Origin of the sequence: Micromonospora sp. M71_S20, from assembly GCF_003664255.1 — a bacterium.
In the GTDB taxonomy this organism is placed as follows: Bacteria; Actinomycetota; Actinomycetes; order Mycobacteriales; family Micromonosporaceae; genus Micromonospora.
In genome coordinates, this window is record NZ_RCCV01000005.1 from 56,380 (window position 1) to 112,289 (window position 55,910).

Annotated in this window: 55 protein-coding genes (2 of these 55 only partly in view); 15 read left to right on the forward strand and 40 right to left on the reverse strand. The window is 74.5% G+C overall.

Going from position 1 to position 55,910, the window contains the following annotated elements:
• Nucleotides 1-844: the final stretch of a hypothetical protein gene (locus DER29_RS32860; protein WP_158619136.1), read on the forward strand. It extends 857 nt beyond the left edge of the window; only the last 844 of its 1,701 coding nucleotides appear in the window; the start codon falls outside the window, past its left edge; its stop codon occupies nt 842-844.
• A 61-nt stretch (nt 845-905) separates the two neighbouring features.
• Here the strand turns inward: DER29_RS32860 and DER29_RS32865 are convergent, their stop codons facing one another.
• From DER29_RS32865 to DER29_RS32875, 3 genes are all read right to left on the reverse strand, one after another.
• Nucleotides 906-2,573: a fumarate hydratase gene (locus DER29_RS32865; RefSeq protein ID WP_121401537.1), complete on the reverse strand. Its 1,668-nt coding sequence runs from the start codon at nt 2,571-2,573 to the stop codon at nt 906-908.
• 67 nt (nt 2,574-2,640) lie between these two features.
• On the reverse strand, nt 2,641-4,065 hold the full coding sequence (locus tag DER29_RS32870; RefSeq protein WP_121401538.1) for a PQQ-binding-like beta-propeller repeat protein: 1,425 nt from the start codon (nt 4,063-4,065) through the stop codon (nt 2,641-2,643).
• Between the two features lie 105 nt (nt 4,066-4,170).
• A complete protein-coding gene (locus tag DER29_RS32875) occupies nt 4,171-4,659 on the reverse strand; it encodes an Lrp/AsnC family transcriptional regulator (RefSeq protein ID WP_121401539.1) in 489 nt (162 codons plus the stop codon).
• A gap of 149 nt (nt 4,660-4,808) precedes the next feature.
• On the opposite strand from DER29_RS32875, the gene hppD reads away from it, so the two are divergent.
• From hppD to hisC, 4 genes are read left to right on the forward strand one after another with little or no spacing between them, the layout of a single operon-like run.
• Nucleotides 4,809-6,014 (forward strand): 4-hydroxyphenylpyruvate dioxygenase, encoded by a 1,206-nt coding sequence (gene hppD / locus DER29_RS32880; protein ID WP_121401540.1) that lies wholly within the window; start codon nt 4,809-4,811, stop codon nt 6,012-6,014.
• Nucleotides 6,015-6,025: 11 nt separating this feature from the next.
• A complete protein-coding gene (locus tag DER29_RS32885; RefSeq protein ID WP_121401541.1) occupies nt 6,026-6,772 on the forward strand; it encodes an RDD family protein in 747 nt (248 codons plus the stop codon).
• Between the two features lie 22 nt (nt 6,773-6,794).
• Nucleotides 6,795-7,802 carry an RDD family protein gene (locus DER29_RS32890; protein ID WP_121401542.1) on the forward strand — a complete coding sequence of 336 codons (1,008 nt, stop codon included), beginning with the start codon at nt 6,795-6,797 and terminating at the stop codon, nt 7,800-7,802.
• Nucleotides 7,799-8,902 (forward strand): histidinol-phosphate transaminase, encoded by a 1,104-nt coding sequence (hisC, locus tag DER29_RS32895; protein WP_121401543.1) that lies wholly within the window; start codon nt 7,799-7,801, stop codon nt 8,900-8,902. Before DER29_RS32890 ends, hisC begins: the two co-directional genes overlap by 4 nt.
• Before the next feature lie 50 nt (nt 8,903-8,952).
• Here hisC and DER29_RS32900 read toward each other — a convergent pair whose 3' ends face one another.
• From DER29_RS32900 to DER29_RS32935, 8 genes are all read right to left on the reverse strand, one after another.
• Nucleotides 8,953-10,035, reverse strand: a complete 1,083-nt coding sequence (locus DER29_RS32900; RefSeq protein WP_121401544.1) for a hypothetical protein — start codon at nt 10,033-10,035, stop codon at nt 8,953-8,955.
• Between the two features lie 25 nt (nt 10,036-10,060).
• Nucleotides 10,061-10,603 carry a hypothetical protein gene (locus DER29_RS32905; RefSeq protein ID WP_121401545.1) on the reverse strand — a complete coding sequence of 181 codons (543 nt, stop codon included), beginning with the start codon at nt 10,601-10,603 and terminating at the stop codon, nt 10,061-10,063.
• A gap of 59 nt (nt 10,604-10,662) precedes the next feature.
• The gene (locus DER29_RS32910; protein WP_121401546.1) at nt 10,663-11,196 is read right to left on the reverse strand and encodes a hypothetical protein; all 534 of its coding nucleotides are present in this window, start codon (nt 11,194-11,196) and stop codon (nt 10,663-10,665) included.
• Between the two features lie 81 nt (nt 11,197-11,277).
• On the reverse strand, nt 11,278-12,558 hold the full coding sequence (locus DER29_RS32915) for a PQQ-binding-like beta-propeller repeat protein (protein WP_121401547.1): 1,281 nt from the start codon (nt 12,556-12,558) through the stop codon (nt 11,278-11,280).
• Between the two features lie 151 nt (nt 12,559-12,709).
• Nucleotides 12,710-13,183 (reverse strand): SRPBCC family protein, encoded by a 474-nt coding sequence (locus DER29_RS32920; protein ID WP_121401548.1) that lies wholly within the window; start codon nt 13,181-13,183, stop codon nt 12,710-12,712.
• A gap of 102 nt (nt 13,184-13,285) precedes the next feature.
• Complete coding sequence (locus DER29_RS32925) at nt 13,286-13,495, reverse strand: DUF397 domain-containing protein (RefSeq protein ID WP_121401742.1); 210 nt, start codon at nt 13,493-13,495, stop codon at nt 13,286-13,288.
• A 175-nt stretch (nt 13,496-13,670) separates the two neighbouring features.
• Nucleotides 13,671-14,870 carry a fumarylacetoacetase gene (fahA, locus tag DER29_RS32930; RefSeq protein WP_121401549.1) on the reverse strand — a complete coding sequence of 400 codons (1,200 nt, stop codon included), beginning with the start codon at nt 14,868-14,870 and terminating at the stop codon, nt 13,671-13,673.
• The gene (locus DER29_RS32935; protein ID WP_121401550.1) at nt 14,867-15,739 is read right to left on the reverse strand and encodes a hypothetical protein; all 873 of its coding nucleotides are present in this window, start codon (nt 15,737-15,739) and stop codon (nt 14,867-14,869) included. Before DER29_RS32935 ends, fahA begins: the two co-directional genes overlap by 4 nt.
• 95 nt (nt 15,740-15,834) lie before the next feature.
• Between DER29_RS32935 and DER29_RS32940 the strand changes: the two genes are divergently transcribed.
• Entirely contained in the window at nt 15,835-17,001 is a 1,167-nt protein-coding gene (locus DER29_RS32940; RefSeq protein ID WP_121401551.1) for a homogentisate 1,2-dioxygenase, read from the forward strand.
• 40 nt (nt 17,002-17,041) lie between these two features.
• Here DER29_RS32940 and DER29_RS32945 read toward each other — a convergent pair whose 3' ends face one another.
• From DER29_RS32945 to DER29_RS32960, 4 genes are read right to left on the reverse strand one after another with little or no spacing between them, the layout of a single operon-like run.
• Nucleotides 17,042-18,073 carry a lipopolysaccharide assembly protein LapB gene (locus tag DER29_RS32945; RefSeq protein ID WP_121401552.1) on the reverse strand — a complete coding sequence of 344 codons (1,032 nt, stop codon included), beginning with the start codon at nt 18,071-18,073 and terminating at the stop codon, nt 17,042-17,044.
• A 10-nt stretch (nt 18,074-18,083) separates the two neighbouring features.
• The gene (gene ispF, locus DER29_RS32950; protein ID WP_091101607.1) at nt 18,084-18,566 is read right to left on the reverse strand and encodes a 2-C-methyl-D-erythritol 2,4-cyclodiphosphate synthase; all 483 of its coding nucleotides are present in this window, start codon (nt 18,564-18,566) and stop codon (nt 18,084-18,086) included.
• Between the two features lie 16 nt (nt 18,567-18,582).
• A complete protein-coding gene (gene ispD / locus DER29_RS32955) occupies nt 18,583-19,278 on the reverse strand; it encodes a 2-C-methyl-D-erythritol 4-phosphate cytidylyltransferase (RefSeq protein ID WP_121401553.1) in 696 nt (231 codons plus the stop codon).
• A gap of 56 nt (nt 19,279-19,334) precedes the next feature.
• Nucleotides 19,335-19,820, reverse strand: coding sequence for a CarD family transcriptional regulator (locus tag DER29_RS32960; RefSeq protein WP_007073334.1), 486 nt, complete (start codon nt 19,818-19,820; stop codon nt 19,335-19,337).
• Nucleotides 19,821-20,146: 326 nt separating this feature from the next.
• On the opposite strand from DER29_RS32960, the gene DER29_RS32965 reads away from it, so the two are divergent.
• Nucleotides 20,147-20,842: a hypothetical protein gene (locus DER29_RS32965; protein WP_121401554.1), complete on the forward strand. Its 696-nt coding sequence runs from the start codon at nt 20,147-20,149 to the stop codon at nt 20,840-20,842.
• A gap of 126 nt (nt 20,843-20,968) precedes the next feature.
• Here DER29_RS32965 and DER29_RS32970 read toward each other — a convergent pair whose 3' ends face one another.
• From DER29_RS32970 to DER29_RS32985, 4 genes are all read right to left on the reverse strand, one after another.
• Complete coding sequence (locus tag DER29_RS32970) at nt 20,969-21,688, reverse strand: hypothetical protein (RefSeq protein WP_121401555.1); 720 nt, start codon at nt 21,686-21,688, stop codon at nt 20,969-20,971.
• A gap of 73 nt (nt 21,689-21,761) precedes the next feature.
• A complete protein-coding gene (locus DER29_RS32975; protein WP_199729677.1) occupies nt 21,762-22,820 on the reverse strand; it encodes a type III polyketide synthase in 1,059 nt (352 codons plus the stop codon).
• A 101-nt stretch (nt 22,821-22,921) separates the two neighbouring features.
• Complete coding sequence (locus DER29_RS32980; protein ID WP_121401556.1) at nt 22,922-24,088, reverse strand: acyl-CoA dehydrogenase family protein; 1,167 nt, start codon at nt 24,086-24,088, stop codon at nt 22,922-22,924.
• A gap of 44 nt (nt 24,089-24,132) precedes the next feature.
• Complete coding sequence (locus DER29_RS32985) at nt 24,133-24,906, reverse strand: methyltransferase domain-containing protein (protein WP_121401557.1); 774 nt, start codon at nt 24,904-24,906, stop codon at nt 24,133-24,135.
• A 45-nt stretch (nt 24,907-24,951) separates the two neighbouring features.
• Here DER29_RS32985 and DER29_RS32990 point away from each other — a divergent pair, with 45 nt between their 5' ends.
• The 4 genes from DER29_RS32990 to disA all read left to right on the forward strand — a co-directional run bounded on the left by DER29_RS32990 (nt 24,952) and on the right by disA (nt 29,548).
• The gene (locus DER29_RS32990) at nt 24,952-25,791 is read left to right on the forward strand and encodes a UbiA family prenyltransferase (protein ID WP_121401558.1); all 840 of its coding nucleotides are present in this window, start codon (nt 24,952-24,954) and stop codon (nt 25,789-25,791) included.
• A gap of 139 nt (nt 25,792-25,930) precedes the next feature.
• Nucleotides 25,931-26,680: a hypothetical protein gene (locus tag DER29_RS32995; protein ID WP_121401559.1), complete on the forward strand. Its 750-nt coding sequence runs from the start codon at nt 25,931-25,933 to the stop codon at nt 26,678-26,680.
• Nucleotides 26,681-26,769: 89 nt separating this feature from the next.
• Complete coding sequence (gene radA, locus DER29_RS33000) at nt 26,770-28,224, forward strand: DNA repair protein RadA (protein WP_121401560.1); 1,455 nt, start codon at nt 26,770-26,772, stop codon at nt 28,222-28,224.
• Nucleotides 28,225-28,366: 142 nt separating this feature from the next.
• Nucleotides 28,367-29,548 carry a DNA integrity scanning diadenylate cyclase DisA gene (disA, locus tag DER29_RS33005; RefSeq protein WP_121401744.1) on the forward strand — a complete coding sequence of 394 codons (1,182 nt, stop codon included), beginning with the start codon at nt 28,367-28,369 and terminating at the stop codon, nt 29,546-29,548.
• Between the two features lie 234 nt (nt 29,549-29,782).
• Here the strand turns inward: disA and DER29_RS33010 are convergent, their stop codons facing one another.
• The 3 genes from DER29_RS33010 to DER29_RS33020 form a co-directional block, all read right to left on the reverse strand.
• Nucleotides 29,783-30,529 carry a hypothetical protein gene (locus tag DER29_RS33010; RefSeq protein ID WP_121401561.1) on the reverse strand — a complete coding sequence of 249 codons (747 nt, stop codon included), beginning with the start codon at nt 30,527-30,529 and terminating at the stop codon, nt 29,783-29,785.
• Between the two features lie 148 nt (nt 30,530-30,677).
• Nucleotides 30,678-31,253, reverse strand: a complete 576-nt coding sequence (locus tag DER29_RS33015) for a peptide deformylase (RefSeq protein ID WP_121401562.1) — start codon at nt 31,251-31,253, stop codon at nt 30,678-30,680.
• Nucleotides 31,250-31,762, reverse strand: coding sequence for a glycine cleavage system protein R (locus DER29_RS33020; RefSeq protein ID WP_121401563.1), 513 nt, complete (start codon nt 31,760-31,762; stop codon nt 31,250-31,252). Before DER29_RS33020 ends, DER29_RS33015 begins: the two co-directional genes overlap by 4 nt.
• A 143-nt stretch (nt 31,763-31,905) precedes the next feature.
• Between DER29_RS33020 and DER29_RS33025 the strand changes: the two genes are divergently transcribed.
• Nucleotides 31,906-32,805 carry an A/G-specific adenine glycosylase gene (locus DER29_RS33025; RefSeq protein ID WP_121401564.1) on the forward strand — a complete coding sequence of 300 codons (900 nt, stop codon included), beginning with the start codon at nt 31,906-31,908 and terminating at the stop codon, nt 32,803-32,805.
• A 91-nt stretch (nt 32,806-32,896) separates the two neighbouring features.
• Here DER29_RS33025 and DER29_RS33030 read toward each other — a convergent pair whose 3' ends face one another.
• From DER29_RS33030 to DER29_RS33080, 11 genes are all read right to left on the reverse strand, one after another.
• Complete coding sequence (locus tag DER29_RS33030; protein ID WP_121401565.1) at nt 32,897-33,550, reverse strand: C39 family peptidase; 654 nt, start codon at nt 33,548-33,550, stop codon at nt 32,897-32,899.
• Nucleotides 33,551-34,084: 534 nt separating this feature from the next.
• Entirely contained in the window at nt 34,085-36,616 is a 2,532-nt protein-coding gene (locus DER29_RS33035) for an ATP-dependent Clp protease ATP-binding subunit (RefSeq protein ID WP_121401566.1), read from the reverse strand.
• A 460-nt stretch (nt 36,617-37,076) separates the two neighbouring features.
• The gene (locus DER29_RS33040) at nt 37,077-37,427 is read right to left on the reverse strand and encodes an Lsr2 family protein (RefSeq protein ID WP_165947879.1); all 351 of its coding nucleotides are present in this window, start codon (nt 37,425-37,427) and stop codon (nt 37,077-37,079) included.
• A gap of 109 nt (nt 37,428-37,536) precedes the next feature.
• Entirely contained in the window at nt 37,537-39,045 is a 1,509-nt protein-coding gene (gene lysS, locus DER29_RS33045; RefSeq protein ID WP_121401568.1) for a lysine--tRNA ligase, read from the reverse strand.
• Between the two features lie 206 nt (nt 39,046-39,251).
• Nucleotides 39,252-40,010 (reverse strand): type III pantothenate kinase, encoded by a 759-nt coding sequence (locus tag DER29_RS33050; RefSeq protein WP_121401570.1) that lies wholly within the window; start codon nt 40,008-40,010, stop codon nt 39,252-39,254.
• Between the two features lie 32 nt (nt 40,011-40,042).
• Nucleotides 40,043-40,939: a carboxylating nicotinate-nucleotide diphosphorylase gene (gene nadC / locus DER29_RS33055; RefSeq protein WP_121401745.1), complete on the reverse strand. Its 897-nt coding sequence runs from the start codon at nt 40,937-40,939 to the stop codon at nt 40,043-40,045.
• A complete protein-coding gene (locus DER29_RS33060) occupies nt 40,936-42,630 on the reverse strand; it encodes an L-aspartate oxidase (RefSeq protein ID WP_121401571.1) in 1,695 nt (564 codons plus the stop codon). The genes nadC and DER29_RS33060 overlap by 4 nt, the downstream gene beginning before the upstream one ends.
• 82 nt (nt 42,631-42,712) lie before the next feature.
• Nucleotides 42,713-43,606 carry a septum formation family protein gene (locus DER29_RS33065; RefSeq protein WP_121401573.1) on the reverse strand — a complete coding sequence of 298 codons (894 nt, stop codon included), beginning with the start codon at nt 43,604-43,606 and terminating at the stop codon, nt 42,713-42,715.
• Nucleotides 43,607-43,785: 179 nt separating this feature from the next.
• Nucleotides 43,786-44,211: an aspartate 1-decarboxylase gene (gene panD, locus DER29_RS33070; protein WP_121401574.1), complete on the reverse strand. Its 426-nt coding sequence runs from the start codon at nt 44,209-44,211 to the stop codon at nt 43,786-43,788.
• 35 nt (nt 44,212-44,246) lie between these two features.
• Nucleotides 44,247-45,095 (reverse strand): pantoate--beta-alanine ligase, encoded by an 849-nt coding sequence (gene panC, locus DER29_RS33075; RefSeq protein WP_121401746.1) that lies wholly within the window; start codon nt 45,093-45,095, stop codon nt 44,247-44,249.
• 29 nt (nt 45,096-45,124) lie between these two features.
• Nucleotides 45,125-46,078, reverse strand: coding sequence for a Rossmann-like and DUF2520 domain-containing protein (locus tag DER29_RS33080; RefSeq protein WP_121401575.1), 954 nt, complete (start codon nt 46,076-46,078; stop codon nt 45,125-45,127).
• 201 nt (nt 46,079-46,279) lie between these two features.
• On the opposite strand from DER29_RS33080, the gene DER29_RS33085 reads away from it, so the two are divergent.
• Nucleotides 46,280-47,383 (forward strand): SAM-dependent methyltransferase, encoded by a 1,104-nt coding sequence (locus tag DER29_RS33085; protein WP_121401576.1) that lies wholly within the window; start codon nt 46,280-46,282, stop codon nt 47,381-47,383.
• Between the two features lie 4 nt (nt 47,384-47,387).
• Nucleotides 47,388-48,548, forward strand: a complete 1,161-nt coding sequence (locus tag DER29_RS33090) for an NADH-quinone oxidoreductase subunit D (RefSeq protein ID WP_121401577.1) — start codon at nt 47,388-47,390, stop codon at nt 48,546-48,548.
• Nucleotides 48,549-48,622: 74 nt separating this feature from the next.
• Here DER29_RS33090 and DER29_RS34385 read toward each other — a convergent pair whose 3' ends face one another.
• The 4 genes from DER29_RS34385 to DER29_RS33110 all read right to left on the reverse strand — a co-directional run bounded on the left by DER29_RS34385 (nt 48,623) and on the right by DER29_RS33110 (nt 53,349).
• The gene (locus DER29_RS34385; RefSeq protein WP_158619137.1) at nt 48,623-50,362 is read right to left on the reverse strand and encodes a hypothetical protein; all 1,740 of its coding nucleotides are present in this window, start codon (nt 50,360-50,362) and stop codon (nt 48,623-48,625) included.
• Between the two features lie 153 nt (nt 50,363-50,515).
• Nucleotides 50,516-51,520, reverse strand: coding sequence for a glycine betaine ABC transporter substrate-binding protein (locus DER29_RS33100; RefSeq protein ID WP_121401578.1), 1,005 nt, complete (start codon nt 51,518-51,520; stop codon nt 50,516-50,518).
• Nucleotides 51,521-51,769: 249 nt separating this feature from the next.
• A complete protein-coding gene (locus DER29_RS33105) occupies nt 51,770-52,492 on the reverse strand; it encodes an ABC transporter permease (RefSeq protein WP_121401579.1) in 723 nt (240 codons plus the stop codon).
• A 173-nt stretch (nt 52,493-52,665) separates the two neighbouring features.
• On the reverse strand, nt 52,666-53,349 hold the full coding sequence (locus DER29_RS33110; protein ID WP_121401580.1) for an ABC transporter permease: 684 nt from the start codon (nt 53,347-53,349) through the stop codon (nt 52,666-52,668).
• Nucleotides 53,350-53,351: 2 nt separating this feature from the next.
• On the opposite strand from DER29_RS33110, the gene DER29_RS33115 reads away from it, so the two are divergent.
• Nucleotides 53,352-54,353, forward strand: a complete 1,002-nt coding sequence (locus tag DER29_RS33115) for an ABC transporter ATP-binding protein (RefSeq protein WP_121401581.1) — start codon at nt 53,352-53,354, stop codon at nt 54,351-54,353.
• A gap of 12 nt (nt 54,354-54,365) precedes the next feature.
• Here DER29_RS33115 and DER29_RS33120 read toward each other — a convergent pair whose 3' ends face one another.
• The 3 genes in view from DER29_RS33120 to DER29_RS33130 are tightly spaced (at most 60 nt apart) and all read right to left on the reverse strand, a layout consistent with a single transcriptional unit that may run on beyond the window.
• Nucleotides 54,366-54,863, reverse strand: coding sequence for a hypothetical protein (locus DER29_RS33120; protein WP_121401582.1), 498 nt, complete (start codon nt 54,861-54,863; stop codon nt 54,366-54,368).
• A 60-nt stretch (nt 54,864-54,923) separates the two neighbouring features.
• On the reverse strand, nt 54,924-55,238 hold the full coding sequence (locus DER29_RS33125; protein WP_121401583.1) for a hypothetical protein: 315 nt from the start codon (nt 55,236-55,238) through the stop codon (nt 54,924-54,926).
• A gap of 54 nt (nt 55,239-55,292) precedes the next feature.
• Nucleotides 55,293-55,910, reverse strand: the 3' portion of a protein-coding gene (locus tag DER29_RS33130; protein WP_121401584.1) for an ABC transporter permease. 597 nt of this gene lie beyond the right edge of the window; the window shows 618 of its 1,215 coding nt (coding positions 598-1,215); its start codon lies beyond the right edge, outside the window — the gene reads right to left on this strand; the stop codon is at nt 55,293-55,295.

Genomic DNA, 55,910 nt, shown 5'->3' on the forward strand with positions numbered 1-55,910 from the left:
GCCGACGGTCAGTTCGACGGACTACCCGGCCGACGACGGCTGGTACGGCGGTCCCGGCATCCCGGGCCAGTTCACCTTCTCCGCCGGCGGCGACACCGACACGGTGCGATTCCGCTACAGCCTGTCCGGGGGGCCGGCGACCGACGTGGCGGCCGACGTCCCGGGCGGCTCGGCGACCGTCACCCTCACCCCCGACCGGGACGGGCCGAGGACGCTCACCGTCGAGGCGGTGGACCTCGCGGGCAACCGCTCCACGCCCACGAGCTACGTGTTCCGGGTGCGCACCACCAGCCCGACGATCACCGACGCCAACCCGACGGCCGGGTACGGCCAGCCGCGCAACCTGACGTTCGCGCCGCGGATGGAAGGCGTCGTCGAGTACACGTACCGGCTCGACGACGGGCCGGAGCAGACCGCGCCGGCGACCGCCGACGGCACGGCCACCGTCACCATCACGCCGACGAAGCCGGGCTACAACACCGTGTACGTCCGCAGCCGCACCGCCGGTGACCTGCCGTCCGGCGAGGGCAGCTACCGGTTCCACCTGGCGACCAAGCCCACGGTCAGCTCCGTCGAGTACCCGATCAACAAGTTCCAGGGTGCGGTCGCCGGCACGCCGGGGACGTTCGTCCTCCAGGCCGGCATGCCCGGGGTGACGGAGTTCGTCTACTCCTTCGACGGCCGTCCGGCGCAGACGGTCGCGGCGGGCGCAGACGGGTCGACGTCGGTGGGGTACACCCCGACGACCGCCGGGATCCACCGGGTCACCGTCCACACGCGGACCGGCGACGGCACCGTGTCGGAGACCTTCAGCGGCACCTTCTACGCCAGCCGGGCCAGCTGACGTAGGGCAACGACGAGGGGCGCCGGGCTTGCTGCCCGGCGCCCCTTCGCGTACGCGTGGATCAGCGGCGCCCGACCGTCAGCACCGGCTTGGTGACCTCGGCGAAGAAGTCGTTGCCCTTGTCGTCGACCACGATGAAGGCCGGGAAGTCCTCCACCTGGATCTTCCAGACCGCCTCCATGCCCAGCTCCGGGTATTCCAGGACCTCGACGTGCTTGATGCAGTCCTGCGCGAGCCGGGCGGCCGGGCCGCCGATCGAGCCGAGGTAGAAGCCGCCGTGCTGCTCGCAGGAGCGGGTGACCTGGGCGGAGCGGTTGCCCTTGGCGAGCATGACCTGCGAGCCGCCCGCGGCCTGGAACTTCTCCACGTACGCGTCCATCCGGCCGGCGGTGGTCGGGCCGAACGAGCCGGACGCGTAGCCCTCCGGCGTCTTGGCCGGGCCGGCGTAGTAGACCGCGTGGTCGCGCAGGTACTGCGGCATCGGCTCACCGGCGTCCAGCCGCTCCGCGATCTTGGCGTGCGCGATGTCGCGGGCCACCACGAGCGGGCCGGTCAGCGACAGCCGGGTCTTCACCGGGTACTTCGACAGCTCCGCGCGGATCTCGTCCATCGGCCGGTTGAGGTCGACGCGGACCACCTCGGACGCGTCGAGCGTCTCGTCGGTGACGTCGGGCAGGTAGCGCGCCGGGTCGGTCTCGAGCCGCTCCAGCCACACACCCGACGGGGTGATCTTGGCGACCGCCTGCCGGTCGGCCGAGCAGGAGACGGCGATCGCCACCGGGCAGGACGCGCCGTGCCGGGGCAGCCGGACCACCCGCACGTCGTGGCAGAAGTAGCGCCCGCCAAACTGCGCGCCGATGCCGAAGTTGCGGGTCAGCTCCAGCACCTCCGCCTCCAGCTCCAGGTCGCGGAAGCCGTGCGCGCTCATCGAGCCGGAGGTGGGCAGCGCGTCGAGGTACTTGGCGCTGGCGTACTTGGCGGTCTTCAGGGCGTACTCGGCGGAGGTGCCGCCGATGACGACGGCGAGGTGGTACGGCGGGCAGGCGGCGGTGCCGATCAGCCGCAGCTTCTCCTCCAGGAACTGCATCATCCGCGTGGGGTTCAGCAGCGCCTTCGTCTCCTGGTAGAGGTACGACTTGTTGGCCGAGCCGCCGCCCTTGGCCATGAAGAGGAACTTGTACGCGTCGGGCTGCCCGTCCGGGTCCTCCGCGTAGAGCTCGACCTGGGCCGGCAGGTTGCTGCCGGTGTTGCGCTCCTCCCACATGGTCAGCGGGGCGAGCTGCGAGTAGCGCAGGTTGAGCCGGGTGTAGGCCTGGTAGACGCCGCGCGAGACGGCCTCGGCGTCGCTGCCGTCGGTGAGCACGTGCCGGCCGCGCTTGCCCATCACGATCGCGGTGCCGGTGTCCTGGCACATCGGCAGCACGCCGCCGGCCGCGATGTTGGCGTTGCGCAGCAGGTCGAGCGCGACGAACCGGTCGTTCGGCGAGGCCGCCGGATCGTCGATGATCGACCGCAGCTGGGCCAGGTGCGCGGGGCGCAGGAAGTGCGCGATGTCGTGCATCGCCTCGGCGGTCAGCGCGGTGAGCGCGGTCGGCTCCACGGTGAGGAACCGGCGACCCCCGGGCCCGTTGACGACGTCGACGCCCTCGTCGGTGACCAGGCGGTATTCCGTCTGGTCGGGGCCGGTCGGCAGCAAGGGAGCGTACGAGAACGCGGCGGCACTGCTCATGAGCGGAAAGCCTAGGGCAGAAGAGTCGATCAGTCGCACCCGCCGGGTGGGTCCTGGGACGACGCTCTCACCCGGGGCAGAGCTCCCGCTTCGGGCCGCAGCTGTCCTCCGGCCCGGGGACGCCCGCCGTGCCGCCGGGGCCGGGTACGCCGCCGTCGCGCGGCGGGGCCGGGGCGCCCGGCACCCCGCCGAAGCGGACGTAGCCGATCTCCCGCCCCTCGCCGATGACCATGCCCCTCGGGCCGACGGCGAGGGCGTTCGCGGAGGTGCGCAGGCTCGCCAGTTCCCGCCCGGTACGCGGGTCCAGCGCCACCAGCCGGGACGGCTTCTCGTCGGCGATCACGGCCGCGTACGGGGTGAGCGCCGCACCGGCCTTCGCCCCGGTCGGACGGGTCCACCGGACGCGCCCGGCGCCCAGCTCCCGGCCGACCACCGCGCGCTTGTCGGCCGACCGGACCAGGGCGTACCGGTCGTCGACCGCGAGCAGCTTCTCCCCGGCGGAGGTGACCAGCAGCAGCCGCCCGTCGTAGCCGTCGAGGACCGCCTCGCGGGCGTCCGGGGCCACCCCGATCAGCACGTTGCGCGCGCCGTGCGGGTCCTCCCGCTGCACGCAGCCGGCGTTGTCGGCGGTCCGCAGGTTGATCCCGGCCCGCCGCCACGTCTCCTGGCCGGTCGCCGGGTCGCGGCCGGAGATGGCGAAGTAGCAGGTGCCGTCCTGGGAGCGGGCGGTGATCCGCAGCAGCCGGCCACCGACCACCGACAGCCGCTCGTCGCGGCCGGGCTCGACGTCCTGGAGCACCCGCCCGGTGGCGGTGTCGAGGACGTGCACCCGGCCGTCGATGGGGAAGCCGAGCAGCGGCGGCACGGGTTCCGGGCCGGCCACCTCGTCGTCGATCCGGACGGCGTCCAGCCGGCGGGTGTCGAGCAGCCCCGGGTTGTCGCCGAGCAGACCGCTGCGCACGCCGGGCACGAAGGCCGTCCAGAGCGGGGCGGTGCCGCGCGCGTCCCAGGCGCTCACCGTGCAGTCGGTGGCCTCGACGCAGCGGGCGTCGAGCAGCATGTTGCGGTACGTCCAGACGGCCACCGCGTCGCCGTTGCGCCGCCGCGTGGCGCCGGTCGTCGGATCCAGCACCTCGTACCCCTTGACCAGCAGCTTGCCCACGACGACGACGGGGTCCCGGTCGCCGCCGGCCACCGCGGCCCAGTCGGCCTTGCGCTCCCACAGCTGGGCGCCGGTGGCCAGGCTGCGCGCCTCCACGCGGGTGCGCTGCTCGACCACCACGGTGTCGCCGGCGATGGTCACGCTGCGCGGGGTGCCGCCGACGCGCTGCTGCCAGACCACGTCCGGCTCGGAGATCGGCTCGCTGCGGTCGACCCACTCCCACACCCCGGGGAACGGGTTCCACACTCCGGTGGCGGCGAGCGCGACGACCACGACGAGCGCGAGCAGCAGCCCGCCACGCCACCCCCCGAGGCCGCCCGCCTTCGCCACACGCACACGGTAGCGACGACCGCAGCGCCGCCGCTCTCCCGCGCCGCCGTGTCGCCGCCCTTTCTCGCGTGCCCGTGGGCGTACGGGAGGGCCTCCGCCCGCTGCTCAGCGCTGGGCGGCGGAGCGGATCAGGGGGAGGGTGCGGTAGGGGATCTGCTCGGCCAGGGCGATGATCGTCGAGGCGCGGCGGATGCCCTCGTACGAGACGATCTGGTCGATCACCCGCTGGAGGTCGGTGTTCGAGCGGGCCACGATCCGGCAGAGCAGGTCGCTGGAGCCGGTGATGGTGTGCGCCTCCAGCACCTCCGGGATCGCGGCCAGGTGCGCGGCGACCTTGTCGTGCCCGTGCCGCTGGCTGATCTCCAGGGTGACGAAGCTGGTGACCCCGAACCCGATCGCCGCCGGGGTGATCTCCGGCCCGAACCCCGAGATGACGCGCCGCTCGACCAGCTTGTCCAGCCGGGCCTGCACGGTGCCCCGGGCGACCCCGAGGCGTCGGGAGCACTCCAGCACCCCGATGCGCGGCTCCTCGGCGAGCAGTTCGATCAACCGCGCGTCGAGGGCATCGAGCTGTACACCTTGACCAGCACTCATGGTGTATCACCCTACTTAATGCGCAACCTGACCAGGCGTTGGCGCGACAGTTGCCCAGTACGGCACTCCACCGCGATCCTCGCCACAGGACCCTGCACACGACCAACGGCGGCGGCCACGGGGCCGACCGGAACTTGAGGGAGACCGCGATGACCCAGGCGATCGACCGCCCCCAGGCGACCGACGACGTCGACGTCGACGTGCTCGTCGGCGCCGTGGACCACGACATCAGCCGCGACCCGTTCCCGGTCAAGGGCCTCGACCACGTGCACTTCCTGGTGGGCAACGCCAAGCAGGCCGCGCACTACTACTCCACCGCGTTCGGCATGACCTGCGTGGCGTACCGGGGCCCCGAGCAGGGCTACCGGGACCACGCCCAGTACGTGCTGACCAGCGGCTCGGCCCGGTTCGTGCTGACCGGCGCGGTCCGCCCGGACGCCGAGGGCGCCGAGCACGTCGCGAGGCACAGCGACGGTGTCTCCGACATCGCGCTGGAGGTGCCGGACGTCGACGCCGCGTACGCGCACGCCACCGCGCAGGGTGCCACCGGCCTGCTCGAACCGCACGACGTCAGCGACGAGCACGGCACCGTACGGCTGGCCGCCATCGCGGCGTACGGCGACACCCGGCACACCCTCGTCGACCGGTCCCGCTACACCGGCCCGTTCCTGCCCGGGTTCGTGGCCCGCAAGCCGATCGTGGACCGGCAGCCGATGATCGACGCCGGCCTCCAGCCGAAGCGGTTCTTCCAGGCCGTCGACCACGTGGTCGGCAACGTCGAGCTCGGCCGGATGGACGAGTGGGTCGAGTTCTACAAGCGCGTCATGGGCTTCTCGAACATGGCCGAGTTCATCGGCGACGACATCGCCACCGACTACTCGGCGCTGATGAGCAAGGTCGTCGCGAACGGCACCCGCAAGGTGAAGTTCCCGCTCAACGAGCCGGCGATCGCCCGCAAGAAGTCGCAGATCGACGAGTACCTGGAGTTCTACCAGGGCCCGGGCGCCCAGCACATCGCCGTGGCCACCAACGACATCCTGGCCAGCGTCGACGCGATGCGCGCCGCCGGCGTCGAGTTCCTCGACACCCCGGACTCGTACTACGACGACCCGGAGCTACGCGCCCGGATCGGCCAGGTGCGGGTGCCGATCGAGGAGCTGAAGACCCGCAAGATCCTGGTCGACCGGGACGAGGACGGCTACCTGCTCCAGATCTTCACCAAGCCGGTGCAGGACCGCCCGACGGTCTTCTTCGAGCTGATCGAGCGGCACGGCTCGCTCGGCTTCGGCAAGGGCAACTTCAAGGCGCTCTTCGAGGCCATCGAGCGGGAGCAGGAAGCGCGCGGCAACCTGTAACACTGACGAGCGTGACGCAGCCTCCGACGTACCCGACGCCGCCGGCCGGTGGGCCCCCGCCCGCCGCCGGCGGCTTCGCGCCGCCCGCCGGTCCCGCCAACCAGGGGTACGCGGTGCCGCCGCAGCACGCCCCGCCCGGTCAGGTCCCGCCCCCGGGCTGGGCGCCGCCGCCCCCGGGCTGGACGCCGCCGCCCCCGGGCTGGGCCGGGCCGCCCCGCCCGGCCCCGGCGCTCGGACCGGGCGGCCGACCGCTCGCCAGCTTCGGCGACCGGCTGCTCGCCGCGCTGATCGACGGCGCGCTGAGCACGGCGGTGGCGATGGTCCTCTTCCTGCCGCCGTTCCTGATCCTGTTCTGGAACATGATGGACGGCCTGACCCGGACCAACCCGGACGGCACCCTCGCCGATCCCGACCCCGCGTCGTTCCTGACCGACTTCATGCTGCCGATCCTGCTGCTCGAACTGGGCCTGCTGGTGGTCATGCTCGGGCTCTACTGGCTCTACCACGTGGAGTACATGAAGCGCACCGGGCAGACGTACGGCAAGCGGGTGATGAAGCTGCGGGTCGTGCCCCTCGACCCGGCCGCCACGCTGGACCGGCGGATGGCCGGCAGGCGGTACGCCGTGCAGTACGTCGCCGCCATGTTCCTGCCCGGCCTCAGCTACCTCGACGGGCTCTGGCAGTTGTGGGACAAGCCCTGGCAGCAGTGCCTCCACGACAAGTTCGCCGGCACCGTCGTCGTTAAGGTGTCTGCGTGAGCGAGCGCAGCGAGGCCAGGCCATGAGCGTCGGACCGGGGTGGTACGTCGACCCGGCCGATCCGGAGACCCGACGCTACTGGGACGGCGAGGGCTGGATCGGCGCGCCGATCCCCGTCGACGCCACCCCGCCCGAGGGGCCGCCGCCGGCCGAGCCGCCACCCGCGCCCGCCCCGGCGTCGCCCGCGGCGCCGGTCCCCGCGCCGGGCGCCCCCGCGGGCGGGCCGCCCCTGCCGGGGCAGCCGCAGCCGGGCCAGCCCTACCCCTGGCAGCCGCCGCAGGGGCACGGCCAACCGCAGGGCCCGCCGCCCGGTGGCGCTCCGCCGCCCGGCTGGCCACCCGGCGGCTGGCCCGGACGACCGCCGGAGCCGCGCCCGCACGGGCTCCCGCTGGCCGGGTTCGGCGCCCGGCTGGTCGCCCGGCTGATCGACTTCACGATCGTCTTCGCGCTGAACGCCGTGGTGAACGGCTGGTTCGTCTGGCGGCTGGTCGAGGAGGTCACGCCGTACTGGCGGGAGGTGTTCCGGCGGGCGATGGCGGGCGACAGCTCCACCGACAACCTGCCGCAGCCCAGCGAGCAGGCCGGCGGCCTCCAGGTCGTCATCCTGCTGATCGCCACCGCGCTCTGGCTCGCGTACGAGGTGCCGACGACGGCCTCGGGCGGGCAGACGTTCGGCAAGCGGCTGGTGGGCGTCAAGGTGGTGCCGATGAGCGCGAACGAGCCGCTCGGCTTCGGCCGGGCGCTGCGCCGGTGGAACACCCTCGGCCTGCCCACCCTGCTCTGGTACTGCTGCGGCCTCGGCCTGCTGCTCCAGCTCGTCGACGCGCTCTCCCCGCTCTTCGACCACCCGCTGCGTCAGGCGCTGCACGACAAGCGGGCGCAGACCGTGGTGGTCCAGCTCCCCCGCGGCACCCGCAACACCACGGGCGGGCGCGCCACGCCGGACGACCGCACCACCACGCGCGAGCCCACCACCACGGGCGAGCGCACCCCCGACGACCGCACCGACCCCTCGGGAGACACCCCATGACCGACCCTGGACGTCACCAGCCGGCGCTGCGGCTGACCCGCCCCGACCTGGACGCGCTGCCCAACTACGTGCCCGGCCGCAGCCCGGCCGACCTGGCCCGCGAGCTGGGCCTCCCCGAGGCGATCAAGCTGGCCAGCAACGAGGTGCCGTACGGGCCGGTGCCCGGCGTGGTGGAGGCCGTCGCCCAGGCCGTCGCCGGGGTGCACCGCTACCCGGACATGGGCGCGCTCGCGCTGCGCGAGGCGCTGTCCGAGCGGTACGGCGTGGACGTCGACCGGATCGCCACCGGCTGCGGGTCGGTGGCGCTGGCCGAGCACCTCGTCCGGGCCACCTGCCTGCCCGGCGACGAGTTCCTCTACGCGTGGCGCTCCTTCGAGGCGTACCCGATCATCGCGGCGACCAGCGGGGCGACCAGCGTGCGGGTGCCCAACGACGCCGGGCACGGGCACGACCTGGCGGCGATGGCGGCGGCGGTCACCGACCGGACCCGGCTGATCGTGGTCTGCAACCCGAACAACCCCACCGGAACGTCCGTGCGCCGGGCGGAACTGGACCGGTTCCTGGACACCGTCGGCGAGGACGTGCTGGTCGTGATCGACGAGGCGTACCGCGAGTTCGTCACCGACCCGGAGGTGCCGGACGGCCTCACCTACCTCGACCGGCCGAACGTGGCCGTGCTGCGTACGCTCTCCAAGGCCTGGGGCCTGGCCGGCCTGCGGATCGGCTTCCTGGTCGCCCACCCGACGGTGGCGGCGGCCGTGCGCAAGGTCGTGACGCCGTTCTCCAGCAACATGGCCGCGCAGGCGGGCGCGCTCGCCGCGCTGGCGCAGGAGGACGAGGTGCGGCGGCGGTGCGCCCTCGTGGTGGCCGAGCGCGACCGCGTGACGGAGGCGCTGCGCAAGCTCGTCGCCGACGTGCCGGACAGCCAGGCGAACTTCGTCTGGCTGCCGCTGGGCGACCGGGCCGTGGACTTCGGCAAGGCGTGCGAGGCGCGGGGCGTGATCGTCCGGCCGTTCCCTGGCGACGGGGTCCGGGTCACCATCGGCACCCCGGCCGAGAACGACGCCTTCCTGGCGGCGGCGGAGGCCGCGCTGGCCTGAGGCAGGTGCCGGTCCGGTCCGCCATCCCCTCGCGGACCGGACCGGCAGTCTCAGGCCGCCGCCACCGGCCGCCGGACCCGGGCCCGGCGCCGGTACGCGTAGACCGCGAACAGCACCAGGACCAGCCCCGAGGTGGCCAGCCCGCCCGTGAGCACCTGGCCGGAGCGGTCGACGGCGCTGGTGGCCGCCACCGGGACCGGCCCGAAGCCGACCTTGCCGGTGGCGGAGCGCTTCGTCCAGCCGCTGGCCAGGTCGAGCTTCGCCGCCCACGGCCCGTCCGGCAGGCGGCGGTCCAGGGCGACCCGGACGGTGGTCGTGCCGTCCAGCGCGAGGGTGCCCGCCTCCACCTTCACCGGCCCGGCCGAGAGCCCGCCGGGGCCCTCGGTGAGGCGCAGCTCGCCGGCCAGGTCCAGCGCCCGCCTGCCGGTGTTGCGCACCTGCGCGGTGAGGACGGGCGTGCCGTCCTTCTCCCGCCCGCCGGTCAGCGGGCCGATCTCGAAGCCGGAGGGCGGCTCGCCGCCCGGCCCGACGGAGAGGTAGACCCGGATCCCGGCCCGGCCGACGTTGCGCACGTTCTGCCCGTCCACGCCGGCGACCTCGGCCCAGACGACCGCGTACCGCTCGCCGGCCTCGGCCCGTCGCGGCACGGCGATGGTGACCAGGGCCTCCACCTCCTCGTCGGGGGCCAGCACCTCCTGCGCCGGCTCGACGTCGATCCAGCTGCTCAGCTCGTTCTCGGTGCGGTCCGGGGCGAGGACGAACCCCTTCTTCGTGACGTCGGCCGCGGCGGCGTAGAGGGCGACCGTCCGGCGGGTCTCCGAGCTGTTCTGCACCACGATCCGCCGCTTGATCGTCGTGCCGGGGCGGACGTGGTCGACGACGTACCTGTGCGCCCGGGTGTCGTCGCGTCGCTCGACCGGGGCGTCGAGCAGGCGTACCCCGACCGTGGTCGACGGACCACCCGGACTCGGCTGCGGCGAGGGCCTGGGCGAGCCCTTGCGCCCGTGCGGCTCGACGGCCGGCACGTCCGCCTCGGGGACCTCCGGTTCGGCGAGCACCGGCGGACGGCTGGCGAACGCCGGCCCGGGCTGCGCGGCCGACGCCGGCGCCCCGGCCGTGACCAGGACGGTCACGGCCAGGGCGAGGACGCGGGCCCGGTCACGCCACCGAATGGGTGATCACCCCCGTGTAGGTGCCGCCGACGGCGGTGTTCGGAACGGCGATGCGGATGTCCGGCGCCCAGCTGGCGGTGTTGTTGCCACTGCCAGAGGTCTTCGAGAAGGCGGTGCGGGGCACGCTCAGACTGACCGCGTCGGTCTGGCTGGGCTGGCCGGGCACGAACACGCCGGTGCCGGTGGTGTTGGTAGCTCCGCCCGACCAGTACTCCACCAGTGCCGGCGAGATGGTTTCCTCCGGCGTGCCGCTGCCGGTGGAGAAGGAGCTGGCCGACACCGTGACGGTCCAGGTGGCGTTGAGCGCGGCCCGGCTGTCGGTGACCGTGACGGTGCCGAGTTCGCCGGTGAGGACGCCGCCGGAGAAGACGGAGCCGAGGTTCACGGACGCCGGCACGCTGATGTTCAGGTCGGCGGTGGCGACGGTGAAGGTGACGATGGTGTCGCCGGTCGGCGCGGCCGCGGCGGGCGCCGCCATCGCCACCACGGCGGCCGCGGCGGCGGTCAGGGCAAGAAGTGGCTTCTTCATGAGAGGCACGCTAGACACCCCGGAGAAGACAACAGTGCGTTTTATGGACAAACCCCCCATCAGGCGACGGAGTGGGTGATCGTGCCGCGGTAGGTTCCCCCGACGATGCCGGCCGGGATGGCGATCCGGACGGTGGGCACCCAGGCCACCGTGTTGTTGCCGTTGCCGGCGGTCTTGCGGAACGCCTCACGGACGACGCTCAGGGTCACCGCCTGCGCGAAGGTCGGCTGACCGGGCACCAGCGTGCCGCCGCCGGTGCTCCGCGTCGCCGACCCGGACCAGTACGAGATCCGGTCGTTCGCGATCGTCCGCTGCGCTCCGCCCGCACCGGTGACGAAGACGGTGGCGGAGACCGTGGCGACCCAGGTGTTGGGGTTGACCTGGCCACGCGAGTCACGCACCTCGACCGTGCCCAACTGCCGCGTGAGGGTGCCGCCGGTGAACCCGCTGCCGAGATTGATGGAGGCGGGCACGGTGATGTCCACCCCCACCGTCCGGGCCAGCCGGACCGTCCGGCCGGTCGGCGCGGCGTCGGCCGGCGAGGCGGTGACCAGGATCAGGATCGCGCCCAACAGGGCTGCCAGGAGACGCACAGTGGGACTATAAATAACTTATGTCCGTTTTGTCGAGCAGGCGGGCCGGCCCGCGTTTCACGGCGCGGCCCGGATCACCGCTCACGTCGCCGCGAGGACCAGTGGCTCCGAGGTCAGGTAGTAGCGCCGGTCGTCCGCCGTCGGGTCGACCGGCTTGCGGAGCCGCTCCACGGCCACGAACCCGCCGGCCGCGTACGCCGCGCCGGGCGCCCAGCCGATCCCGTCCGAGCCCACGTTGAGCGCGAAGAAGGACCGTTGCGCCCCCGTCGCCGGGTCCAGCGTCACGAGGTCGTTCGTCTCCGTCAGCAGGTGCACCCGGTCGGGCTGGACGGCGAGCAGCCGCACTTGCGGCAGGTCGGGACGGCGCCACAGCTCCGCCCCCGTACGCGCCGAGCGCCCGACCGGCACCCCGTCCACGACCGCCACGGCCGTCCCGCCGACGAGTTCGGCGTCCGGCCGGTCCAGGGCCGGGGCGGCGACCGGCTCGCCGGCGTCGAGCAGCCAGCCCCGGCCCGCGTCGTCGCCCGGCCTCGCCGTCCGCAACCCGGCGCACCCCGTCCGGCCGGTGCCGCAGCCCACCGGTGTGGCCACCAGCTCGTCGCCGGCGTCCGGCGGCCGCCAGCGCAGGCCCACCGCCCCGGTCGCGGCGTCGCGGAACTCGACCACCGCCGGTCCCGCGCAGGAGTCGACGATGATCAGGTGCCCGGACGCGGTCGTGCCGAGCGCGTCCCGGCACCCGGCGACCGTGTCGCCCGGTGGCACCGTGACGGTGACGTGGGACCGCCACAGTTCGCGGCCGTCGGCCAGGTCCACCGCACGCACCCACTCCGCTCCGGCCGCCACCACCACCTGCCGGCCGTCGGGCGCCCGGGCCACGAAGATCCCCCGGGGGTCCCAGACCGTCGCCGCTCCGGTGCGCCGGACCGTCCGCTCCCCCGCCGGCGCCGGCCCGTCCGCCCGCCAGGCGACCCGGCCGCTCCGCGCGTCAAGCGCCACCAGGCGCCCGTCCGACCAGCGGGTGACCACGGTCGTACCGCTCGCCACGACCCCGTCGAGCGCCGCCGGCCAGCGACGGTACGACCAGTACGGGGTGGTCCGGTGCCGGCCGTCGACCGGGCGGTCGGCGTAGACCTGGCGGTGGGCCGCGTAGACCCGCAGCCGGCCGTCCACGACGAGCGGGGCGACGGGGAGCCGGCCGATCACACCGGCGGCGGGGGACACGGCCGGCGGATACCCGGCGCGGGCGGGCGTGACGACCTCGGCGGGGGCGAGCACCCGGTAGACCGTCGCCGCGACGGCGACGGTGCCGAGCAGCGCCGCGACCGCCACCGCGATCCGCCGCCGGCCGTTCGGGAACCCCATGCCGCACCTCCGCCCGGCACCCTACCCAGCGGAGCCGGTCAGGGCCCTGTCAGGTCACCGGCGGACGGGTGTGCCGGCGGCGGCCCCTGCCGGGCCACGCACGCTGCGCGCCGCATTGCCCGTGTATTCGCCTCGGGCCGCCCCGCGTGCCTCAGGCCGCCTCGGTCGCGTTGGCGGCCGCTGCGGCGGCCAGGTCGGCGAGGTCCTGTCGCAGCGCGCGCTCGACCGCCCGGGCCGCCAGCCCGCCGAGCAGCAGCGCGACCACCCGGCCGTACGGGGCAGTGGGCACCGCCTCCTGCTCGACCGTGACGGCGGTGCAGCCCCGGCGACGCCGCTCGACCGGGCGCAGTGTCCACGTGATCCGGTAGTCCACCCCGGCGCCCCGCGAGCCGAGCACCAGCCGTCGGGGCGGCTCGGCCTCGATGACGACGAACTCCTCGACCAGCGCGGTGCCGTCGGGCTGGGAACGGGTCTCCCGCCACACGGTGCCCGGGCCGAACCGGCCGGGGGTGAGCACCTCCACCGGCCCGGTGAAGCGCCGGGTGCGGGTGGTCAGGTCGGTCAGCAGCCGCCAGAGGTCGACGTCGTGCGCCTCCACGAACTCCGTGACCGCCACCGTCGACATGCCACCTCCCGTGGCCTCGACGGTACGCCGGGTGAGCGCGGATCGGGGCCCCCGGAGCGGATTTTCCACCGCCGGGAGCCCCGATCCGGAGCGGTCGACCCGTCAGCGACCGAACTGGCCGGCCCGGATCGCGCCGACGAAGGCCGCCCACCCCGGCGGGCTGACCGCCAGCGCGGGGCCCGCCTGGTCCTTGGAGTCGCGTACGCCCACCACGCCGAGGGCGTCGACCAGGTTGTCCGCCACCTCCACGCAGAGGCCCTGGTCGTTGGAGCGGCTGCTGGTACGCCAGACCGCGCCCGGGAGATCGTTCATCGTCGTCACCTTCCTGTCGTCGGTACGCCAACCGGCGGCCGGGCCGGGACCGGAAGGGGCGTCCGGTCCGGCCCGGCGCGGCATGGCGACGGAATCCGCGACGATCAACGCGCAAGCAACGGTCCCCGGTCGCACCAACTGTGCGACCGGGGACCGTCGATGATCGGAAGGTGGGTCAGCGGGCGGCGAGGACCTTCCCGGTCACCTCGCCCAGGGCGATGGTGGTGCCGTCCGGGCCGGGCGCGGTGGCGGTGATCGTCACCGTGTCGCCGTCCTCCAGGAACGTGCGGGTCTCGCCCCCGGCGAACTTCACCGGCTCGGTCCCGCCCCAGGTGAGTTCCAGGAACGAGCCGACCTGCCCCCGTTCGGGCCCGGAGACGGTGCCCGAGGCGTAGAGGTCGCCGGTGCGCAGCGAGGCGCCGTTGACGGTGAGGTGGGCCAGCTGCTGGGCCGGCGTCCAGTACATGGTGGCGAACGGCGGCTCGCTGACCCGCTCGCCGTTCCACTCCACCGACAGGCGCAGGTCCAGCCCGACGTGCGGCACGTCGCGCAGGTAGTCGGCGACCGGCGGGTCCTGGTCGGGGGCGGGGACGAAGGCGTCGCCCAGCGCGTCCAGCGGGGTCACCCAGGCCGCGACCGAGGTGGCGAAGGACTTGCCCAGGAACGGGCCGAGGGGCTGGTACTCCCAGGCCTGGATGTCGCGGGCCGACCAGTCGTTGACCAGCACGACGCCGAAGACGTGGTCGGCGAAGTCCTCGGTCGGCACCCGGCCGCCCAGCGGGCTGGGCACGCCGACCACGAAGCCGACCTCGGCCTCGATGTCGAGGCGTACGGACGGGCCGGTGACCGGGCCCTGCGGGGTGGCCCGCTGCCCGCTCGGCCGCACCACCGGGGTGCCGGAGACGACCACCGTGCCGGCCCGGCCGTGGTAGCCGATCGGCAGGTGCTTCCAGTTGGGCAGCAGCGGCGGCTGGCCGGGGCGGAAGATCTGGCCCACGTTGGACGCGTGGTGCTCGGAGGAGTAGAAGTCGACGTAGTCGGCGACCTCGAAGGGCAACTGCATCCGCACCCCGGCCAGCGGCACCAGCAGCGGCTCCACCGCCGCCCGGTGGGCGGCGTCGGTGAGCAGCTCGGTCACCCGCTGCCGGACGGCCGTCCACTGCGGACGGCCGAGGGCCATGAAGTCGTTGAGGGTGGGCCGACCCAGCGTCCCGGCGGCCAGCACCAGGCCGGCCTCCTCCGCACCGGCCAGGTCGAGCACGAAGTCGCCGATGCGTACGCCGACGCGCGGCGCGCCCTCCGCGCGGCGGAACACCCCGTACGGCAGGTTGGCCACCCCGTACGGCGAACCGTCGGCACCAGTCACCCACGTCATGCGTCGAAGCCCCCGTTCACCAGCCCCAGCCGGATCAGATCGGTCAGTGGTTCCAGGATGCTGCACGAGCCGAAGCCGATCCACAGCGGGCGCGGGCCGTCCAGCCCGGCCTCGGCGTACTGCACCAGCGGGCGCGGGTCGGTCGCGGTGAGCAGCTCGGCGACCCGCTCCACGGTGGCGCCCCCGGCGGCGGCCAGCGTCGCCGCCAGCACGTTGACGAAGCCGTGGTGGGTGAAGCCGGTCTCCGGGTCGAGGTGCCGGACCGCCTGGTGCAGCCCGGCGGTCAGCTTGAACGGCAGGCCCCGGTCCCGACAGGCGCAGATCACGGCGGCCAGCTCCGCCGGGGTCGGGAACAGCTCGGCGGCCAGCCCGCCGGTGCGGAACTTCGCGGCGATCGGCACCCCCTCGGCGCGGGCGGCGGCGAGCGCGTCCAGCGCCCCCATCAGCCCGAACGTGAGGGGCAGCTCGGCGTAGACGGCGTCGAGGGCGGCCGGGCCGGCACCGGCCCGGCGGGCCAGCGCCACCAGCTCGGTCAGGCCGGGCAGCGGGTCCTCGCCGCGCCGGGCCACCGCCGCCTCCACCTGGCGTACGCGGATGCGCGGGTCGGCCGTGGTCCGCACCTCGTCGAGCCGGTCGAGGGGCACGTCGCCGATCACACCGACCGCGATCCGCTCGTCGGCGCCGAGCAGGCCCGCCAGCTCGGGCAGCCTCGTGGCGGGGACCAGGAGCGGGCCGACCAGGTCGGCGTACCAGGAGGTGCGGTGTCGCCGGTGCGCGGCGACGGCGTCGGGCAGCGGCGCGCTGCCGGGCGGGAAGACGGCGGCGTCGTCGACGAGGCCGTCGAGAAGCGCGGGCACCTGCGTTGACACGAGACAAGAATGTACGGGACGCTACAAGGAACGGACAACAGCGTCCGATTATCGGACGCCATTGGATCGGTGAACGGGACGAACCGGGAGGCGAGATGCCGTACTACCGCAGCGTCGGCGAGGTGCCGCGCAAGCGCCACACCCAGTTCCGCCAGCCCGACGGCAGCCTCTACGCCGAGGAGCTGATGGGCCAGGAGGGCTTCTCCTCCGACTCGTCCCTGCTCTACCACCGGCACGCGCCGACCGCGATCGTGGCGGCCGAGGAGTTCGCCCCGCCAGCGTTCACCCGGGTGCCGAACCTTCCGCTCAAGCCCCGGCACCTGCGCACCCACAAGCTCGACGGCGCCGGCGCCGACCCGGTGCTCGGCCGGCAGTACCTGCTCGCCAACGACGACGTGCGCATCGCGTACGTGCTGGCGGACCGGCCGTCCCCGCTGTTCCGCGACGCCACCGGCGACCACTGCCTGTACGTGGAGTCGGGCACCCTGCGGGTCGAGTCGACCTTCGGCGTGCTCGACGCGGTGCCCGGCGACTACGTCGTCATCCCCACCTCGACCATCCACCGGCTGGTGCCCACCGGCGACGCGCCGACCCGGCTGCTCGCCGTCGAGGCGGCGGGCCACATCGGCCCGCCCAAGCGCTACCTCTCCGTGCGGGGCCAGTTCCTGGAGCACTCGCCCTACTGCGAGCGCGACGTCCGGGGGCCGGACGCGCCGCTCCTGGTCGACGGCGAGGACGTGGAGGTGCTCGTCCGGCACCGGCGCGGCTGGACCCGCTACGTCTACGCCCACCACCCGTTCGACGTGGTCGGCTGGGACGGGCACATGTACCCGTGGGCGTTCTCCATCCACGACTTCGAGCCGATCACCGGCCGCATCCACCAGCCGCCGCCGGTGCACCAGACCTTCCAGGGCCCCAACTTCGTGATCTGCTCGTTCGTGCCCCGCAAGGTTGACTACCACCCGGACGCGATCCCGGTGCCGTACAACCACCACAACGTCGACTCCGACGAGATGCTCTTCTACACCGGCGGCAACTACGAGGCCCGGCGCGGCTCCGGCATCGAGCAGGGCTCGATCTCGCTGCACCCGTCCGGGTTCACCCACGGCCCGCAGCCGGGCGCCGCCGAGCGCTCCATCGGCGCCGACTTCTTCGACGAGCTGGCCGTCATGGTCGACACGTTCCGGCCGCTGGACCTCTGCGACGCCGCGACCGCCTGCGAGGACGACGGCTACGCCTGGACCTGGGCCCGCCGCCCCTAGACGTCGAGGGTGGGGCGGCGCACCGCGACGTCGGCGGCCGTCAGCCCGGCCCCGTGGTGCGGGACAGCACGGCGAGTTCGGCGGCGACCGCGGCGACGATGGCGAGGGCCAGCGGCCACGGGGTGCCGACCAGGGCGTAGAGCAGGATCAGCGCCGGAGCGGCGGCCGCCGCGTAGACGGCCAGCGCCAGCGTGCGGTCGGAGCGGAGCAGGCTCGGCAGGATGGTCCGGGACAGGCCGGGCAGCCGGGCGGCGAAGCGCCAGACCACCAGGGCCCCGCCGAGCGCCGCGAACGCCGCCGCGACCCGGGACAGCCCCGCGCTGCCCGGCGCCATGCAGGCGATCAGCACGGCGGTGATCATCGTCCAGCCCGCGCCGTAGACCACGAGCTGGCGCAGGCCGACCGAGATGGTCCGGCCGGAGTCGACCCGCCCGGGGCTCATCGCGGCGGCCTCGGCGAGGTGTTCCAGCGCCTCGCTCCAGCGCCGCTGCTCCAGCCGCAGCACCCCGATGTCGTGCCGGGCCTCGGCGAGCTGCGGGTCCAGCCGCAGCGCCTCCCGGTAGGCGCGCTCGGCCAGGTCGAACATCTGCATGTTGGCCGCCACCAGCCCGAGCACCAGGTGCGCCTGCGGGTTCTCGGGCGCCAGCTCCACCCCGCGCCACGCCGCGTTCAGCGCCGGCTGCCCGTTGCGCGAGCCGGCCAGGATCGCCGCGGCGCTGCTCTGGGCGTACGCGTCGTCGGGACCCAGCGCCAGGATCCGGTCGGCGGTGCGGGCCGCCTCGGCGTACTCCTCGAGATCGCCGAGGGTGAGCGCGCGGGCGACCAGCGCCGGAACGCTCTCCGGGGCGGCGGCGACGGCGGCGTCGGCGGCGGTGAGCGCCTCCGTCGGCCGGCCGGCCGCGAGGTGCACCCGGGACAGCATGGTCAGCGCCCCGGCGTCGGCCGGATCCAGGGCGACGGCGTAGGAGACCTCGGCGGCGGCCTCGTCGTAGCGGCCCAGCTCGGCGAGGAGCTGGGCGCGTTGGAGGTAGCCGTCGGCGGCGGAGCGGTCGGAGGTGGCGTCGCTGGACATCGCGGCGAGCCTAGGCGGCCGGGGCCTCGTACACCAGGGCCACCGCGATGCCGGTGAGCCCCTCGCCCCGCCCGGGGAAGCCGAGGCCGTCGGTGGTGGCCGCGGAGACGGTCACCGGCGCGCCGACCGCCTCGGAGAGCACCCGCTGGGCCTCCTCGCGGCGCGGGCCGATCTTGGGCCGGTTGCCGATCACCTGCACGGACACGTTGCCGATCGCGAAGCCGGCGGCCCGCACCCGGCGGGCGCTCTCGGTGAGCAGGGCGACGCCCGACGCGCCGGCCCACTCGGGCTGGCCCACGCCGAAGTTGGCGCCCAGGTCCCCGAGGCCGGCCGCCGAGAGCAGCGCGTTGCAGGCGGCGTGCGCGGCCACGTCGGCGTCCGAGTGCCCGGCCAGGCCGTCCTGGTCGGGCCAGTGCAGGCCGGCCACCCAGCACGGCCGGCCCGCCTCGAAGGCGTGCACGTCGGTGCCGATGGCCACCCGGGGAACGATCATGCGAAGAGGGTACGCGTCAGGCGCCGGCGGCGAGCAGGTGCTCGGCCAGCGCGAGGTCGAACGGGCGGGTGACCTTCAGCGCGTACTCCGAGCCGGGGACGCAGGACACCGGGACGCCCTGCTTCTCGACCAGACCGGCGTCGTCGGTGAGCGGGTCGCCGGCGGCGGCGTGCGCGGCCGTCAGCACCGCCCGGCGGAAGCCCTGCGGGGTCTGCACGGCCCGCAGGGCGGAGCGGTCGACGGTGCCGAGGACGACCTCGTCGGCGTCGACCTCCTTGATCGTGTCGACGACGGGGAGCACCGGGATCACCGCGTCGTGCCCGGCGCGGACGGCCGCCGCGACGGATTCCACCAGATCGGTCGGGGTCAGCGCCCGGGCGGCGTCGTGCACGAGGACGATCTCCGGGCCGGCGGGCACCGCCGCGAGGGCGGCGGCCACCGACGCCTGCCGCTCGGCGCCGCCGGGCACCACGCTCACCGGGGCGACCGGGGCGAGCAGGTCGCGCACCGCCGCCACCTCGGCGGCCGGGGCGGCCACGACGATGGTGTGCACCGACGGCGCGGCGGCGAGCCGGCGGACCGCGTGCACCAGCAGGGGCTCCCCACCGAGCAGGCGCAACGCCTTGGGCCGGCCGGGGCCGAGCCGTACGCCGGCACCGGCCGCAGGCACGAGGACCGCGACGTCACCGCACGGATTGAGCTGCGCGGTCACGTCGCGGTCCTCGGTGGTTTGTTCGCTACGAATCGGGTACGACGATGCTGCGGGGACTAGGCCTCGGTCAGGACCTTGTCGAGCAGCGTCTCCGCCTCGTCCTTGGTGCTCTTCTCGGCCAGCGCGACCTCGCCGACGAGAATGTCGCGGGCCTTCGCGAGCATGCGCTTCTCACCCGCGGAGAGACCCCGCTCCCGCTCCCGGCGCCACAGGTCGCGCACGACCTCGGCGACCTTCAGCGGGTTGCCGGAGGCCAGCTTCTCCAGATTCGCCTTGTAACGCCGCGACCAGTTGGTCGGCTCCTCGGTGTGCGGTGCACGGAGCACGTCGAAGACCTTGCCGAGGCCCTCTTCGCCGACCACCTCGCGCACACCCACGATCTCGGCGTTCTCGGCGGGCACCCGGACCGTCAGGTCACCCTGCGCGACCCTCAGGACGAGGTATTGCTTAGGCTCGCCCTTGATCACCCGAGTCTCGATTGCCTCGATGAGTGCGGCCCCGTGGTGGGGGTAAACAACGGTCTCGCCGACACTGAAAACCATAGGTTCGAAACCCCTTTCGCTGTGTCTAGGGTAACACGCTCAGGCACCGATGTCTCACCGCTGTCCTGACCGTTGGCGCAGCTCAGGGGCCCTGTGAGAGGTATTTCTTCAGCTTGACAGGCCGCCAAACCGGTGGTTTGACCACGCTCCGTAACGCTCGGATGACGCCCCGGCACGAGTGACGCGAACGTCGAGATCAAGGGCTATGCGCTCCTCCCATGGTAGCCCGCCAGCCGGGTATGCGCCCAGGTGTAGCGGCAGCCCGCCCCGTGCGGGACGCTGGAGGCAGCGCCGCTGTCCGCTCGCCGAGACGTCCTGGGGGTCCGATGGGCAAGCCCGACGCAGACGGCCCCGGACTGCCCGACCTGCCACCGGAGTGGGGCCGGGTGGTCGTGCCGGACGACGCCTCCGCGCTGGCGGCCGAGGCCGAACAGATCCGCCGCGAGCTGGGTCACACGCCCCGTCGCACCGTCCCGTGGCCGCCAGCCCGGTCCGCGTTCGCCCTGCCCCTGCTGGTGCTGCTGGTGGCGGTGCTGACCACCCTCGCCGGCCTCGCGGCGGTCACCTGGCCCCGGTCCGGCCGGTCCACCCCGGAGCCCACCCCCACCCCGTACGCGCCGCCGGCCGGGTCGGCCGGTCGACCGCTGCCCGCACTGGACCTGGTCGACGCGGGCCAGTCACCGGTGCCCCTGCGCGGACTGGTGCCGGCGATGATCATCCTGGTGGACGGCTGCCCCTGCCCGGACGCCGTGGCCACCGCCGCCGCCCTGGCGCCGGCCGGCGTGACGGTGGTCACCGTCACCGGCGCCCGGCCCGTACGCGCCACGCCGCCGTCCGCCGGGGCCGCGGTGCGACCGCTCGCCGACCCGGCCGGCGGGCTGCGCGCGTTCCTGCACCTGCCGGCCCGCCCCGGCGCCGTCACCGCCCTGCTGGTGGACCGGTCCGGCGTCCTCGTCAAGGTGGTCCCCGAGATCCACTCCGCCGAGGACTACCGCGCCGACCTGACCCGCCTCGCCGCCTGAGCCGCGCCGCCGGGCAGGAACCGCCCGGGTGGCCGTCCGGAAGGGGAACCGCCCGGACGGGAGGGTGCCGCCATCGGTTCCCGACGTGCCGGGGCCCGTTGGCACCCCGGACGGGCGCGGCGGCGGTCAGGGCAGGGCGACCAGTTGCGCCTCGACCCGTAGTGGCTCGGCGTTGGCGCTCGACAGCGAGACCTGGAACGGCCCGCCCCTGCCGGTGACCTCCGTCGACGTGACCGAGCCGTCGCAGGCGCTGGTGATCGGGTCCGCCGCCCAGGCCCCCTCGACAACGATCAGCAGTTCGCCGGGGCCGACACAGCGGTACTGGAGCAGGTGACGCGCCCCGCCCTCGGCGGAGGCCCGCTTCATGAGACCCTCCGCCGGGCTGAGCTCGGCCCGGGCGGTCCAGACCGTGTCGGGGAAGCTGGCCAGCCTGCCGCGACGCGCGCCGCCGTCGAGCCGTTCGTCCACGAGCCGGCGGGGATCGTCAGGCCCGCCAGGCCTGACGTCGACCCCGAGCGCGTCACCGCCGCGCGGGTCGGTCCGGAAGGTGGCGCCGCTGCCCGGGGCGGTGCCGACCACAGCACCGGTCGCCGGATCGACGACCCAGACGTCGGTGATGCCCCCGGCCCCTTCCGTCACCATGACCCGGGCCCGGGCCTGCGATGGGACACCGAGCCGGGCCCGGTCCGCCGGTGCGAGGCTCGACGCGTCCGGCAGGGAGTCGGTGCGAGGCGCCTCGGCCTGCCACCACCAGCCGCCGCCGACCAACGCGACCAACCCCGCCACGGCCAGCACGGCGCCGCGCACCCGATCGTCGGCCCCGACGCCAGTCGTGTGCTCACCCACGCCCGGCCCGGATCCCGGCCGGCCTGCCGCATCGGCGTCCATCATCAGAGGGTAACCGCGCCGGGCGAACGACTCACTCCTGTCGTTCGAGCAACGCGGCGTAGAGGGTCAGGCCGGGGCCGAACGCCAGCATCACCACCCGCCGCGGCGGCGACGCGGCCCGGCGCAGCCGGTCGAGGATCAGCAGCACCGTCGGCGACGAGCAGTTGCCGTGCTCGTCCAGCGTCGCCCGCGAGGCCGCCAGGCCCTCCGGTGGCAGGGCCAACTCCCGCTCGACCACGTTCAGGATGCGCGGGCCGCCCGGGTGCACCGCCCAGCCGTCCACCCCGGACAGCGTCGAGCCGTGCCGGGCCAGCAGCCCCTCGACCAGGCCCCGGACGTGCGTCGAGAGCACCTGCGGCACCTTCGGCGACAGCCCCATCCGGAAACCGGTGTCGGTGACGTCCCAGGTCATGTGGTCGGCCGTCGAGGTGTCCGTGACGGAGGTGACCTCGCGCAGCGCGTACCCCCGGCCGCCGGGGACGACCACGGCGGCGACCGCGGCGTCCGAGAAGAGCGCGTGGGAGACGATCTGCTGAGTGTCGACCCGGGCGCTGGAGGGCTGGATGTGCAGGCTGGTCAGCTCCGCGCAGAGCAGCAGCGCGGGCCGGCCCCGGGCGGTGACGAAGTCGCTCGCCGCGCCCAGGCCCGGCAGCGCGGCGTAGCAGCCCATGTGCCCGACGAACATGCGCTGCGTGTCCGGGGCCATGCCCAGGTCCCGGGCGAGCAGGATGTCCAGCCCCGGGGTGGCGTACCCGGTGCACGAACAGACGACGAAGAGCCCGACGTCGCCGGCGGAGAGGCCGGCGGCCGTCAGCGCCCGACCCACCGCCTCCTTGCCCAGCGGCAGCGCCTCCACCTGGTAGCGGCGCATCCGCCGCTCGGTCGGCCAGTCGGAGACGTCCTCCAGCAGCGGGTTCACGGCGGCCTGCCGGCGGGTGACCCCCGAGTGGGCGAAGATCCGCTGCGCCAGCGCCCGCGTGCTGCCGGAGAAGTGCTTCGAGAAGAAGCCCTCCCACAGGTCGTCCTGCGCGGCCGACGGCGGGTGTGCCGTCCCCAGCCCCGCGATCACCGGTACGGCCACCATGCCCACCTCTCGTCCGGCCTTGCGCACCGGGCGGCCGAGCCCGCCCCTGGACGGGCCCCCCGCACCGTGTGCCCGCGCGTCCGCCGCCTCGGCGGACCCCCCCACGCTCACCAACGAGGAACCGTTCCGTCGCGGTCCGGGTCACCGCCCAGCGCGGCGACGCCGAGCCAGTCCGCGCAGACGTCCGACGTCGCCGGGTGCAGCGAGCCGCAGCGGGCGTCCCGGTAGAGCCGCTCCAGCGGATGACCCCGCCGGGTGGCGGAGGTGCCCGCCGCCTCCAGCACGGACGCCGCCACGTCGGCGGCGGTGGTGCCGGCGAGCAGCTTGGCCCGCCAGACCCAGCGGTTGGTCTCCGCGTCGCCCGGCGCCTCGTCCACCCGGCGGGCCGCCTCCGCGACCACCAGCTGGGCCGCCGCCACCGCCGCGTCGGCCCGGCCCAGGCGGGACCGGACCGCCGGCAGGCCGGCGAGGTTGCGGGCGTTCAGGTGCTCGGCCGCCGCGTCGACCGCCGCCCGGGCGACCCCGACGTAGACGGCGGCGTAGCTGGCCACCAGCCAGTGCGGCATGAGCTGGGCGACCACCAGGGCCAGCCCCTCCACGCCGCCGAGCAGCCGGTCGACCGGCACGGTCACGTCCAGGTGCAGGTCGTGCGAGGAGGTCGCGCGCATGCCGAGCGAGTCCCAGGTGGGCTCCACGGTCAGCCCGTCGCCGGCCGGCACCAGGAACTGGGAGACCACCGACTGGTCGGCGGCGCTGCGGGCGGCCACCAGGTAGCCGTCCGCGTGTCCGGCCCCGGAGCAGAACGTCTTGCTGCCCTTGAGGTGCCAACCGCCGTCGGCCGGCTCGTAGACGGTGCTGAGCTGGGAGAGCCGGGCGCCGGCGCCGCGCTCGCTCATCGCCACGGCGTACCAGGAGCCCTGGGCGGCGGCGGTGAGCAGCCGGTCCCGGGCGGCCAGCGCCTCGTCCGGCACCCCGAGCGCCTCGGCCAGTTCCTCGGTCACCGCGCCCAGCGCACCGGTGACCGAGGCGTGCATGTTGAAGACCAGGGCCGTCGCGCCGTTGCCCCGGGCCAGCTCGGTGGCGACCGCCGCGTACTCGGCGAAGGTGGCGCCCATCCCGCCGAGGGCGGTGGGAACCATCAGGCCGAAGAGCCCGGCCTCGCGCAGGTCACGGAAGTCCTCGACCGGGAACGAGCCGTCCCGGTCGTGCTCCGCCGCCCGGGCGGCCAGCCTCGGTGCCAGGCGGCGAGCCGCCGCCAACGCGTGCTGCGTCATACAGCCCCCTTCTCGGCCCTCTCCCTACCCAGGGACGGGCACCGCTATCCGCTCCGCGTACCACGCCCCTGGTAGAGCACGGCGGTGGACCAGGTCGGCACGATCCGCGGCGTGGGACCAGCAGCCGTCGCGTGCGGACGGTCGCCCGGGACCGCGTACGGGCGGCCGGCGGCGCGCATCCGGCGGACCAGCCAGCCGAGCAGGCCGGGCAGCCCCGGCCTGATGCCCCGCAGGCGCAGGTCGACCCCGTGCCGGGCGCACTCCGCCACCAGCTCCCGGGCGTCCACGAACAACCGTGGATCGTGGATCCCCTTCGGCACCGTCGGCAGCCGCTCGGCGATCCGCACGGCCAGCAGCCGGCTCAGCGCCGTGTCGTTCAACGTGTCCAGGACCAGCAGGCCGCCGGGCCGCAGCAGCCGGCACGCCTCGGCCACCGCGCGCCGCCAGTCCGGCACGTGCTCCAGCAACTCGCCCGCGGCGACCACGTCGGCGCAGCCGTCGGCCAGCGGTACGGCGGTGACGTCGCCGTTGACGGCGGTCACCCCGTGCGCGGCGGCCTGCTCCAGGGCCGACCGGGTGAGGTCGACGCCCACGTGCCGGTAGCCCTTGCCGGCCAGGTGCGGGGCGAGCAGCCCGGCGCCGCAACCGAGGTCGACGAGGAGGGCGCCGGGGCGGGCGGCCGTCGGCACCAGGGCCGCGCGGGCCTCGGCCAGCCAGTGCAGCATCGCGAACGCGCCGTCCGGCCGCCACCACTCGCCGGCCAGGTCGTCGTACTGGCGCGGATCGTTGCGTGGCAGGGTGCGGCCCGCGTCTGGCATGGACCGAGCGTGGCACGACTGCCCGGTAACGACCAGACTTTCCTCATGTCGCCAACGGTGCTAGGGCTGGTCAGGGCGAGTCACCCGGAGCCGGCCGCCGCGGTCACCACGGTGGCCGGGCTGCTGGCGTGGGGCGTCGGGCACCGGCCGGGCGGGGTCCTCGCCGTGGTGCTCACCGTGGCGGCCAGCCAGCTCGCCGTCGGCTGGGCCAACGACGCGCTCGACGCCGACCGGGACGCCACGGTGGGGCGTACCGACAAACCGGTCGCCGCCGGCGCGGTCGGTCGGCGCGCGACGGCCGTGGCCGCGGCGGTGGCCGCGCTCGCCACCCCGGCGCTGGCGCTGGCCACCGGCCCGACCGCCGCGCTCTGCGCCACCCTCGGGCTGGTCTCCGCGCTGCTCTACGACTGGCCGCTGAAGTCGACCCCGGTCTCGGTGCTGCCCTACGCGGTCTCCTTCGGTTCGCTGCCCGCCTTCGTGGTGCTGGCGCTGCCCGGGGCGGTCCTGCCGCCGGTCTGGCTGGTCGCCGCGGCGGCCTGCCTGGGCGCGGGGGCGCACTTCGCCAACGTCCTGCCCGACCTGGCCGACGACGCCCGGACGGGGGTGCGCGGGCTGCCGCACCGGCTCGGATCGGCCGGCAGCCGGGCCGCCGCCGCGCTGCTGCTGCTCGCGGCGACCGCCACGCTGGTCCTCGGGCCGCCCGGGCCGCCGTCGGGGGTCGGACTCGCCGCGGTCGCGGCCGCCGTCGTGGTGCCGCCGCTGAGCTGGTACGCGGGCCGCGCCGCCGCCCGGGCCGGGGGCCGGCAGGTGGCCGCCTTCCGGGCCGTGATGCTGGTCGCCCTCATCGACGTCGTCCTGCTGGTCACGAGCGGCCGACTGGTGTGAGGCGCGCCCCCTCGGGTGCCATCTCCGGGTCGGCGTGCGGGGGTCGATCAGGCCCAACTACCCTGGAGCGCGGTCTGCGCGGGCATGGCCACCACGCCCGGCGTGAGCACCGGGTGGGATCGTGACGAGGAGGACCGACGTGACGCGCTCGATCAGGGGTTCCCGGCGGGCGGCCCTGCTGCTGTCCGGGATGGCCGCGGCGACCGGGCTGCTGCTGTCCGGCTGCGGCGCCGGCCAGGTCTCCGAGACCGCCAACAAGGAGCCGTCGGTCCAGGGCGTCAACCTGTCGGCCCGCAACGGCGAGTACGCGGTCCGCGGCCTGCTGCTCGACTTCCCCGGCACCGAGGGCTACAAGACGGGCGCCGACGCCGTCCTGAACGCCGTGATCTACAACGACTCGCGAAACCCGGTCACCGTGACCGTGACCACCGACAGCGCCCGCGAGGTCGTGATCACCGGCGCCGGCGCCACCGCCAGCCCGTCGGCGTCCCCGAGCGGATCGCCGTCGCCGAGCGCCCCGGAGAGCCCGGCGGCCCCCGAGAGCCCCGGCGCCTCCGAGAGCCCCTCGGGGTCGGCCAGCCCGAGCGCCCCGGAGAGCCCGGCGGCTCCGGAGAGCCCGGCCGCGCCGGCCGGCGAGCCGGCCCGGATCGAGATCCCGCCGCTGAGCTACGTGCAGCTCAACACCGGGTCCGACCGGGTCCTCCGGCTCATCGGCCTGAACGAGTCGCTGCGCTCCGGCCAGAACGTCTTCGTGACCTTCGACTTCGGCAACGGCGTCACGGTCACCGGCCCCGCGCCCGTCGCCGTGCCGCTCACCCCCGCCGCGCCCCCGTCGCCGATCATCGAGCGTGAGGGCGGCTACGAGGGCCAGGAGGACGGCGGCCACTGACCCCGCCCCTCGACGATCGACGACACCGTCGGCGTGGTGACCGCCACGCCGACGGTGTCTTCGTCGTACCGGGGGACTAACGTCCCAATGTGACCACCTCCCGATCGACCTCCCCCCGCGCCGGCGGGGCCGGCGGGCGCGGCCGCGCCGGCGCCCGGGAGCCCCGGCCGGCCTACGAGTGCGACGCCTGCGGGCACCAGCCGCCGAAGTGGGTCGGGCGCTGCCCGGAGTGCGGCGAGTGGGGCTCGGTGGTCGAATGCACGGTCACCGGCCCGACGGTCTCCGGAAAGGTGGTCAGCTCCCGGATGCCGGCCGAGCCGGCCCGGCCGATCGCCACCATCAGCGCCGCGCCTGCACGGGCCCGCCCCACCGGGGTGAGCGAGCTCGACAGGGTCCTCGGCGGCGGCCTGGTCCCCGGCGCGGTGGTGCTGCTCGCCGGCGAGCCGGGGGTCGGCAAGTCCACCCTGCTGCTCGACGTGGCCCAGCACTGGGCCGCCGGCGCCGGCAGCCCCTCCCTGGTGGTCAGCGGCGAGGAGTCGGTCAGCCAGGTCCGGCTGCGCGCGGAGCGGATGGGCGCCCTGCACGACCAGCTCTACCTCGCGGCCGAGAGCGACCTCGCCGCGGTGCTCGGCCACCTCGACGCCGTCAAGCCGGGCCTGCTGGTGCTCGACTCGGTGCAGACCATCTCCACCAACAACGCCGAGGGGGTGTCGGGCGGGGTGACCCAGGTGCGGGCGGTCACCGCTGCCCTGGTCTCGGTGGCCAAGGAGCGCGGCATCGCCACCGTGCTGGTCGGCCACGTCACCAAGGACGGCCAGGTGGCCGGTCCCCGGGTGCTGGAGCACCTGGTCGACGTGGTGCTGCACTTCGAGGGCGACAAGCACTCGTCGCTGCGCATGGTGCGCGGCGTGAAGAACCGGTTCGGCGCCGCCGACGAGGTCGGTTGCTTCGAGATGCACGAGGGCGGCATCAGCAGCCTGGCCGACCCGTCGGGGCTCTTCCTGACCCGCTATTCGGAGCCGGTGCCCGGCACCTGCGTCACGGTGGCGATGGAGGGGCGCCGGGCCCTGGTCACCGAGGTGCAGGCGCTGATCGGCGCGACCGTGGCCGGCTCGCCCCGGCGGACGGTCTCGGGGCTCGACTCGGCCCGCCTGGCGATGGTGCTGGCGGTGCTCCAGCGCCGCACCGAACGCCTGACCCTGCACGACCGGGAGGTCTTCGCGGCCACCGTCGGCGGCATCCGGGTGGTGGAGCCGGCGGCCGACCTCGCCGTGGCCCTCGCCGTCGCCTCGGGCGGGCTCAACCTGGCCATCGCGCCGCACCTGGTGGCCATCGGCGAGGTCGGCCTGACCGGCGAGGTGCGCCGCGTCGGCGCGGTGCCGCGCCGGCTGGCCGAGGCGGCCCGGCTCGGGTTCCGGCTCGCGCTGGTGCCGACCGGCTGCGGCCCCGAGAGCACCGGCGTCACGCCCGAGCACATGCGGGTGATCGAGGTGACCGACGTGCGTTCGGCGCTCCAGGCCGTCGCCCGGGCGTCCGCCGAGTGAGCGCCGGCGGCGGTCGGCGGAACGTCCGACCCGAAACCGGACAGCCCGGACTCCGATCCACGGTCCGGGCGAGGCGGGGCATCGTGACACATCACAGTAACCACGACAGCACCCACCGCAGGGCAGTCCGTAGACTGTGCCCGTGCCGATCGACCGCGACACCACCAAGCCCGCCGGCGCGACACCCCACGCCCGCACCGGCGCCGTGGGCTCGCCCGCCCGCCCGATCAGCGTGAGCGTGACCGGCGGCGCCGGGGGCGCCGGCGACCCGCTGCGGGCGAACCTGGCCCTGATGGCCCCGGGCACCGCGCTGCGCGACGGCCTCGAGCGCATCCTGCGCGGCCGGACGGGCGCATTGATCGTCCTCGGCTACGACAAGGTGGTCGAGGGTCTCTGCACCGGCGGGTTCCCGCTCGACGTCGAGTTCTCCGCCACCCGGGTGCGGGAGCTGTGCAAGATGGACGGCGCGGTCGTGCTCTCCAGCGACGGCACCCGCATCGTGCGGGCCGCCGTGCACCTGATGCCCGACCCCACCATCCCGACCGAGGAGTCCGGCACCCGGCACCGCACGGCGGAGCGGGTCGCCCGCCAGACGGGCTACCCGGTGATCTCGGTCAGCCAGTCGATGCGGATCATCAGCCTCTACGTCAACGGCCAGCGGCACGTGCTGGACGACTCGGCGGCGATCCTGTCCCGCGCCAACCAGGCGCTCGCCACGCTCGAGCGCTACAAGCTGCGGCTCGACGAGGTCTCCGGCACCCTGTCCGCGCTGGAGATCGAGGACCTGGTCACCGTACGGGACGCGGTCGCGGTGGTGCAGCGGCTGGAGATGGTCCGCCGGATCGCCGACGAGATCGCCGGCTACGTGGTGGAGCTGGGCACCGACGGTCGCCTGCTGGCCCTCCAGCTCGACGAGCTGATGGCCGGCGTCGACGCCGACCGCACCCTGGTGATCCGGGACTACCTGCCGGCCGGCCGGAAGTCCCGCACCCTCGACGAGGCCCTGGTGGAGCTGGACCTGCTCGGCGCGACCGAGCTGATCGACCTGGTCGCGGTCGCCAAGGCGATCGGCTACCCGGCCGCGTCCGACGCGCTCGACGCGGCCGTCAGCCCGCGCGGGTTCCGGCTGCTGGCGAAGGTGCCCCGGCTGCCGGTGGCCGTGGTCGACCGCCTCGTCGTGCACTTCGGCAGCCTCCAGCGGCTGCTGGGCGCCACGGTCGAGGATCTCCAGGCCGTCGAGGGGGTCGGCGACGCCCGCGCCCGGGGCGTCCGCGAGGGGCTGTCCCGGCTCGCCGAGGCGTCGATCCTCGAACGCTACGTCTGACCCGGCCCGGTACGCCGGCCGCCGACCCGGTCCCCCACGCCCCACAGCACCGGCTCCCGGCCGCGCCGCTACCGCCGGCCTGGTCCCGCCAGGGCACGGCTCCCGGCCGCGCCCGCCGCCGCTGGCCCGGTCCCGTCAGGGTGATGGTTCCAGCGCCGCGCCCGCCATCGTCGTCCGGCGGTCGGGGGGTCCGCCCTGTCCGGTCGACCGCGCAGCGGCCCGGCCCACGGCTGCTCAGCCGGTGACGGTGAGCTTGACCGGCTCGCTGAGCTTGGTGCCAACCCGGGCGTAGACCTGGTAGGTGCCGACCGGCGGGTTGGGGCCCGCCGCCACGCCGTTGGCGCACTTGGTGGTGTCGCGGCCGTTCCAACCCACCTGGTAGGAGCGTTCGAAGCCCGGGGTGAAGGACTGCACGTCGGCGCCCTGGGCGGTGCCGCACGTGTCGGACGACCAGATCTTCTCCGCCCCCGACTTGATGAACAGCTCCTGCACGGAGGCGCCGACGTCGCGGCTGCACGTCCGCTCGGACCGATTCTTGATCTTGAGTTGCAGGTCCACGACGGCCCCGCGCACCACAGAGGCGGGCTGGGCCACCGGGGTCACCGTGATCTCGGCGTCCGTGCAGGTGCCGTCTCCGGCGGCCGGCACCACGGGCGCCACCGGCGGCGAATCGGTGGCGACCGAACCACCCGGCGGGTCACCGGCGGAACCACCCGACGGTTCACCGGCGTCAGGGCCACCGGCCGCGCCCGGCGAGGGCCCCCCGGTCTGCGGGGCGAGCACCGAGCCGGTGGGCTCCGGCGAGGCACCGGACGACGTCGCGCCCGGAGTGGGCTGCGCGTCACCGCCCTTGTTCGCGTTCCGGTCCGATCCGGTGCACGAATAGAGCAGGACAATCAGGAAGAGGAGCCCCGCTCCGAGTACGACGGCGCGACGCCGCCAGTAAACGGCGGGTGGCAGGGGGCCGACCGTCAGACGCATGATGCCCCCACCGTAGCGGCGCGGGGCACGTCAGCCCCGCACGACGCGCCGAGTCGTCCGTGGCTCACCGCACCGACCGTCCACATGCGACGGCTCCGCCTGCCGACCGTGTCCCGCCGACGACGCTGGGTAGCCGCGCCGCCGCCACTCAGAGGTACACCTTGCGCTGGTAGATGGCGTGGGCGCCCGCGACCCGGTCCAGGAAGAGCAGGCCGGCGCAGTGGTCGATCTCGTGCTGGAGGGCCCGCGCCTCGAACCCGTCCGTCACCAGCCGTACGGGCCGGCCGGTGCCGGGCAGGACGCCCTCCACCACCAGCCGGCTCGCCCGCTTGACGTCCCCGGTCAGGTCGGGCACCGACATGCACCCCTCGCGCGCCACCTTCCAGCGGCTCGCCTCGACGACCCGGGCGTTGCACAGCACGAAGGTGCCGTGCACGGTGAGCGCCTTCGGGTGGCCGGTCACGTCCACCGCGAAGACCTGCGCGCCCACCCCGACCTGCGGGGCGGCCAGCCCCACGCAGCCCGGCGACACCCGCATGGTGGCGATCAGGTCGGCGGCCAGCCGTACCGTCTCCGTCGCCGTCGGATCCACCTCGCCGCCGGCCCGGCTGAGCACCTGCTCCGGCGCGGACACCACCGGTCGCACCTCCCCGGGCACGGCCAGGGACTCCGGGGTCCAGTCGCCGAGGCCGACGTACGCCTCGGTCTCCGGTCCGCCGGTCACAGCAGGTCCGGATCGGCCGGCCGGAGGCTCACCCCGACGCCCAGCTCCTCGGCCGTCGCCGCCAGCCGCCCGGCCAGCCCGTCGGCCGTGCCGGGCGGCAGCTCCACCTCGGCGACCACCACGTAGAGCGAGCCGGTCAGGCGGGTGCTCAGGTCGGTGACGTTGCCGCCGGCGTCGGCGAGGACCCGGGTCATGGCCGCCACGATGCCCATCCGGTCCGCGCCGTGCACCGCCATCACGTACGGCTCGCCGGCAGGGGCCGTCTCGCCGTCGGGGGTGACCGCGCGTACGGTCGCCAGCAGCTGGCCGTCGGCGGAGAGCGGCGCCAGCGCGGCCTCGACGTCGGCGGCGGCCGGGCCCACGCAGATCAGGGTCATCGCGAAGTGCCCCCGCAGCCGGGTCATGGTGCTGTCGGTGAGGTTCGCGCCGAGCCGGGCGAGCAGCTCGGCGACGTCGGCCACGATGCCCGGCCGGTCCCGGCCGATGACGGTGATCGCGAGCTCGTTCATCCGGGCATTCTGCCCGATCCGCGCGCCGCCGCCGCAGCGCCCCGCCCGGACCGCCCAGCCAGCGGGACGGTGGTGGCACCCGTTGTGGCAGCCGTCGCCCGCGCCGCCCCCGCGGCCGGCCGCGTGGCATCATCGGCGACGCCATGTCTGAGCCCACTTTCGCCACCCTGGTCAGCCGGTGGTACGAGCAGAACGCCCGCGACCTGCCCTGGCGCGGACCCGACGTGAGCCCGTGGGCCATCCTGGTCAGCGAGGTCATGCTCCAGCAGACGCCGGTCGTACGCGTGCTCCCCGCCTGGGATGCCTGGCTGGCGCGCTGGCCCGAGCCGGCCGCGCTGGCGGCGGACAGCCCCGCCGAGGCGATCCGGATGTGGGGGCGGCTCGGCTACCCCCGTCGGGCGGTGCGGCTGTGGGAGTGCGCCGTGGCGATCGTCGAGCGCCACGGGGGCCGGGTCCCGGACCGGCTGGACCAGTTGCTGGCCCTGCCGGGCGTCGGCACGTACACGGCCCGGGCGGTGGCCGCGTTCGCGTACGGTCAGCGGCACCCGGTGGTCGACACCAACGTGCGGCGGGTGGTCTGCCGGGCGATCGCCGGCGAACCGGACGCCGGCCCGGCGACCCGCCCGGCCGACCTGGTCGCCACCGAGGAACTGCTCCCCGCCGAACCGGCCGCCGCCGCCCTGGCCAGCGCGGCCTTCATGGAGCTGGGCGCAATGGTCTGCGTCGCCCGCTCGCCCCGCTGCGGCGTCTGCCCCGTCGAATCGGTCTGCGCCTGGCGCGCGTCCGGCCGCGAGGCCCCCGCGGGTCCGACCCGCCGCCCCCAGCGCTACGCCGGCACCGACCGCCAGGTGCGCGGGCTGCTGCTCGGCGTACTGCGGGAGGCGCCCGGGCCGGTGCCGCACCAGCGGCTCGACCAGGTGTGGGCCGACGACGTCCAGCGGTCCCGGGCCCTCACCGGACTGGTGCGGGACGGTCTCGTGGAACCCGTCGGCGAATCCTCGTTCCGCCTCGTCGGCGACGGGCCACCGGTCCCGGTGGTCTGACCGGATTGGGCCAGCCCCGGGCATGACGAAAGGGCCGGACCCCTGTGTGGGGTCCGGCCCTTGTCGTCTGGTGGTGCGGTGTTGTCGTCGGTCAGGCGGTGTAGCCGCGGGTGGCGATCCAGTCGGCCAGGTTGTCCACGCTCATCCGGTAGGAGGCCTGGTTCGGGTCGGCCGAGTCGGCGATGGTGACGGTCGCACCGTTGTCGCGGTAGCCGACGACGCTGATGTAGTGCCCGCCCTCGAAGGAGTGGGTGACTCCGTCGGTGTCGGTGGCGGTGCCGGCGATGTTGGCGACGACGGCGTGGCCTTCGTCGATGGCGGTGACGATGTCGGCGCGCAGCTTGTCGGTCTGCGTGTCGTCGGCCTTGGGGTCGCGGATCTCGACGGACTGGTAGGCGTCGGAGCCGGTCTCCTTGTTCAGTACGGGGGTGATGTCGTTGATGGAGTTGGTGCCGGCTTCGGTGGTGCCCATGCGCTGGGCCATGCCGTCGACGTCGATGTTCTTGCCCTGGACGCTGAGGGCGTTGCGGGCGGCGGCGGGGCCGCAGTAGTAGAAGTTGGGCTGGGCCTCGTAGCGCACGCCCAGCTCACGCTCGCCGTGCTTGCGGTCCTGGGCCGCAACCGAGACGGGTGTGGTCTCGGCGGGGGCGGCGAAGGCGGTGGTGACGGGGCCGGCGATGGCGCCGCCGGTGAAGGCGAGCCCGGCAGCGGTCAGAGCGGTCTTACGCAGCATGTCGGTACGCATGATTCGTCTGCACCTTTCGATCGGGGGCACGCGACACACACCAAGGGGGGCGGGTGCGTCACGGGAAAGGAAAGGTCGAGATATCAAGAGGGCCGGATGCGGTCACCCGCTCGGTGGCCCGGGGGATGTAACCACGCCGGCCCGGTCCGCATTCCGCCGACCACCGGGCCGGCGAGCGGCCGGGTCACGCGGCCACGATGGTTACAACGACCCGGCACCCCGGCCCATGCCCACCCCACCCGTGGCGCCCACCACCACAAACCAGACATACAGGCGTCATGTGCCCGGCGCAGTCACGGCGGATGCGGGCGTCCCGGACACACGTGCCCAGCCGTGCGAGACCGGACTACGACGCGTGCGCGCCAGTTGCGTCGACCGCGCAGTTTTCTCCCCTGTCGAGCTGAATCGCTTGGAACATCACCTGGCCCCCACGTCGGCGCGATCCGCCTGCGGCGGGCGGGGTGCTGAATGCCAGAAAGGGCGGCGGCCCGGTGGCTGGTGCCACCGGGCCGCCGCCCTCGTGCTGTTTCGGCCTTACTCGTCCGCGCCTGCGGCGGCGGTGCCACCGAGGTCGGCCGGGACGGCGTCCGGCACCGTGGCCGGCCGGTCCGCGCCCGTGAAGACGAGCTTGGACTTGTCGATGTCCTCCGGATCGCCCTCGCAGTCCACCACCACGATTTGACCCGGGGTCAGCTCGTTGAAGAGGATCCGCTCGGACAGGTTGTCCTCGATGTCGCGCTGGATCGTGCGACGCAGCGGACGCGCACCGAGCACCGGGTCGAAGCCCTTCTTCGCCAGGTACTTCTTGGCGTTGTCGGTCAGCTCCAGGCCCATGTCCTTGTTCCGCAGCTGGCCCTCGATCCGCTGGATCATGATGTCGACGATCGACAGGATCTCCTGCTGGCGCAGCTGGTGGAAGACGATGGTGTCGTCGATCCGGTTGAGGAACTCAGGCCGGAAGTGCTGCTTGAGCTCGTCGTTGACCTTCTGCTTCATCCGGTCGTAGTTGGACTCGGAGTCCTCCGACGCCTGGAAACCGAGCGAGACCGCCTTGGCGACGTCGCGGGTGCCCAGGTTGGTGGTCAGGATGATGACCGTGTTCTTGAAGTCCACGATCCGGCCCTGACCGTCGGTGAGCCGACCGTCCTCCAGAATCTGGAGGAGCGTGTTGAACACGTCCGGGTGGGCCTTCTCGATCTCGTCGAAGAGGACCACCGAGAACGGCCGACGCCGCACCTTCTCGGTCAGCTGGCCGCCCTCGTCGTAGCCGACGTAGCCGGGAGGGGCACCCACCAGCCGGGAGACCGTATAGCGGTCGTGGAACTCGGACATGTCCAGCTGGATGAGGGCGTCCTCGCTGCCGAACAGGAACTCGGCCAGCGCCTTGGAGAGCTCGGTCTTACCGACACCGGACGGACCGGCGAAGATGAACGAGCCCGATGGACGCTTCGGGTCCTTCAGGCCGGCCCGGGTGCGCCGGATCGCCTTCGAGACCGCCTTGACCGCGTCCTCCTGGCCGATGACGCGCTTGTGCAGCTCGTCCTCCATGCGCAGCAGGCGCGAGGTCTCCTCCTCGGTCAGCTTGTAGACCGGGATGCCGGTCCAGTTGCCGAGCACCTCGGCGATCTGCTCGTCGTCGACCTCGCTGACGACGTCCAGGTCACCGGCCTTCCACTCCTTCTCCCGCTGGGCCTTCTGCCCGAGGAGCTGCTTCTCCTTGTCGCGCAGCTGGGCGGCGCGCTCGAAGTCCTGCGCGTCGATCGCGGACTCCTTGTCGCGCCGCACCTGGGCGATGCGCTCGTCGAAGTCGCGCAGGTCTGGCGGCGCGGTCATCCGGCGGATCCGCATCCGGGCGCCGGCCTCGTCGATCAGGTCGATCGCCTTGTCGGGCAGGAAGCGGTCGGAGATGTACCGGTCGGCCAGCGTCGCGGCGGCCACGAGAGCCGCGTCGGTGATGCTGACCCGGTGGTGCGCCTCGTAGCGGTCCCGCAGGCCCTTGAGGATCTCGATGGTGTGGGCCAGTGACGGCTCACCCACCTGGATCGGCTGGAAGCGGCGCTCGAGGGCGGCGTCCTTCTCCAGGTGCTTGCGGTATTCGTCGAGCGTGGTCGCGCCGATGGTCTGCAGCTCGCCACGGGCCAGCATCGGCTTGAGGATGCTCGCCGCGTCGATCGCGCCCTCGGCGGCGCCCGCGCCGACCAGGGTGTGGATCTCGTCGATGAAGAGGATGATGTCGCCGCGGGTGCGGATCTCCTTGAGCACCTTCTTGAGGCGCTCCTCGAAGTCACCGCGGTAGCGGGAACCGGCGACCAGGGCACCGAGGTCGAGCGTGTAGAGCTGCTTGTCCTTCAGCGTCTCGGGCACCTCGCCCTTGATGATCTTCTGGGACAGCCCCTCCACCACGGCGGTCTTGCCGACGCCGGGCTCACCGATCAGGACCGGGTTGTTCTTGGTCCGGCGGGAGAGCACCTGCATGACCCGCTCGATTTCCTTCTCGCGCCCGATGACCGGGTCGAGCTTGCCCTCGCGGGCGGCCTGGGTCAGGTTGCGGCCGAACTGGTCCAGCACGAGGCTGGTGGACGGCGCGGCCTCACCCGGCGTGGCGCCCGCCGCGGCCGGCTCCTTGCCCTGGTAGCCGGAGAGCAGCTGGATCACCTGCTGGCGGACCCGGTTGAGGTCGGCGCCGAGCTTGACCAGCACCTGGGCGGCGACGCCCTCACCCTCGCGGATCAGGCCGAGCAGGATGTGCTCCGTGCCGATGTAGTTGTGGCCGAGCTGCAGCGCCTCGCGCAGGGACAGCTCCAGCACCTTCTTGGCCCGCGGCGTGAACGGGATGTGCCCGCTCGGCGCCTGCTGGCCCTGGCCGATGATCTCCTCGACCTGCTGTCGCACACCCTCCAGGGAGATGCCGAGGCTCTCCAGAGCCTTGGCGGCGACGCCCTCACCCTCGTGGATCAGGCCCAGCAGGATGTGTTCCGTACCGATGTAGTTGTGGTTGAGCATCCGGGCCTCTTCTTGGGCCAGGACGACAACCCGTCGCGCTCGGTCGGTGAACCGCTCGAACATGCCCTCGTGCTCCTCACGTGCCGTGCGCACTCGATCTTGATGGTCAAGAAGTCGTGGCGGGGCCGGTGCGCGGACGACCGGGACGGGCGTCCGTGCCTCCTTACTCTATCGCCGCGGACCGACTCCGCTGAGGTCGTGTGTCCCCGTCGGAGGCCGTGTACGCGTCGTTTTACACAACCGTCCGCGCTCAGGGGGTGTTCCGGTACCCCTGCCTGTACGCGCAGAGCGAAATTCGGCCACGGTCGCGGACCTGCCGTGCGGGTCGCGCCGGCGCCGACGCGGCCCGGATCCGGGCCGTCCGGGAGCCATCCACAGGCTGTGGACAGACTCTCCACCGGCTGTGGACAACGACCGTCGGGACGGAATTCTTCCCGCTCGGACGCGGTCCCGGGCGGATACGGCGACGCCGGCCCGGAGGCGTGCTCCGGCCCGGCGTCGGTGTCGCCCGTCGGCGGTCTCGTCAGTGACCGGCCTTCGCGTGGTACTCGTCGACGATCTCCTGGGGGATCCGGCCCCGGTCGGAGATGTCCTTACCGGCCTTCTTGGCCCAGGCGCGGATCGCCTTGTTCTGCTCCCGGTCGGCGGTGGCGCCACCCCGACCGCGTGCGGCCCGGCCGCCGACGACGACGCCGCCCCTGCCCACCTTGGTGCCGTGGGCGATGTACGAGGCGAATACGTCGCGCAATTTCTCGGCGTTCGAGCTCGACAGGTCGATCTCGTACTGAACGCCGTCGAGCGCGAACTTGACCGTCTCGTCAGCGTCCCCGCCGTCCAGGTCATCGACCAGCTTATGAATGATCTGCTTGGCCACGTCCCACATTCCTTTCGAGCAGGGTGCTCCTGCAAACTGTAAGCACGATAACCCGCGCGGCGCTTGCCGCGTCAATAGGATGCGGTAACGACCCGGTGGAGATGCGCGGCTACTCCGGGCGAACCAGGGGGAAGAGGATGGTTTCCCGAATTCCCAGGCCGGTGAGCGCCATCAAGAGCCGGTCGATTCCCATTCCCATCCCCCCGGCCGGCGGCATTCCGTACTCCATCGCCCGGAGAAAGTCCTCGTCCAGCCGCATGGCCTCGTCGTCGCCGCGGGCGGCGAGCTGGGCCTGGGCCACCAGCCGCTCCCGCTGCACCACCGGGTCCACCAGCTCGGAGTACGCGGTCCCCAGCTCGAAACCGAGCACGTAGAGGTCCCACTTCTCGGCCAGCCCGGGCTCGCTGCGGTGCGCCCGGGTCAGCGGGCTCGTCTCCTCCGGGTAGTCGCGGACGAAGGTGGGCGCCTGGAGGCTGGGCACCACCAGTTCCTCGAACAGTTCCTCCGCCAGCTTGCCCGGCCCCCACTTCGGGTCGACCGCCAGGCCCACCTTGTCGGCGTACTCCACCAGGCGGGCGCGCTCGGTGCGTACGGTGACCTCCTCGCCGAGCGCCTCGGAAAGCACCCCGAAGAGGGTCACCGAGCGCCACTCGCCGCCCAGATCGAACTCCCGGCCGTCGGCGTGCGTCACCACGGCCGAGCCGCTGACCGCGATCGCCGCCTGCTGCACGAGATTCCGGGTCAGCTCGGCCATGGTGTCGTAGTCGCCGTACGCCTCGTATGCCTCGAGCATCGCGAACTCGGGCGAGTGCGAAGAGTCGACACCCTCATTACGGAAGTTGCGGTTGATCTCGAAGACCCGGTCGACGCCGCCGACGACGGCCCGCTTGAGAAACAGTTCCGGCGCGATTCGCAGATACAGATCGGTGCTGAGTGCATTGCTGTGGGTCACGAAAGGCCGGGCCGCCGCGCCGCCGTGCAGCAGCTGGAGCATCGGGGTCTCCACCTCGATGAAGCCCCGGCCGTGCAGCACGTCGCGCAGGCTGCGCACGGTCGCGGCCCGGGTACGGACCATCTGGCGGGCCTGCGGGCGGACGATCAGGTCCACGTAGCGCTGCCGGACCCGCGCCTCCTCGCTCAGCGGCTTGTGCGCCACCGGCAGCGGGCGCAGCGCCTTCGCCGTCACCGCCCACCGCTCGACCAGCACGGACAGCTCGCCGCGCCGGCTGGTGATCACCTCGCCGGTCACCCCGACGAGGTCACCGAGGTCGACCAGGCGCTTCCAGTCGTTCAGCCGGTCGGCGCCGACCCGGTCGAGGGAGAGCATGGCCTGCAACTCGGTGCCGTCACCGTCCCGGAGGGTGGCGAAGCAGAGCTTCCCGGTGTTGCGTACGAAGATCACCCGGCCGGTGACCGAAACCTGGTCTCCCGTGGCGGTGTCGGTGGGCAGCTCGGCGTACTTCTCGCGGATCTCGGCCAGCGTGCTGGTCCGGGGGAATCCGATGGGGTACGGCTCGACGCCCTCGGCGAGCATCCGGTCCCGCTTCTCCCGGCGGACCTTCATCTGCTCGGGAAGGTCGTCGGCGGGATCGACTGGCACGGGGTTCTGCTCGGTCACGGCACGCTTCCTCAGAAGGAGATTTCGGGCGGGGTCAGGCCCCGAGCGTACTCAAGGCGCTAGCGAGGCGTTACGGGATAACCGGCCCGCATGACCGGCCCCACTTCCGGCCACCTCGCTCGGCCTCGTCGCCGTACCGCGCGCTCGTCCGCCGGGCCCGACGGCGCTGAGGCCCGCCCGGCGCCCGGCCCCGGCGGCGGCCGGGGTCAGACGTTGCGGTCGTAGACCATCCGCAGCCCGATCAGGGTGATCATCGGCTCGTGGTGGGTGATCGTGCGGCACTCGTTGATCACGAGCGAGGCCAGCCCGCCGGTGGCGATCACCGCGCTCACCTCGCCCATTTCCTCGATCATCCGCTCGACGATCCGGTCCACCTGCCCGGCGAAGCCGAAGTAGAGGCCGGACTGGAGGCACTCGACGGTGTTCTTGCCGATCACCGAGCGGGGCTTGGCCGCCTCCACCTTGCGCAGCTGGGCGGCGCGGGCGGCGAGCGCGTCGAAGGAGATCTCGATGCCCGGGGCGAAGGCGCCGCCGAGGAACTCGCCCCGGGCGCTGATCACGTCGAAGTTGGTGGTGGTGCCGAAGTCCACCACGATCGACGGCCCGCCGTAGAGGGTGTACGCGGCCAGGGTGTTCACCACCCGGTCGGCGCCCACCTCCTTCGGGTTGTCGATGGCGAGTTGCACACCGGTGCGCACCCCGGGCTCGACGATCACGCTCGGCAGGTCCGCGTAGTAGCGCGACAGCATGGTGCGCAGCGAGCGCAGCGCGGCCGGCACGGTGGAGCAGGCCGCGACCCCGGTGATCTCCACGGCGTCCCCGGCGAGCAGGCCCCGGAACTTCAGGCCCAGCTCGTCGGCCGTCGACCGCGCATCGGTCTTGATCCGCCAGGAGTGCACCAGCTTGTCGCCGTCGAAGGTCGCCAGCACGGTGTTGGTGTTTCCGATGTCGATGCAGAGCAGCACGCACGCAGCCTAGACAACGGCCGGCCGCCGGTTCACCCGGTGCGCAGGTCCATCGCGATGTCGAGGATCGGCGAGGAGTGCGTCAGGGCCCCGACCGACAGGAAGTCGACGCCGGTGGCCGCGTACCGCGCCGCCACGTCGAGGGTCAGCCCGCCGGTCGCCTCCAGCTCCGCCCGGTCCCCCACCGACGCGACCACCTCGGTGAGCATCTCCGGGGTCATGTTGTCCAGCAGCAGGAAGTCGGCCCCGGCCTCGACCGCCTCCACCGCCTCGGCGACCGTGTCCACCTCGACCTGCACCGGCACGTCCGGGAACGCCTCCCGGACCCGGCGGAAGGCCGCCGTGATGCCGCCTGCCGCGAACTTGTGGTTGTCCTTGATCATCGCGACGTCGTGCAGGCCCATCCGCTTGTTCGTGCCGCCGCCCGCGCGGACCGCGTACTTCTCCAGGGCGCGCAGGCCCGGGGTCGTCTTGCGGGTGTCCAGCACCATCGCCTTGGTGCCGGCCAGCGCGTCCGCCCAGGCCCGGGTGTGGGTCGCCACCCCGGACATCCGGCAGAGCAGGTTGAGCGCCGTCCGCTCGGCGGTGAGCAGCAGCCGGGTCGGGCCGGTCACCGTGGCCAGCACGTCGCCGCGCGCCACCCGCTCGCCGTCGTGGGCCACCACCGACACCTCGACCGTACGGCCGGCGCCGGTCGTCTCGCCGACCAGCTCGAACACGGCCGCCGCCACGGCCAGCCCGGCCACCACGCCGTCGGCGCGGGCCACCAGGTCGGCGGTGTCGGTCTGGTCGGCCGGGATGGTGGCGACGCTGGTGACGTCCAGGAAGTCCGGCCCCAGGTCCTCGGCGAGCGCGGCCTCGACCGTCTGCCGCACCCGCGCCGGATCCAGGCCGGCGTCCCGCAGTGCCCGTTCCGTCGACTCCGTCATCGGGTCCCCTCCCACGCTTGCGTCAGCCGGCCCTGCGCCCCGACCGCGCCGACCAGGTGGCCGTGCCACCGCTCGTCGGCCGTCGGGAAGTCCTCCCGCCAGTGGCAGCCCCGGGTCTCCCGGCGGGCGTACGCGGCGGCGACCAGCGTCGACGCCACGGTGATCAGGTTCGTCGCCTCCCAGTCGGCCGTCCGGGGCCGGCCCCGGCCCTCGCCGAGCCCGGTCAGCACGCCCGCGGTCCCGGCGAGGGTCTCCGCCGAGCGGAGCACGCCCGCGCCCCGGGTCATCGCCCGTTGCAGCGTCGGCGTCGCCTCGGCCGGCACCACCCAGCCCTCGCCGCCCACCCAGGCGCCGGTCGCCGCCGGCTGGGCCTGCTCGGGCAGCCCGGCCGCGATGTCCTCGGCGATCCGCCGGGAGAAGACCAGCCCCTCCAGCAGCGAGTTGCTGGCCAGCCGGTTCGCGCCGTGCACGCCGGTGCAGGCGACCTCGCCGCACGCGTACAGCCCGGGGATGGAGGTGCGGCCCCGCAGGTCGGTGCGGACGCCGCCGGAGGCGTAGTGCGCGGCCGGGGCGACCGGGATCAGGTCGGTCGCCGGGTCGACCCCGATGGCCAGGCAGGACGCGACGATGGTCGGGAAGCGCCGGGCGAGGAAGTCACCGCCCAGGTGCCGGGCGTCGAGGAACACGTGGTCCGCCCCGGTTGCCAGCAGGACCCGGTGGATGCCCTTGGCCACCACGTCCCGGGGCGCCAGCTCGGCCAGCTCGTGCTGCCCGACCATGAACCGCTTGCCGTCGCCGTCGACCAGGTGGGCGCCCTCGCCGCGCAACGCCTCGGAGACCAGCGGCTGCTGGGCGTGCCCGGCGCCGGGCACGCCGGCACCGGCCGGGGTGATCAGCGCGGTCGGGTGGAACTGGACGAACTCCACGTCGGTCACCGCCGCGCCGGCCCGCATCGCGAGGGCCACCCCGTCCCCGGTCGACACGGCCGGGTTGGTGGTGGCCGCGTAGATCTGGCCCATCCCGCCGGTGGCCAGGACTACCGCCCGGCCCAGGATGGCGCCCACCCCGTCCTCGCTGCCCTCGCCGAGCACGTGCAGGGTGATGCCGCAGGCCGGGCCGAGCCCGCCGGGGCCGTCCCCGGGGGCACGCAGCAGGTCCAGCACCAGGGCGTGCTCGACCAGCCGGATCCAGGGGTCGCGGCGCACGGCGGCGTGCAGGGCGCGCTGCACCTCGGCCCCGGTGGCGTCGCCGCCGGCGTGCACGATCCGGTCGGCCCGGTGCCCGCCCTCCCGGGTGAGCATCAGCGAGCCGTCCGGGTTGCGGTCGAACTCCGCCCCGATCCGCATCAGCTCACGCAGCCGGGTGGGGCCCTCCTCGACCAGCACCCGCACCGCCGCCGGGTCGCAGAGCCCGACGCCGGCGATCTCGGTGTCCGAGGCGTGCGCGGTCGGGGTGTCCTGCGGGTCGAGCACGGCGGCGATGCCGCCCTGCGCCCAGCGGGTCGACCCCTCGTCGATGTCGACCTTGGTGACCACGGTGACGTGCAGCCCCGCCTCGCGCAGGTGCAGCGCGGCGGTCAGGCCCGCCACCCCGGAACCGACCACGATCACGTCGGTGGTCTCCACCCAGCCGGGCGCGGGGGCGGCCAGCAGCCTGGGCAGCGCCGGCAGGTCGACGGTCGGTAGGTCCATACCCACAGTCAACCCGAAGGGTCCTCGCGGGGGGCGGCGGGGGCGGGACGAGTGGTTTGGGCCATCGGGTCCGGACGTGCCGCTACCTCGTCCGGACCGGGAGGGCAGCCGGGCCCGCGCCCCGCAGCGAGCCGGTCACCTTACGGTCGTCGAGCCAGAGGTAGCAGCGGACGCCCCGGTCGCCGACGCGCCACCGGCCCGCTCCCGGCGGGCGGACCACCACGCCGCTGCGGAAGCGCAGGTCGGCGTCGTCGGGCACCCCCACGAAGCGGCCGAGCACCGAGCGGCAGCCGGCGTAGAGCGGAGCCCAGTCGGCGGGGCGGGTCGGGTACGGGCGGTCGGGCGCCCGCCACACCCCGACGAACTCGGCGTCGTGCCGGGTGGCGCAGTCGACCGGGAGCAGCGTCCGCACCGACCCGCCGCCGGAGCGGGCCTGCTGACAGCCCAGCCGCAGCGGGGACGGCACCCGCAGCGCGTCCCGGAGGCTGCTGGTGCGGACCACCACCGTGGCGGCGGCCTCGACGGTGCTCACCTCGGCCAGGTCGCACCGGTACCAGCGGGCGCCGGCCGTCCAGCCCGCCCCGGACGGCACCGCCACCGCCAGCCGTAGCCGCCCCGTGCGCCAGTCGGCGCCCACGTGACCGGTCGCCCGGGTGTCGCAGTCGGCGAAGGCGCCCCGCAACTCGGCCGAGCCGCCCGGCGGCGGGGCGGGCCGCCCGGCAGGGAAGGCGCCGACGTGCACGGTCTCGACCCGGTGCGGCGCGGCGCAGTCCACCGGCGCGTACGCCGCCAGGGTCACCACGTCGACGAAGTCGGCGACCTGGCACACCCCGGCGGCCGGGGTGAAGGGCCCGGGAGCGGGCAGGGCCGCCCAGTCGTCGACCAGGTCACCGTCCACCCCGCCGGCATCGGCGCAGCCGGCCAGGAGTGCGGCCGTGGCGACGGCAGCGAGCAGGGCACTCATCGCACGGCGCATCGCGGCCTCCCCCAGCCACCCGCGTCTCTCGACGGGCAACCAGACTACCCAGGGATGACCTTCCGGTGACAGACCGCAAGCACCCCCACTTCGACGCCCGGAAGCTCCCCTGGGTCACGAAGGCGACGAACCGCCACAGAAACTCCCGCGAGGAACGGGCGAAGGAGGTACCGGGCGGGTCAGACGGCGACGGCGAAGGGGTTGGGGATCGGGGCACCGGCGGTGCCGGGGGCGGCGGTGGTCGGGTCGGTGTTCAGCTCGACGACCCGGTTGTCGGCGTCCACGTGCACGACCCGCGGCCGGTACGCGCGGGCCTCGGCGTCGTCCATCTGCCCGTACGAGATGAGGATCACCAGGTCCCCCGGGTGCACCAGGTGGGCGGCGGCGCCGTTGATGCCGATCACGCCGCTGCCCCGCTCGCCCGGAATCACGTACGTCTCCAGCCGGGCCCCGTTGGTGATGTCCACGATCGCCACCTGCTCGCCGGGGATCAGGTCGGCGGCGTCGAGCAGGTCCTCGTCGACGGTCACCGAGCCGACGTAGTGCAGGTCGGCCTGGGTCACCGTGGCCCGGTGGATCTTCGACTTGAGCATGGTGCGCAGCATCGGGATGCCTTTCGCGGAAGTGGCGGGGGTGGGGTTCAGGAACGGGGGGCGAGCAGGATCGCCGCGTTGTCGATCAGCCGGGTGGCGCCCACCCAGGCGGCGACGAGCAGCCGCGCCGGCCCGGAGACCGGCCCCGGTTCCAGTTCCGGGTCGGTGAGCACCAGGTAGTCGAGCCGCGCGCCGGGCGTACCGGCGCCGAAGGCCGCGTGCGCGGCGGCGAGCACCGCCCCCGCGTCACCGCCCTCGTCGGCGGTCGCGACCCCGGCCCGCAGCGCCGCCGACAGGCTCAGCGCGGCCTCCCGCTCGGCCGGGGACAGGTAGCGGTTGCGGCTGGACAGGGCCAGCCCGTCCGGCTCCCGCACGGTCGGCACGCCGACCACCTCGACCGGCACGTCGAGGTCCCGGGCCATCCGCCGCACCAGGGTCAGCTGCTGGTAGTCCTTCTCGCCGAAGAACGCCAGGTCGGGGCGGGTGAGCTGGAGCAGCTTCAGCACCACCGTGAGCACCCCGTGGAAGAACCCGGGGCGGCTCTGCCCCTCCAGGTCCTCCCCCAGCGGGCCCGGATTCACCCGGACCCGGGGCTGGCCGTCCGGGTACATGTCCGTCACCGAGGGGGCGAAGACCACGTCCGCGCCGGCCCGCCGGCAGATCTCCAGGTCGGCGTCGAGGGTGCGCGGGTAGCGGTCGAAGTCCTCGTTCGGGCCGAACTGCAACGGGTTGACGAAGATCGTGACGAGCACGTGGTCGGCCCGCTCCCGGGCCGCCCGCAGCAGCGTCTCGTGCCCGGAGTGCAGCGCGCCCATGGTCATCACGACGCCGACGGTGCCCTTCAGCCCGTCCCGCGCCGCCGCCAGCTCGGCGCGGCCGTGCACCAGTTCCGTCACGCGGTCCCCTCCGTCCACCGTCGGCCCGGTCACGCCGCCACCTGCCGCCGGTCGCCGGCGAGCACGCCGAGCAGCGACTCCGCGTCGACCGGCCGCAGCCGGCCCGCCGCGATGGCCCGGTCGGCCGTACGCCGGGCCAGGGCCAGGTAGGGCGCCACCGACTCGGGAGCAGTCGCGGCGAGCCGGGCCAGGTGCCGCTCGACCGTGCCGGCGTCGCCCCGGGACACCGGCCCGGTCAGCGCGTCGTCGCCGAGGCGCAGCGCGTTCTCCAGGGCGGCCCGCAGCAGCGGCGCGAGCACCTTCTCCGGCTGGGTCACCCCGGCGTCGCGCAGCCGGTCGGCCGCCTCGTTGACCAGGGTCACCAGGTGGTTGGCGCCGTGCGCCAGCGCCGCGTGGTAGAGCGGCCGGTCCGCCTCGCCGACCCACTCCGGCACCCCGCCGAGGTCGGCGACCAGCCGGGCGGCCAGGGGACGCAGCTCCGCCGGGGCGGTCACCCCGTACGAGATGCCGGCCAGCCGGGCCAGGTCGTCCGGCGTACCGGTGAAGGTCATCGCGGGGTGCAGGGCGAGTGGGCGGGCGCCCGCCGCGGCGGCGGGGGCGAGCACGGCCAGCCCGTGCGCGCCGGAGGTGTGCGCGACCACCTGGCCGGGACGCAGCGCGCCGCCGTCGGCCAGGGCTGCGACCACCCCGGCGAGCGCGTCGTCGGGCACGGCAACCAGCAGCAGGTCGGTGGCCGCCCGCGCCACGGCGGCGGCGGAACGGCGGGGCACCTCGGGAAGCAGCAGCGCGGCCCGGGCCCGGGAGGCGCCCGAGCCGGCCGTGACGGCGACGACCCGGTGGCCGGCGGCGGCGAGCGCGGCGCCCAGAACGGTGCCGACCCGGCCGGAGCCGACGATGCCGACGGTGAGGAGACGGGGGGTGGCGGCCGGCGGGACGGCGGGCCCGTGGGGGGCGGCCGGGCGCGGGCGCAGGGGTGCGCTCATGGGCGACGATCCAGTCCTCGAGAAGGGGTACCGGTCGATGGCAAGTATGCGCCGGGGTCACGGAACCGGGACAAGGATGTGTGAAAACGTTCACCGCCGGCACCCGGCGGCACGACCGCCGGGACGGGGACGGACGGTCCCCGCCCGACCAGCTGACCGTAGGGTCGGCACGGTGACGCACGCTGAGCGAGGAACGAGCTGATGTCCATCCGCTGGCGGGACGCGATGGAACGGGCGCTCTACGGGCCGGGCGGCTTCTTCGTCTCCGGGTCGGGTCCGGCCGGCCACTTCCGCACCAGCGTGCACGCGTCGCCCGCCTTCGCCGCCGCGCTGCTGCGGCTGGTCGAGCAGGTCGACGCCGCCCTCGACCGTCCCCGCGTCCTCTCCGTCGTCGACGTGGGGGCGGGCCGGGGCGAGCTGCTGCGCGCCCTCTCCGCCGCGCTGGGGGCCACCGGGGCCGCTCCCCGCCCGTCTCCCGCCGGGTCGCCGTCCGCCGTCGGCTCGTCCCCCGCGCCGGTCCCGCTCGCCTCCCGGGTACGCCTCACCGCCGTCGAGAAGGCGGCCCGGCCCGACGGCCTCCCCGCGGAGATCGGGTGGGTGAACGAGATCCCTGCCGGGATCACCGGGCTGCTGGTGGCCACCGAGTGGCTCGACAACGTGCCGCTCGACGTGGCGGCGCACGCCGGGGACGGCTGGCGGTACCTGCTGGTCGACCCGGCCACCGGGGAGGAGACCGTCGGTGACCCCGTCGGCCCCGCCGACGCCGACTGGCTCGCCAGGTGGTGGCCGGCACCGGCGGGCGGAGCCGGCGGGGCCGGACCTGGGTCCCGGCACCCGGTCGGCGCGCGGGCCGAGATCGGTCGGACGCGCGACGACGCCTGGGCCGCAGCGGTCGGCAGGATTGACCGGGGGCTGGCGTTGGCCGTGGACTACGGGCACCTGCGGGACGGCCGGCCCGTGGACGGGACGTTGACCGGGTACCGGGGCGGGCGGCAGGTGCCGCCGGTGCCGGACGGGACCCGCGACGTCACCGCGCACGTCGCCGTCGACTCGGTCGCCGCCGCCGGTGCCACGGTCGTCGGGTGCGCGTACGACCTGATGTCGCAGCGGGAGGCGCTGCGGGCGCTCGGGGCCGACGGCGGGCGACCGCCGCTGAGCCTGGCCGCCGGCGACCCGGCCGGGTACGTGCGGGCGCTCGCCGCCGCGTCGGCGGTGGCCGAGCTGACCGACCCGGCCGGCCTCGGCGGGCACTGGTGGCTGCGGCAACCGGTCGGCGTCGACCCCGGGCGGTTCATGGCACGATGACGTCATGACCACGGACGCCGGCGACCTCCGCGAGCTGACCGTCGGCACCGGGGCCGGCGGCGAGCAGCTCGGCACCGACATGGTGCTCAACATCGGGCCGCAGCACCCCTCCACGCACGGCGTGCTCCGGCTGAAGCTGGTGCTCGACGGCGAGCGGGTGGTGGCCTGCGAGCCGATCGTCGGCTACATGCACCGGGGCGCGGAGAAGCTGTTCGAGGTCCGCGACTACCGGCAGATCATCGTGCTGGCCAACCGGCACGACTGGCTCTCGGCCTTCTCCAACGAGCTGGGCGTGGTGCTCGCCGTGGAACGGCTGATGGGCATGGAGGTGCCGGAGCGGGCCACCTGGCTGCGGATGGCGCTGGCCGAGCTGAACCGGGTGCTCAACCACCTGATGTTTCTCGGCTCCTACCCGCTGGAGATCGGCGCGATCACGCCGATGTTCTACGCCTTCCGCGAGCGGGAGACCATCCAGGCGGTGATGGAGGAGGTCTCCGGCGGCCGGATCCACTACATGTTCAACCGGGTGGGCGGGCTCAAGGAGGAGGTGCCCGCCGGCTGGACCGGCCGGGCGCGGGCCGCCATCGCCGAGGTCCGCCAGCGGATGCCGGACCTGGACAACCTCATCCGGCGCAACGACATCTTCCTGGCCCGTACGGTCGGCGTCGGGGTGCTCTCCGCGGCGGACGCCGCCGCGTTCGGCGCGTCCGGGCCCGTCGCCCGGGCCTCCGGCCTCGACCTGGACCTGCGCCGCGACGAGCCCTACCTGGCCTACGACCAGCTGGACGTGCCGGTCGTGACGAAGACCGCCGGGGACTGCCACGCCCGCTTCGAGGTGCTGCTCGACCAGGTGTACGCCTCGCTCGACCTCGCCGAGCAGTGCCTGGACCGGGTGGACCGGCTCACCGGGCCGGTCAACACCCGGCTGCCGAAGGTGCTCAAGGCCCCGGAGGGGCACACCTACGCCTGGACCGAGAACCCGCTCGGCATCAACGGCTACTACCTGGTCTCCCGGGGCGAGAAGACGCCGTGGCGGCTGAAGCTGCGCACCGCGTCGTACGCGAACGTGCAGGCGCTGGCCACCCTGCTCCCCGGCTGCCTGGTGCCGGACCTGATCGCCATCCTCGGCTCGATGTTCTTCGTGGTCGGCGACATCGACAAGTGACCCGACCGCGCCCGCCCGCCCGTCCGGTCGCGGCGGGCGGCGCGGTGGCTGCCGGTCGGGGCGGCCGGCCGGGGTCAGCGCCAGCGGTCGGCGTTGCGGGCGCCGCCCGCGCGGGGCTCGTCGCCCTGCGGCGGGTAGCCGTGGTGCTCCTCCTGCCGCCGGCCGTACCGCTCCGGCTCGGGCTCCGCCCGGCGGGTGCGGTGCGCCTCGGGCGGACCGGCGTCGTGCCGCGCCCCGGGCTGGTGTCCCCGCTGACGGGGCGGACGCCACTCGTCCGGCACCGGCACCCCGCCGGCCGGCAGGGCCGGGGCGTCGTCCGGCTCCGGCCAGCCGCCGCGCCACCCGTCGTCCGCCCGGTCCGGACCCCGGCGCGGCTCGTCCCGCCGGACGGCCGCCCAGCGGTCCGCGACCCGGTACTCGGTGCCGGTCGCGTCCGCGTGCACCTCGGCACGCCGCTCCCCGACCCGCAGCTCCCGACCCCGCTCGTCGTCCCGCACGGCGGCCCACCGGTCCCCGGCGCGCAGCTGCGACCAGTACTCCCCGCTCTCCGCCCCCGCCTCGTCGGGCGGGTACGACCGGCCGCGCCCGCGCGCTTCCGCCGGCGCCGCCCAGCCCGGTGCCTCCGCGCCGCCCCGACCCGGTTCGTCCCACTGCTGTCCGCGCTCGTCGGGCCGCCCCGGCCACTCCCGCTCGCCGGGCTCGGCGGACCATTCCCGGCCGCCGGGCTCGGCGGACCACTCCCGCTCGCCGGGCCACTCCCGGTCGCCGGGCTGGACCGGCCGGGGACGGTCGTCCCGGACGGCTCCGGGGCCCGGCCGCGACACGTCGTCGTCCCGGCGTGGCCGGCCTTCGCGACGGGACCGGTCGTCCGGTGCGCCGTGACCGTGACCGGCCCAGGGACGGTCGTCCGGCTCACCCGGCCACGGCCGCTCCTCCTGCTCCGGCGACCAGCGTCCCGCGTACCCGCCGTCGTACCGGGCCGCCCGGTCGCCGGGGACGGACGCGGCGCCGTCCACGATGGTGTGCCGGGTGGTGACGTGCACGGTCTCGGTGTGCCGTACCACTCCGAGCGGCCGGGCCGAGGGCTGGCTCGCCGGCTCCGCCGGCCGGGCCGCCCCGTACACCCCGGCCGCTCCGCCGGCGGCCGGCCGGTCCGCGCCGTACCCGCCGGCCGTACCCGGGGCCGGCCGGTCCGCGCCGTACCCGCCGGCGGCACCCGTAGCCGGCCCGGCCACGCCGTACCCGGTTGGGCCGGGCGCGGGCCGCTCGGCACGCGGAGCCGGCTGCGGCTTGCGGGCGGGCTCCTCGTCGTCCCGGTCGACACGTCCCCGGTACGGCACCGCGTCGTCCTGGTCCGGCACCCGCCTGCGGCCGGTGACCGCGTCGTCGGCGGACGCCCGGGCCCGGCCGGCGCCGGCCGGGGCGTCGACGCCGGCCAGCGCGGCGCTGCTCGCGTCCAGCCGCCGACGCAGCGCGGTGACCTCATCCTGTGCCCGCTGGGCGTGGTCGAGCGCCTGGTTGCCGCGTTGTGCGGCGGCCACGATCTCCCCGCGCAACTCGCGGCGGAGCTGCTCGATCTCGTCCAGCAGCTCGTCGGTGCGGGCCGGGCCCGCGCCGTCGGCACGCAACGCGATCGACAGGCCGATCAGGACGACGGCCAGGATGGCCAGTACGGCGGCGAACCGCAGCGGGCCGTTGCCGTCGGCGACGAGCAGGATCAACGCCGCCACCGGCGCCAGGGCCACACCGACCCAGAAGAGCACGGTCAGCAACGACGGGCTGCGCTTGTCGGCGGGGGCGACCGGGGCTGGCATGGGTCCGCAGCCTACCGAGGGCTGCCCCGCCGGGGAAAGGGTGAACAGGGCGTGCGGCGTCTTCACCGCCGATCGCCCCGCCGGCCGTCGACCGACCGGCCGGGCCGCCCGTCGGCCGCCGGTGGCACGGGGCCACCGGCGGCCGGTCGGGGATCAGCCGACGGCCAGTGCGCCGTCCGAGGAGAACACCAGGCCCACGCTCGCGGCCCCGGTCTTCAGCGCGTTCTTGGTCTGCGGGCCGCCCTGGTCCAGCGAGCTGAACGAGCCGGCCTTGAAGTCGTAGACCTGGACGAGCCCCGCCTGGCACTTCGGCCGCTGCGGGCACTCCGGCGGCCCGGCCAGCACCGTGGCCTGGCCCGAGCACTTGGCGGCCAGCTCGGAGAGCGTGTTGACGCCGTACTTGTCGGCGAACGCCTTCGTCACGGCGAAGGCGTTCTGGTCCTGCGCGGCGGCCGGCGTGCCGAAGACGAGGCCCGCCTTGTCGCCGGCCGCCTTGAGCGCCGCGACGGTCTTCTCCAGCTCCGGCGAGGAAACCGGCTGGGCGTCCTTGCCGTTGGCCTTGGTGTTCAGGAACTCGGCCATGGTCGCCGCGTACTCCGGGACGACCTGGATCTCGCCCTTCTCCAGGGCCGGCTCGTAGAGCTCGCGGTTGCCGATCTGCTGCACCTTGGCGTCGTAGCCGGCGGCGGTCAGGGCGATCTTGTAGAGCTCGGCCAGGATCTGGTTCTCCGTGAAGTTGGCCGCGCCGATCACGATCTGCCCACCGGGGCCCTTGGCGATGCCGGCGGTGACGTCGTTGGCCGCCGCGAACTCCTCGGCCGCCTTCTGGGCCGTCTTGCGGTCGACGTCGACGGCCTTGTTGAGCTGGATCAGCTTCGGCGTGTCGAGCGCGGCCGAGACCTTGTCCAACGCCGCGATCAACTGCGGGTTGGCCGCGTCGACGTTGACCGCCGGGATGACGTTGTCGGTGTTCTGGAGCTTCTTGTCGTCGTCGAGGACGACGAGCTGGTCACCGGCGACCGGCGCGCAGCCGGCCCCCGAGGCCGCCTGCTCCGGGGCGTCCGTGCCGGAGGAACCGGCGTCGCCGCAGCCGGTCAGCAGCCCCGCCGCGGCGAGGGCTCCCACCGCACCGACCGCCAGGCGTGTACGTGCGCGCATCAGTGCCCGCCTTCCGTGTCCCGGCGCGACCCTGTCGGGCCGGCCGCGTGTCCGACGGGCGATCTGATCCGGTCGCCCGCTGTGTCCCACGGGCGGCTCGCCTTGCGGCCGCCCGGTTTCCCACCCCAACATCTTCCACGCGGGACCGACAACCCGAGGCGGAGTTTGTCACCGGATCGTCACCGGAGGTGAACCGAATTCGCCGTCACGCGCCCGCCCGGGCTCGGCGTCCGGGTGGGCGGACGACGCTCAGCCGCCGGCCACCGCCTGCGCCGCCCGGCGACGCGCCCGACGGCGACCGGCCCGCAGCGGGCGCGGCGTGACCAGCCGCTCGACCAGGGCCAACACCAGTTCCAACAGCATGGCGAGCCCGGCCACCAGCACGCCGCCCGCGATGATCTGGCCGCCGCCGGCGGCGATGTCCAGCCCGAAGCCCGCCCGGATGATCTGGCCCAGGCCGCCGCCGTTGACGAAGGACGCCAGCGCGGCCGTCGCCACCACCTGCACCGCCGCCGTGCGGAACCCGGCCGCCAGGTAGGGCACCGCCAGCGGCAGCTCGACCCGGCGCAGCAACTGCCACCCCGAGAAGCCCATCCCGCGCGCCGCGTCCCGGGCCTCCGGATCGGCCTGCCGCACCCCCGTGTACGCGTTGGCCAGCAGCGGCGGCACGGCGAAGACGGCCAGCGCGACCACCACCGACGGCCGGCCGAAGCCAAGGAAGGTCAGCGGCAGGATGGTGAGCAGGGCGAGCGTGGGGACGGCCAGCGACACGTTGGACACCAGTACCACCAGCCCGCCGCCCCGGCCGGTGTGCCCGAGCCAGAGCCCGATCGGCCAGGCGACCAGGCAACCGAGCGCCACCGCCGCCGCCGACATCGACAGGTGCTCGCCCAGCCGGTCCAGGACGCCGCCCGGGTTCGTCCAGTTCAGCGGGTCGTTGAGCCAGACCAGCGCCGCCTCGACCGGATTCACCGAGCCAACCTCCCGTTCGCGACCGCGGGACTCCGCCGCGCCGCGTTCCTCGCGCTCACCGAGCCAACCCTCCGCTCGCGACTGCGGGACTCCGCTGCGCTGCGTTCCTCGCGCTCACCGGGCCGACCTTCCGCTCGCGACTGCGGGACTCCGCTGCGCTGCGTTCCTCGCGCTCACCGGGCCCGCTTCAGCCAGGGGGTCAGCAGCCTGCCCGCACCGGCCAGGACCAGGTCGAGCACCAGGGCGAGCAGGACGCAGAGCAGCGTCCCCGTCATGATCTGTGCCTTGTAGAAGTTGTTCTGGAAGCCGGCGAAGATCAGCTGCCCGAGGCCGCCGCGCCCGATCACCACGCCCACGGTCACCAGGGCCACCGTGGAGACGGTCGCCAGCCGCAGCCCGGTGAGGATGCCCGGCAGGGCCAGCGGCAACTCGACCCGGAACAGCCGGCCCCAGCGGCCGTACCCCATTCCCTCCGCCGCCTCGCGGACCTCGGGGGGCACCTGGTTGAGCCCGGCGACGGCGTTGCGGACGATCACCAGCAGCGCGTAGAGAACCACCACGCTGAGCGCGGTCGCCGCGCCGATGCCCAGGTAGGGGGCGACGAACGCGAAGAGCGCCAACGACGGCACCGTGTAGAGCACCCCGGTGAGGGCCAGGACCGGCCCGGCGAGCGAGCGGTACCAGTACGCGGCCACCGCCAGCGGCAGCGCGATCAGGGCGGCGATCAGCACCGCGCGAGCGGTCAGCGAGGCGTGCTCCCGCACGGCGGCGACGATCGTGTCAGAGTTGTCCCGCACGTACTGCCAGGAGAACCACGGGTTACCCGGGTCGGCCCGGTAGCTCAGGCGGAAGGACATGTGTGGACGTTACCCCGGAGGGCACCGCCCCCGCCGAACCGCGCGCGGCGTCGATCACGCTGGAGGGCATCCGCAAGCGCTACCCGGACGGCACCGAGGCCGTACGCGAGCTGAGCCTGGACATCAGAGCCGGCGAGCTGGCGGTGCTGATCGGACCGTCGGGCTGCGGCAAGTCCACGGTGCTCCGGATGGTCAACCGCCTCATCGAGCCGACCGGCGGCCGGATCCTGCTCGGCGGCGAGGACGTCACCCGGGTCGACCCGGTCGGGCTGCGCCGCCGGATCGGCTACGTGATCCAGAACGTCGGGCTCTTCCCGCACCAGACGGTCAGCGCCAACGTCGCCACCGTGCCCCGGCTGCTCGGCTGGCCCCGCCAGCGCAGCCGTCGCCGGGTCGACGAGCTGCTGGAACTGGTCGGGCTCGACCCGGCCACGTTCGGCCGCCGCTACCCGCACGAGCTCTCGGGCGGGCAGCGGCAGCGGGTCGGGGTGGCCCGGGCGCTGGCCGCCGACCCGGTGGTGCTGCTGATGGACGAGCCGTTCTCGGCCGTCGACCCGATCGCGCGGACCCGGTTGCAGGAGGAGTTCCTCCGGTTGCAGGCCGAGGTGCGCAAGACCATCGTGCTGGTCACCCACGACCTCGACGAGGCGGTCCGGCTGGGCGACCGGATCGCGGTGCTCTCCGAGGGCGGGCGCCTGGAGCAGTTCGACACCCCGGCCGCCGTGCTGGGCGCGCCCGCCACGCCCTTCGTCCGGGAGTTCGTGGGCGCCGACCGGGGCATCCGCCGGCTCGCGGTCACCCCGGTCACCGGCGGGGCCGTCGAGCCGCTGCCGGAGGCCGGGGTGGCCGGGCTGCCGACGATGCCGGTCGGCGGCTCGGCGTACGACGCGCTGGGGGTGCTGCTGACCTCGGCCGCGGACCGGGTCGTGGTGACCGACGGGGGGCGGCCGATCGGGGTGCTCAGCCGGGAGCGGCTGCTCGAACTGGGCGCGCCCCAGCGGTGAGGCGCGCCCGGGTCAGGCGCGACCGCCGAGGCTGGCCGTGCCGATGACCCAGCCGGAGAGGAAGCCGTACGTCGCGCCGGCGCCGCCCGCCTGGATCGCCGTCAGCAGCGCCGGCTCCGGGCCGAGGAAGGCGGCGATCAGCGAGGCGAAGCCGCTGGCCAGGACGTACGCGGCCCAGCCGGAGAAGAACTGCGTCCCCGACCCCTGCACCCGGGCCACCTGCGAGGTGGGCAGCAGGTAGAGGAAGAGCGCCGCGAGGATGACCAGCAGGACGGCCCGCAGGTTCGCCACGAGCAGGTTGCCGGTCGCCCCGTCGCCGTCGAAGTGCCACGCCGGCCAGGAGAGCAGTTGCAGGTACCAGCCGCCGGCGGAGTTCGGGTCGGTGCCGGCGGCCCAGCCGACGTACGCCGGGCTGCCGCAGACCGCGACCAGGAGGAGCGCCGCGAGCGCGCCCGTGCCCGCCGCCGTCCCGTAGCGACCGCCGGTGCGTGACGGGTTGGTGAGCGCCATGATCGGGTCAGTTCCCGGCGGAGCGCGGGGGGCAAACCTCTCCGGGGCCGTCGGCCGCCGTCACCCTCGCGGGTGCTTCATCAGGTAGTCGATGAACGCGGCCCGCAGCAGCGGCGCCGACTCCTCGTAGCCGTGCCCGGTCAGCTCCCGCCACAGCGCCGCGGCCTCGTCGATCGTCGGCCCGACCGAGTTGGGCGCGCCGTCGAGGACGGCGGCCTCGTCCGCGTTCGGCAGGTGCCGCAGCACGGACCAGAAGAAGCGCACGTCGTGGCGCTCCCGGGCGACCGCGAACGCCCGCTCCCGCAGCTCCTCGGTGGACAGCGCGTCGAGTTCCTCGAACGACGGGCCGGCGGAGGTCGATGGTGTGTCGGTCATGCCGCCGAGCCTAACCGGCGAGATCACTCCCGGCCCGGTGGACGCGGCGCCGGCTCACCGGTCGCCGGCGTCCCAGCGGCGCGGGCCGGTCTCCCAGCCGGGATCGCTCCACGGGTCCACCGGGCTCTCGTGGGACCGCCTCGGCACGGCGGGCGGCCAGTCGCCGACCGGGTCCGCCGACGGCGCCGTCCAGCCCGCGCCGATCCGGCCGTCCCCGGCGGGGACCGGTTCCGCCGCCGCGCCGGTCGCCGGCCGCCCGTACGCCTCGACCAGCCGGGTGACCAGCAGCCCGACGCCGAGCGCCGCCGCGCCGACCGCCCACCGGCTCACCGTCCAGCCCCGGGCCTGCGCGTACGCGAGGAGGACCGTGACCAGGCAGACGGCCAGCAGGGTGCCGAAGACGCCGCCCCGCCGGCCGTAGGCGCTGGTGCCGGCGAGCAGCGCCAGGCCGACCGCGAGCACCGTCCAGTCCAGCCCCGGGTCCGGCGCGACCGGGGCGGTGTCCCGGCTGGCCGTCAGCATGCCGGCCAGCGCGGCCAGCACCGTGGAGCCGACGAGCGCCCCGGAGGTGACCACCGCCGCCACGGCGCCCCGGCGGCGGGCCGGATCCACGACCGGACGGAACCGGCCGACCACCCGGCGGACGGCCCGCACCGAGCCGAACAGACCGCC

Bases quoted from the DNA above. Each gene is read 5' to 3' on its own strand.
- DER29_RS32865 (WP_121401537.1), bottom strand. From the start codon at position 2,573: ATGAGCAGTGCCGCCGCGTTCTCGTACGCTCCCTTGCTGCCGACCGGC.
- DER29_RS32875 (WP_121401539.1), bottom strand. From the start codon at position 4,659: ATGAGTGCTGGTCAAGGTGTACAGCTCGATGCCCTCGACGCGCGGTTG.
- hppD (WP_121401540.1), top strand. From the start codon at position 4,809: ATGACCCAGGCGATCGACCGCCCCCAGGCGACCGACGACGTCGACGTC.
- DER29_RS32890 (WP_121401542.1), top strand. From the start codon at position 6,795: ATGAGCGTCGGACCGGGGTGGTACGTCGACCCGGCCGATCCGGAGACC.
- hisC (WP_121401543.1), top strand. From the start codon at position 7,799: ATGACCGACCCTGGACGTCACCAGCCGGCGCTGCGGCTGACCCGCCCC.
- DER29_RS32905 (WP_121401545.1), bottom strand. From the start codon at position 10,603: ATGAAGAAGCCACTTCTTGCCCTGACCGCCGCCGCGGCCGCCGTGGTG.
- DER29_RS32915 (WP_121401547.1), bottom strand. From the start codon at position 12,558: ATGGGGTTCCCGAACGGCCGGCGGCGGATCGCGGTGGCGGTCGCGGCG.
- DER29_RS32920 (WP_121401548.1), bottom strand. From the start codon at position 13,183: ATGTCGACGGTGGCGGTCACGGAGTTCGTGGAGGCGCACGACGTCGAC.
- DER29_RS32925 (WP_121401742.1), bottom strand. From the start codon at position 13,495: ATGAACGATCTCCCGGGCGCGGTCTGGCGTACCAGCAGCCGCTCCAAC.
- fahA (WP_121401549.1), bottom strand. From the start codon at position 14,870: ATGACGTGGGTGACTGGTGCCGACGGTTCGCCGTACGGGGTGGCCAAC.
- DER29_RS32940 (WP_121401551.1), top strand. From the start codon at position 15,835: ATGCCGTACTACCGCAGCGTCGGCGAGGTGCCGCGCAAGCGCCACACC.
- DER29_RS32945 (WP_121401552.1), bottom strand. From the start codon at position 18,073: ATGTCCAGCGACGCCACCTCCGACCGCTCCGCCGCCGACGGCTACCTC.
- ispF (WP_091101607.1), bottom strand. From the start codon at position 18,566: ATGATCGTTCCCCGGGTGGCCATCGGCACCGACGTGCACGCCTTCGAG.
- DER29_RS32960 (WP_007073334.1), bottom strand. From the start codon at position 19,820: ATGGTTTTCAGTGTCGGCGAGACCGTTGTTTACCCCCACCACGGGGCC.
- DER29_RS32965 (WP_121401554.1), top strand. From the start codon at position 20,147: ATGGGCAAGCCCGACGCAGACGGCCCCGGACTGCCCGACCTGCCACCG.
- DER29_RS32980 (WP_121401556.1), bottom strand. From the start codon at position 24,088: ATGACGCAGCACGCGTTGGCGGCGGCTCGCCGCCTGGCACCGAGGCTG.
- DER29_RS32985 (WP_121401557.1), bottom strand. From the start codon at position 24,906: ATGCCAGACGCGGGCCGCACCCTGCCACGCAACGATCCGCGCCAGTAC.
- DER29_RS32990 (WP_121401558.1), top strand. From the start codon at position 24,952: ATGTCGCCAACGGTGCTAGGGCTGGTCAGGGCGAGTCACCCGGAGCCG.
- DER29_RS33010 (WP_121401561.1), bottom strand. From the start codon at position 30,529: ATGCGTCTGACGGTCGGCCCCCTGCCACCCGCCGTTTACTGGCGGCGT.
- DER29_RS33020 (WP_121401563.1), bottom strand. From the start codon at position 31,762: ATGAACGAGCTCGCGATCACCGTCATCGGCCGGGACCGGCCGGGCATC.
- DER29_RS33025 (WP_121401564.1), top strand. From the start codon at position 31,906: ATGTCTGAGCCCACTTTCGCCACCCTGGTCAGCCGGTGGTACGAGCAG.
- DER29_RS33030 (WP_121401565.1), bottom strand. From the start codon at position 33,550: ATGCGTACCGACATGCTGCGTAAGACCGCTCTGACCGCTGCCGGGCTC.
- DER29_RS33035 (WP_121401566.1), bottom strand. From the start codon at position 36,616: ATGTTCGAGCGGTTCACCGACCGAGCGCGACGGGTTGTCGTCCTGGCC.
- nadC (WP_121401745.1), bottom strand. From the start codon at position 40,939: ATGACGGAGTCGACGGAACGGGCACTGCGGGACGCCGGCCTGGATCCG.
- DER29_RS33060 (WP_121401571.1), bottom strand. From the start codon at position 42,630: ATGGACCTACCGACCGTCGACCTGCCGGCGCTGCCCAGGCTGCTGGCC.
- DER29_RS33065 (WP_121401573.1), bottom strand. From the start codon at position 43,606: ATGCGCCGTGCGATGAGTGCCCTGCTCGCTGCCGTCGCCACGGCCGCA.
- panD (WP_121401574.1), bottom strand. From the start codon at position 44,211: ATGCTGCGCACCATGCTCAAGTCGAAGATCCACCGGGCCACGGTGACC.
- DER29_RS33080 (WP_121401575.1), bottom strand. From the start codon at position 46,078: ATGAGCGCACCCCTGCGCCCGCGCCCGGCCGCCCCCCACGGGCCCGCC.
- DER29_RS33085 (WP_121401576.1), top strand. From the start codon at position 46,280: ATGTCCATCCGCTGGCGGGACGCGATGGAACGGGCGCTCTACGGGCCG.
- DER29_RS33090 (WP_121401577.1), top strand. From the start codon at position 47,388: ATGACCACGGACGCCGGCGACCTCCGCGAGCTGACCGTCGGCACCGGG.
- DER29_RS34385 (WP_158619137.1), bottom strand. From the start codon at position 50,362: ATGCCAGCCCCGGTCGCCCCCGCCGACAAGCGCAGCCCGTCGTTGCTG.
- DER29_RS33100 (WP_121401578.1), bottom strand. From the start codon at position 51,520: ATGCGCGCACGTACACGCCTGGCGGTCGGTGCGGTGGGAGCCCTCGCC.
- DER29_RS33110 (WP_121401580.1), bottom strand. From the start codon at position 53,349: ATGTCCTTCCGCCTGAGCTACCGGGCCGACCCGGGTAACCCGTGGTTC.
- DER29_RS33120 (WP_121401582.1), bottom strand. From the start codon at position 54,863: ATGGCGCTCACCAACCCGTCACGCACCGGCGGTCGCTACGGGACGGCG.
- DER29_RS33125 (WP_121401583.1), bottom strand. From the start codon at position 55,238: ATGACCGACACACCATCGACCTCCGCCGGCCCGTCGTTCGAGGAACTC.